The sequence below is a fragment of the Gemmatimonadaceae bacterium genome (genome assembly GCA_036273715.1).
Taxonomy (GTDB): domain Bacteria; phylum Gemmatimonadota; class Gemmatimonadetes; order Gemmatimonadales; family Gemmatimonadaceae; genus JADGGM01.
This window is the reverse complement of record DASUHB010000028.1, coordinates 173015-230685: the sequence shown is the minus strand read 5'-3', so window position 1 is coordinate 230685 and position 57671 is coordinate 173015. Positions and strand designations below refer to the sequence as shown.

At 66.0% G+C, this 57671-nt stretch carries 46 protein-coding genes and 1 riboswitch (2 of these 47 running past the window's edge); of the genes, 24 read left to right on the top strand and 22 right to left on the bottom strand.

Going from position 1 to position 57671, the window contains the following annotated elements; genetic code table 11:
- The 3 genes in view from VFW04_05530 to VFW04_05520 are tightly spaced (at most 6 nt apart) and all read right to left on the bottom strand, a layout consistent with a single transcriptional unit that may run on beyond the window.
- A protein-coding gene (locus tag VFW04_05530; GenBank protein ID HEX5178767.1) for a hypothetical protein crosses the window boundary here: on the bottom strand, positions 1 to 201 show its 5' end (the start). It extends 267 nt beyond the left edge of the window; 201 of the gene's 468 nt are visible here — the first part of the coding sequence; its start codon is at positions 199 to 201; the stop codon falls past the left edge of the window.
- On the bottom strand, positions 198 to 1085 hold the full coding sequence (locus tag VFW04_05525) for an alpha/beta fold hydrolase (protein ID HEX5178766.1): 888 nt from the start codon (positions 1083 to 1085) through the stop codon (positions 198 to 200). The genes VFW04_05530 and VFW04_05525 overlap by 4 nt, the downstream gene beginning before the upstream one ends.
- 6 nt (positions 1086 to 1091) lie before the next feature.
- Positions 1092 to 1991 carry a histone deacetylase gene (locus VFW04_05520; GenBank protein HEX5178765.1) on the bottom strand — a complete coding sequence of 300 codons (900 nt, stop codon included), beginning with the start codon at positions 1989 to 1991 and terminating at the stop codon, positions 1092 to 1094.
- A 222-nt stretch (positions 1992 to 2213) separates the two neighbouring features.
- On the opposite strand from VFW04_05520, the gene VFW04_05515 reads away from it, so the two are divergent.
- The gene (locus VFW04_05515) at positions 2214 to 3815 is read left to right on the top strand and encodes a HEAT repeat domain-containing protein (protein ID HEX5178764.1); all 1602 of its coding nucleotides are present in this window, start codon (positions 2214 to 2216) and stop codon (positions 3813 to 3815) included.
- Positions 3816 to 3851: 36 nt separating this feature from the next.
- On the opposite strand, the gene VFW04_05510 is transcribed toward VFW04_05515, so the two are convergent.
- Positions 3852 to 4919, bottom strand: a complete 1068-nt coding sequence (locus VFW04_05510; protein ID HEX5178763.1) for a M20/M25/M40 family metallo-hydrolase — start codon at positions 4917 to 4919, stop codon at positions 3852 to 3854.
- 383 nt (positions 4920 to 5302) lie between these two features.
- Between VFW04_05510 and VFW04_05505 the strand changes: the two genes are divergently transcribed.
- From VFW04_05505 to VFW04_05495, 3 genes are all read left to right on the top strand, one after another.
- Entirely contained in the window at positions 5303 to 7126 is a 1824-nt protein-coding gene (locus VFW04_05505; GenBank protein ID HEX5178762.1) for a PDZ domain-containing protein, read from the top strand.
- A gap of 70 nt (positions 7127 to 7196) precedes the next feature.
- Positions 7197 to 7916 (top strand): YIP1 family protein, encoded by a 720-nt coding sequence (locus VFW04_05500; protein HEX5178761.1) that lies wholly within the window; start codon positions 7197 to 7199, stop codon positions 7914 to 7916.
- 9 nt (positions 7917 to 7925) lie between these two features.
- The gene (locus tag VFW04_05495) at positions 7926 to 8915 is read left to right on the top strand and encodes a zinc-dependent alcohol dehydrogenase family protein (protein HEX5178760.1); all 990 of its coding nucleotides are present in this window, start codon (positions 7926 to 7928) and stop codon (positions 8913 to 8915) included.
- Between the two features lie 7 nt (positions 8916 to 8922).
- Here the strand turns inward: VFW04_05495 and VFW04_05490 are convergent, their stop codons facing one another.
- From VFW04_05490 to VFW04_05470, 5 genes are all read right to left on the bottom strand, one after another.
- A complete protein-coding gene (locus tag VFW04_05490; GenBank protein HEX5178759.1) occupies positions 8923 to 10092 on the bottom strand; it encodes an acyl-CoA dehydrogenase in 1170 nt (389 codons plus the stop codon).
- A gap of 52 nt (positions 10093 to 10144) precedes the next feature.
- Positions 10145 to 10621 (bottom strand): CbiX/SirB N-terminal domain-containing protein, encoded by a 477-nt coding sequence (locus tag VFW04_05485; protein HEX5178758.1) that lies wholly within the window; start codon positions 10619 to 10621, stop codon positions 10145 to 10147.
- A gap of 42 nt (positions 10622 to 10663) precedes the next feature.
- Positions 10664 to 12562 carry a bifunctional homocysteine S-methyltransferase/methylenetetrahydrofolate reductase gene (locus VFW04_05480; protein HEX5178757.1) on the bottom strand — a complete coding sequence of 633 codons (1899 nt, stop codon included), beginning with the start codon at positions 12560 to 12562 and terminating at the stop codon, positions 10664 to 10666.
- Positions 12559 to 16110, bottom strand: a complete 3552-nt coding sequence (metH, locus tag VFW04_05475; protein HEX5178756.1) for a methionine synthase — start codon at positions 16108 to 16110, stop codon at positions 12559 to 12561. The genes VFW04_05480 and metH overlap by 4 nt, the downstream gene beginning before the upstream one ends.
- 34 nt (positions 16111 to 16144) lie before the next feature.
- Positions 16145 to 16219: riboswitch (SAM riboswitch) on the bottom strand.
- Between the two features lie 125 nt (positions 16220 to 16344).
- A complete protein-coding gene (locus VFW04_05470) occupies positions 16345 to 17310 on the bottom strand; it encodes a sulfotransferase (GenBank protein ID HEX5178755.1) in 966 nt (321 codons plus the stop codon).
- Positions 17311 to 17855: 545 nt separating this feature from the next.
- Here VFW04_05470 and VFW04_05465 point away from each other — a divergent pair.
- On the top strand, positions 17856 to 19082 hold the full coding sequence (locus VFW04_05465) for a hypothetical protein (protein HEX5178754.1): 1227 nt from the start codon (positions 17856 to 17858) through the stop codon (positions 19080 to 19082).
- An 86-nt stretch (positions 19083 to 19168) separates the two neighbouring features.
- Here VFW04_05465 and VFW04_05460 read toward each other — a convergent pair whose 3' ends face one another.
- From VFW04_05460 to VFW04_05450, 3 genes are read right to left on the bottom strand one after another with little or no spacing between them, the layout of a single operon-like run.
- Entirely contained in the window at positions 19169 to 19573 is a 405-nt protein-coding gene (locus tag VFW04_05460) for a hypothetical protein (protein HEX5178753.1), read from the bottom strand.
- 50 nt (positions 19574 to 19623) lie between these two features.
- Positions 19624 to 20292 carry a YggT family protein gene (locus VFW04_05455; protein HEX5178752.1) on the bottom strand — a complete coding sequence of 223 codons (669 nt, stop codon included), beginning with the start codon at positions 20290 to 20292 and terminating at the stop codon, positions 19624 to 19626.
- 59 nt (positions 20293 to 20351) lie between these two features.
- The gene (locus VFW04_05450) at positions 20352 to 21665 is read right to left on the bottom strand and encodes a VanZ family protein (protein HEX5178751.1); all 1314 of its coding nucleotides are present in this window, start codon (positions 21663 to 21665) and stop codon (positions 20352 to 20354) included.
- A 178-nt stretch (positions 21666 to 21843) separates the two neighbouring features.
- Here VFW04_05450 and VFW04_05445 point away from each other — a divergent pair, with 178 nt between their 5' ends.
- The 9 genes from VFW04_05445 (at position 21844) to VFW04_05405 (ending at position 32932) form a co-directional block, all read left to right on the top strand.
- On the top strand, positions 21844 to 22740 hold the full coding sequence (locus VFW04_05445) for an XrtA system polysaccharide deacetylase (GenBank protein HEX5178750.1): 897 nt from the start codon (positions 21844 to 21846) through the stop codon (positions 22738 to 22740).
- Complete coding sequence (locus VFW04_05440; protein HEX5178749.1) at positions 22674 to 23762, top strand: FemAB family XrtA/PEP-CTERM system-associated protein; 1089 nt, start codon at positions 22674 to 22676, stop codon at positions 23760 to 23762. Before VFW04_05445 ends, VFW04_05440 begins: the two co-directional genes overlap by 67 nt.
- Positions 23759 to 24997: a DegT/DnrJ/EryC1/StrS family aminotransferase gene (locus VFW04_05435; protein HEX5178748.1), complete on the top strand. Its 1239-nt coding sequence runs from the start codon at positions 23759 to 23761 to the stop codon at positions 24995 to 24997. The genes VFW04_05440 and VFW04_05435 overlap by 4 nt, the downstream gene beginning before the upstream one ends.
- Before the next feature lie 297 nt (positions 24998 to 25294).
- Positions 25295 to 27214: an Ig-like domain-containing protein gene (locus tag VFW04_05430; GenBank protein ID HEX5178747.1), complete on the top strand. Its 1920-nt coding sequence runs from the start codon at positions 25295 to 25297 to the stop codon at positions 27212 to 27214.
- A 230-nt stretch (positions 27215 to 27444) separates the two neighbouring features.
- Positions 27445 to 28857, top strand: a complete 1413-nt coding sequence (locus tag VFW04_05425) for an O-antigen ligase family protein (GenBank protein HEX5178746.1) — start codon at positions 27445 to 27447, stop codon at positions 28855 to 28857.
- Between the two features lie 79 nt (positions 28858 to 28936).
- The gene (locus VFW04_05420; protein ID HEX5178745.1) at positions 28937 to 29836 is read left to right on the top strand and encodes a polysaccharide deacetylase family protein; all 900 of its coding nucleotides are present in this window, start codon (positions 28937 to 28939) and stop codon (positions 29834 to 29836) included.
- Positions 29833 to 31029: an ATP-grasp domain-containing protein gene (locus VFW04_05415; GenBank protein ID HEX5178744.1), complete on the top strand. Its 1197-nt coding sequence runs from the start codon at positions 29833 to 29835 to the stop codon at positions 31027 to 31029. Before VFW04_05420 ends, VFW04_05415 begins: the two co-directional genes overlap by 4 nt.
- The gene (locus VFW04_05410; protein HEX5178743.1) at positions 31008 to 32165 is read left to right on the top strand and encodes a glycosyltransferase; all 1158 of its coding nucleotides are present in this window, start codon (positions 31008 to 31010) and stop codon (positions 32163 to 32165) included. Before VFW04_05415 ends, VFW04_05410 begins: the two co-directional genes overlap by 22 nt.
- A complete protein-coding gene (locus VFW04_05405; protein ID HEX5178742.1) occupies positions 32165 to 32932 on the top strand; it encodes a PHP domain-containing protein in 768 nt (255 codons plus the stop codon). The genes VFW04_05410 and VFW04_05405 overlap by 1 nt, the downstream gene beginning before the upstream one ends.
- On the opposite strand, the gene VFW04_05400 is transcribed toward VFW04_05405, so the two are convergent.
- Positions 32884 to 34335 carry a hypothetical protein gene (locus tag VFW04_05400; GenBank protein ID HEX5178741.1) on the bottom strand — a complete coding sequence of 484 codons (1452 nt, stop codon included), beginning with the start codon at positions 34333 to 34335 and terminating at the stop codon, positions 32884 to 32886. The two genes, VFW04_05405 and VFW04_05400, sit on opposite strands and share 49 nt — an antisense overlap.
- Positions 34332 to 35339 carry a glycosyltransferase gene (locus tag VFW04_05395; protein HEX5178740.1) on the bottom strand — a complete coding sequence of 336 codons (1008 nt, stop codon included), beginning with the start codon at positions 35337 to 35339 and terminating at the stop codon, positions 34332 to 34334. The genes VFW04_05400 and VFW04_05395 overlap by 4 nt, the downstream gene beginning before the upstream one ends.
- Positions 35340 to 35640: 301 nt before the next feature.
- Between VFW04_05395 and VFW04_05390 the strand changes: the two genes are divergently transcribed.
- Positions 35641 to 36936, top strand: a complete 1296-nt coding sequence (locus VFW04_05390; protein ID HEX5178739.1) for a glycosyltransferase — start codon at positions 35641 to 35643, stop codon at positions 36934 to 36936.
- Positions 36933 to 38123, top strand: a complete 1191-nt coding sequence (locus VFW04_05385; GenBank protein ID HEX5178738.1) for a glycosyltransferase — start codon at positions 36933 to 36935, stop codon at positions 38121 to 38123. Before VFW04_05390 ends, VFW04_05385 begins: the two co-directional genes overlap by 4 nt.
- A 46-nt stretch (positions 38124 to 38169) precedes the next feature.
- On the opposite strand, the gene VFW04_05380 is transcribed toward VFW04_05385, so the two are convergent.
- Both VFW04_05380 and VFW04_05375 read right to left on the bottom strand, forming a co-directional pair.
- On the bottom strand, positions 38170 to 38898 hold the full coding sequence (locus VFW04_05380) for a sugar transferase (protein ID HEX5178737.1): 729 nt from the start codon (positions 38896 to 38898) through the stop codon (positions 38170 to 38172).
- Between the two features lie 131 nt (positions 38899 to 39029).
- Positions 39030 to 39887 carry an SLBB domain-containing protein gene (locus tag VFW04_05375; GenBank protein HEX5178736.1) on the bottom strand — a complete coding sequence of 286 codons (858 nt, stop codon included), beginning with the start codon at positions 39885 to 39887 and terminating at the stop codon, positions 39030 to 39032.
- A 491-nt stretch (positions 39888 to 40378) separates the two neighbouring features.
- Here VFW04_05375 and VFW04_05370 point away from each other — a divergent pair, with 491 nt between their 5' ends.
- The 5 genes from VFW04_05370 to cysD all read left to right on the top strand — a co-directional run bounded on the left by VFW04_05370 (position 40379) and on the right by cysD (position 45713).
- Complete coding sequence (locus tag VFW04_05370) at positions 40379 to 41335, top strand: response regulator (GenBank protein ID HEX5178735.1); 957 nt, start codon at positions 40379 to 40381, stop codon at positions 41333 to 41335.
- A 151-nt stretch (positions 41336 to 41486) separates the two neighbouring features.
- The gene (locus VFW04_05365; GenBank protein HEX5178734.1) at positions 41487 to 43292 is read left to right on the top strand and encodes a GTP-binding protein; all 1806 of its coding nucleotides are present in this window, start codon (positions 41487 to 41489) and stop codon (positions 43290 to 43292) included.
- A complete protein-coding gene (gene cysQ, locus VFW04_05360; protein ID HEX5178733.1) occupies positions 43286 to 44053 on the top strand; it encodes a 3'(2'),5'-bisphosphate nucleotidase CysQ in 768 nt (255 codons plus the stop codon). The genes VFW04_05365 and cysQ overlap by 7 nt, the downstream gene beginning before the upstream one ends.
- Positions 44054 to 44088: 35 nt before the next feature.
- Positions 44089 to 44808, top strand: a complete 720-nt coding sequence (gene cysC / locus VFW04_05355; protein HEX5178732.1) for an adenylyl-sulfate kinase — start codon at positions 44089 to 44091, stop codon at positions 44806 to 44808.
- A gap of 23 nt (positions 44809 to 44831) precedes the next feature.
- Positions 44832 to 45713: a sulfate adenylyltransferase subunit CysD gene (cysD, locus tag VFW04_05350; protein ID HEX5178731.1), complete on the top strand. Its 882-nt coding sequence runs from the start codon at positions 44832 to 44834 to the stop codon at positions 45711 to 45713.
- Between the two features lie 90 nt (positions 45714 to 45803).
- Here cysD and VFW04_05345 read toward each other — a convergent pair whose 3' ends face one another.
- Positions 45804 to 48308: a polysaccharide biosynthesis tyrosine autokinase gene (locus VFW04_05345; protein HEX5178730.1), complete on the bottom strand. Its 2505-nt coding sequence runs from the start codon at positions 48306 to 48308 to the stop codon at positions 45804 to 45806.
- Between the two features lie 599 nt (positions 48309 to 48907).
- On the opposite strand from VFW04_05345, the gene VFW04_05340 reads away from it, so the two are divergent.
- Together VFW04_05340 and VFW04_05335 are read left to right on the top strand one after the other, a co-directional pair.
- Positions 48908 to 50440: a sigma-54 dependent transcriptional regulator gene (locus VFW04_05340; GenBank protein ID HEX5178729.1), complete on the top strand. Its 1533-nt coding sequence runs from the start codon at positions 48908 to 48910 to the stop codon at positions 50438 to 50440.
- Positions 50437 to 51615: a HAMP domain-containing sensor histidine kinase gene (locus VFW04_05335; GenBank protein ID HEX5178728.1), complete on the top strand. Its 1179-nt coding sequence runs from the start codon at positions 50437 to 50439 to the stop codon at positions 51613 to 51615. Before VFW04_05340 ends, VFW04_05335 begins: the two co-directional genes overlap by 4 nt.
- 15 nt (positions 51616 to 51630) lie before the next feature.
- Here the strand turns inward: VFW04_05335 and VFW04_05330 are convergent, their stop codons facing one another.
- Together VFW04_05330 and VFW04_05325 are read right to left on the bottom strand one after the other, a co-directional pair.
- Positions 51631 to 53406 carry an AAA family ATPase gene (locus tag VFW04_05330; GenBank protein ID HEX5178727.1) on the bottom strand — a complete coding sequence of 592 codons (1776 nt, stop codon included), beginning with the start codon at positions 53404 to 53406 and terminating at the stop codon, positions 51631 to 51633.
- 191 nt (positions 53407 to 53597) lie between these two features.
- Entirely contained in the window at positions 53598 to 54884 is a 1287-nt protein-coding gene (locus VFW04_05325; protein ID HEX5178726.1) for a VWA domain-containing protein, read from the bottom strand.
- A gap of 188 nt (positions 54885 to 55072) precedes the next feature.
- Between VFW04_05325 and VFW04_05320 the strand changes: the two genes are divergently transcribed.
- On the top strand, positions 55073 to 56308 hold the full coding sequence (locus VFW04_05320; GenBank protein ID HEX5178725.1) for an MFS transporter: 1236 nt from the start codon (positions 55073 to 55075) through the stop codon (positions 56306 to 56308).
- Positions 56309 to 56315: 7 nt separating this feature from the next.
- On the opposite strand, the gene VFW04_05315 is transcribed toward VFW04_05320, so the two are convergent.
- The 3 genes in view from VFW04_05315 to VFW04_05305 are tightly spaced (at most 22 nt apart) and all read right to left on the bottom strand, a layout consistent with a single transcriptional unit that may run on beyond the window.
- Entirely contained in the window at positions 56316 to 56948 is a 633-nt protein-coding gene (locus VFW04_05315; protein HEX5178724.1) for a cytidylate kinase-like family protein, read from the bottom strand.
- Positions 56949 to 56970: 22 nt separating this feature from the next.
- Complete coding sequence (locus VFW04_05310; GenBank protein HEX5178723.1) at positions 56971 to 57513, bottom strand: GNAT family N-acetyltransferase; 543 nt, start codon at positions 57511 to 57513, stop codon at positions 56971 to 56973.
- Positions 57510 to 57671 carry the 3' portion of a magnesium chelatase gene (locus VFW04_05305; GenBank protein HEX5178722.1) on the bottom strand. Its footprint extends 1374 nt past the window's final position, so only the last 162 of its 1536 coding nucleotides appear in the window; its start codon lies off the right edge, out of view; its stop codon occupies positions 57510 to 57512. Before VFW04_05305 ends, VFW04_05310 begins: the two co-directional genes overlap by 4 nt.

The window sequence follows — 57671 nt, the reverse complement described above, 5'->3', positions numbered from 1 at the left end:
CTGCTCGACTTCTTGTCGGCTCCGGCCCGGCAGATTGCCGCGGTCCGGGATGCCTTCGTCCTCCCATTCGGTTTCGGCGAACCAGAGTCGGCCGCCATATTCGATTCCGTCGTACGAGATGAGCACGGATACGTCCAGGCGGCGGCCGCCAACCTCGATCGTCGCGAGATATGGCTGGACCGTTTCGTCGGAAGCGCTCATGTGGCCTCGGGCGGTGATGACGAAGGAGATGCGAGCGACGCGGTTTCGTCGAGGAATCGCCGGATGGCTGCGAACAGGGCGTCTGGTGCTTCAACGTAAGGTACGTGACCGCTCTCGTCGAGCACCACGAGGCGCGCGTTCGGTAGCGCCCGGGCTGCTTCTTCGGACGACTCGAGCGGGATCGGATCGAGCCGGCCATGAATGACCAACGTTGGACATTGCACCGTGGTCAGTCCGTTCCGTAGGTCATAGTCGCCCAGGCTGGACCAGACGGATTTCTGGATGCGCGCGATGACGCGAAACGGCGTCAGTGCCCGCGCTCGCTCGACCGTCCCGAAATAGCCTGCAACGCTGAGCTCGAAGGCGCGCTGCCGGTACGCCTCAGGATCACGCTCGCGCAATCCGGATGCGGCGAGCTGTTGGCGGAGCTTGGCAACCGTGTCCGACGCCTGTCGTCGCGCGAATTCCGCTTCGAAGGAATCACGCAGCGGTCGCGAAATGGGAGCGGGATCGATTACCACCATGCGTGCCGGGCGCGGGCCGGTGCCGCGATACGCTTCGATGGCGTACAGCAACGCGAGCAGTCCGCCCCACGAGTAGCCGATCAACGACAGTGGCTCGAGGCCGAGCTCCGGCACGAGCCGCGCGAGGTCGTCGACGTGCGCGCGCCACGTGACCGGCGCCTGATCGGTCGTCCGCGACTGGCCGCTCCCGCGTTGGTCGTAGAACACGAGCTGATATCGATCGGCCAATTCGAGCATCTGCGGCAGCAGATAGTCGTGCGACGCGCCGGGCCCCCCGTGGAGCACGAGGAGGCGCGGCGCGCCGCGGGGACCGTACGATGTCCAGAACAGCGGGACGGCCGTGGTCGTCGTCAGGGGCATTGCGTGTTAGGCATAGGCAGCGGCGAGGCGGACGGTCTGCACGTGCGCGTCGACCGTGTCCGCGAGTCGAGCCCCGTAGCCGCCGCCCAGGACGATGGAAACCGGCAAGCCGATTGCGCGGCACGCATCGAGCACCAACGCGTCGCGTCGCGCGACCCCGGCGTGCGTCAGCCCCAGCCTGCCTAACCGATCGCCGGCGAGGACATCGGCCCCGGCGAGATAGACGGCCAGCTGCGCATCGGCCGCACGCAGCGCGTTGGGCAGGGCGCCGCCGAGGAGCTCGAGGTAGGCGTCGTCACCCGTTCCATCCGGCAGCTCGATGTCCACGCATCCCGGCATGCGATGAAACGGGTAGTTCTTCGCGCCGTGCATGCTGAACGTGAACACGCGCTCGTCGCCGGCGAAGATCGCGTTGGTTCCGTTGCCCTGGTGCACGTCGAGGTCAATGACCACGGCGCGCGCGACGCGATCCTCGTGCTGGAGCGCGCGAATCGCGACCGCCACGTCGTTGAACACGCAAAACCCTTCGCCGTGATCCGCGAACGCGTGGTGCGTGCCGCCCGACAGGTTGATGGCGATGCCGTGCTGCAGTGCGGCGCGCGATGCGGCCACGGTGCCGCCAACCGATCGGTACGACCGCTCGACCAACGCCGGCGACCACGGGAACCCCAGCCGCCGAACGTCGGCGGCGTCGAGGTGTCCCGTGTCGATGTCGTGCATGTAGCGCTCCGTGTGTACCAGGCGAACGTCCTCGATTCGGGCGCGATCCGGCTCGAGCACACGCGACTCGGCAATGATGCCGTCATCGATCACACGGTCTCTGATAAGACGGTACTTCGCCATCGGGAATCGGTGTCCGGGGGGCAGCGGCACCACGTACGCGGCTGAGGACCAGGCGAGCAGCATGAAGGAAAGGACGCGTCTGCAATGTTGAACGTGTTGCGTATGTTATGCCTCGGCGTGAGGCAGTTCCAGCTGCCGACATCGGCTTAGTTTCCGCGCGCGAGGCGGTTACGCGTGGGCGTGCTCGCTGGTCCCTAAGTAGATCGGTTGTGCCCGCATGGGGCGCGACAGCTGGCCTGATGGGCGCGGGAGCCGCTGCGCCACTCTCGAGGAGCCCTGCCCGGCATGGATCACGCACCGACCTTCGCGCGCCATTTCGCTCGCCTCGTCTGGCAGCTGCTCAACGACAGCGATGCGTACGACCTGCAGCTTGCGTCGCTGCACCTTCTCGTCGATGCGTCCCGCGCCGGCGCGGTGACGATCGGCCTGCACGAGCACACGCTGATCGTGAACGGCGCTCCGTTAGGCGATGCGGCGTCCGAAGCCGACGACCTCGTCACGCAGCTCGCCGGGCATTCGGTGAGCGCCGTCACGTTCGAGCAGCCGTCATCGCCCGCGGACGTGCTCGTCATGGCGCGCATTCTCGCGACGGCGCCGACTGCCGGCGACGGTGGACATTCTGTGGTTGCACGGCTCGACGCCCTCGAAGCGCGCAGTGTGCACGTGACGTTGGTCTCGGTGGATGCGGCGCCGGCCCACGCCAGTGTCGCGCCCGCGTTTGGCGCCGATGTGATTCCCGACATCGCCGTGTTTGCGCCGGCCGCCCCCGCTCGGAATGGGGCGAGCGATCCAGGCAACGGCCACGCGTCCGAACCCGATGTCGGCGCGACCATCGCCACCACCGCGCGCCTCAACGAGATGTTCGGCATTTTCACGTCCACGCAGACCGAAAACGGCCCAGGCACCGCGCTGTTCCGACATCTCGATGCCGTGACGATGCCCAAGGATGCGGCGCGCGAGCTGGATGCACTGCTCAAGGTGGTGGCCGAAGCGTCAGCGCGCGCGCGCCATGATGTCGTGGCCGACGTGCTGCACGGCATCGTCGTGCGCGAATCGGCGCTCGGGGACGACGCGATTCGCCGCCAATACGGAGTGGCGCTGCGGCGCATCGCGGTGCCGCCCATTCTCCGCAGCATCACGGCGCTTCTCCCGCGCCGGCGCGACCAGCACGACGAGTACATGGCAGTCATCGCGCGGTGTGAGGATGCGGGCGCCGAAGCGTTGGCCGAGTCGCTCATCGCGGCGCCGACGATCGGCGATCGGCGCGTCTACTACGACGCGCTGATCCGCCTGCGCACCGGCGTGCGGACGCTGGTCCACATGCTCGGCGACTCGCGCTGGTACGTCGTGCGCAACGCCGCCGAGCTGTTAGGCGAGCTCAAGGTGGTCGAGGCCGAAATGGAGTTGATGCGGCTGCTCGAGCACGATGATGACCGCATCCGCGCGGCGGCGGCTAACGCGCTGGCGCGCATCGGCTCCGCGCGCCGAGGCCGCGTATCTCGCGGCACCACGCCGGTGACCGCCGAGATCGGCAATGCCAGCCACGTGGCCGCGAGCGGCCAGCGCTCGGTGCACTCGATCATCACGGCGCTGGAGAAGGAAGCCGACTCGCGGGTGCAGGTCGCGCTGGTCGCGGCGCTCGGTCAGTTGGGCACCGCGCAGGCCGTCGACAAGCTGGTCGAGATCGCGCGCACCGAGCGGGGACTGCTCGCGCGCCAGCGGCCGACACCTTTGCGCGTGGCCGCCGTGCACGCGATCGGCCAGGCGCGTTCGCCCAACGCACAGCAGGCGCTCCAGGCGCTGTTGCGCGACAAGTCGCCCGCCATTCGCGGCGCGGCGTCGTGGGTGATCCTCGGCAAGCGGGACGCGACGGCCACACCGGCGTGACGCGCCGAGGGCGCGCGGTCTCCGCCCGCGCCGTGCCTAACGGTCGGTGAAATCAATGGCCGCCGTCACGCGGCGGCACGTCTCGGCGATCAGCGTCGCGGTGTGATCCACGTCGTCCAGGCTCACCAGCTCGTTGGGCGAATGCATGTACCGGTTGGGCACCGAGACGAGCGCCGTCGCAATTCCCTCGCGCGCGATGTGAATGGCGTCGGCGTCCGTGCCCGTGTCGCGCCCCGCCGCCTGCAGCGTGTACGGCATCGAGAGCGCATCCGCCGTTTCCCGCAGCAGGCGGAAGGCCACCGGCGAAATGATCGACCCGCGCGTCAACACCGGTCCGCTGCCGATCGGATGGTTGCCGAGCTCCTTCTTCTCGATGCCCGGGTGGTCGGTGGCGAAGCTGACGTCGACCACGATCGCCATCCGCGCCCCGATCGCCGCCGCACTCACGCCGGCGCCGCCGCCCCGATAGCCGATCTCCTCCTGCGTCGTGGCCGTCGCGACGACGCGTGCTGCGCCGGGCTTCTCCGCGTAGCGGCGCAGCGCTTCGAGCACGATGAACGCACCGATACGATCGTCGATCGACCGCGACACGATTCGATTGTTCGGAAACGTCATCGTGTGTGAATCGATCACCCCGGCATCGCCGACGTTGAGACGCGCCGTCGTCTCCTTCGCGCTCGTCGACCCGATGTCGACCCACAAGTCCGTGAGCTTGGACGCTTTTTCGCGATCGTCCGCGCGCAGCAAATGGATCGGCTTTTTGCCCACGACGCCGAACACATCGCCCTGGGCGCCGGCAAATCGAATGCGCTGGCCGACGAGCACCTGCACGTCCCACCCGCCGATCGGCGCGATGTAGACGTACCCATCGTCGTCCACGTGCTGCACGATGACGCCGATCTCATCGATGTGGCCTGCGAGCATGATGGTCGGGCCGCCGCCGCCTTCGACGGTCGCCATGCTGTTGCCGTGGACGTCGCCCCGTACGGTGGCGAAGCGCGCCGCTTCCTCGCGCCAGAGGCGGGCGGGTGCAGACTCGAAGCCCGACGGGCCGGGCGTATCCAACAAGCGCTCGAGAAAGGCCACTGCGGTGGGAGGCAGCATCGTGATCGTGTCGTTCCGTTCGGTGAAAGGTCGTGTCCGGTGCGCCGCCTAACTCCGCCGGCGCGGCGCGGCGCGTACGAACCACACAATATGCGAGGCTAGACCCGCCTTCCGTAAGGCCGGGCCGTTGGGCGGTTGGGCGGATACGCCGATGCGTTCGCCGCCGCACCCGCACGCGCAACCGCCGCGCGACAACGATCACCGCCGCGGCCATCACCACGGCCGGAATCATGAGCCCGGCGCTGCACGCCGCCGTGGCGCGAGCGCCCGGCCGTCACAAAAAATATCGCGCGGCACACAATTCGGACGCCCGAACGTTTGTCGTGGCGCCGCAGGGCAACCATATTGCGACGCCGTCTGCCCCATCCCCCCGAGGACACCCGATGCGTCTCCCGATGTGCCTCGCGATCCTCGCCGCGTCGTTCGGTTGGGTCTCGATCGCTCCTGCTCAATCCGCACGCAGCGCCGCGAGCGCGGCAACGTCAGCGCCGGTCAGCAACATCGCATATCGCGTGACGTTCGATTCGTCGGACGCGCGGCGCCGCGTGCTGCACGTCGACATGTCGTTCAACGTGGACGGCGGCGATGCGCCGGTGATCCTCGCGCTGCCGGCGTGGACGCCCGGCTCGTACGAGCTCGACTACTTCGCGCGTGCGGTCCTGCGCTTCGGCGCCGCGAGCGCGGGTCACGATCTCCAGTGGGACAAGGTCGACTACGACACCTGGCGCGTCAGGCCGGCGGGCAGCAAATCGATCACCGTGTCCTTCGACTATCTCGCCGACACCCTCGATAATGCCATGGCGTGGGCGCGCTCGGACTTCGTGATGTTCAACGGCACGAACGTGTTCCTGTATCCGGAAGGGCGCAGCTTCGACTTCCCGTCGACCGTCACGATTCGCACCGAGCCCGACTGGCGCGTGATCACCGGCATGACGCCGGGGCCGGCGCCATCCACGTTCACGGCCTCCAGCTATCACGAGCTCGTCGACATGCCGTTCTTCGTTGGGCGGTTCGACGTCGACAGCGCGCGCGCGCCTAACGGATGGCTGCGCTTTGCGGCGTATCCGACGGGCAGCATGCCCAAGCCGACGCTGACGTCGACACTCGCCCATCTGGCGAAGATCATCCCCGTCGAGGGCGCGGTGTTCGGCGGCGTGCCGTTCACCACGTACACCGTGATGCAGATTGCCGACTCGAGCTACGGCGGCATTTCGGGCCTCGAGCACGCCAACTCGCACGTCGATGTCACCACGCCGCTCGCCATCGGCGAGCCGATCGAAATGTCGATTTATGCCCACGAGATTTTTCACGCCTGGAACGTCAAGCGACTCCGCCCGTCCGATCTCTGGCCGTACCAGTACGCGCACGAGCAGCCCACGCCGTGGCTCTGGGTGAGCGAAGGCATCACTGACTACTACGCCGACCTGTCCGAAGTCCGCGCGGGCGTCATCGACTCCGCGGGCTTCTTCGAGTTGACCGCCGGCAAGATGGCAGAAGTGGCGAACTCGCCACCCGTCGCGCTCACCGATGCGTCGCTCACGACGTGGATCCATCCCGAGGACGGTACCGCCGACATTTACTATCCCAAGGGATCACTCGCCGGATTGATGCTCGACATCATGATCCGCAATGCCAGCGACAACCACGCATCGCTCGACGACGTGATGCGCTCGCTCTACCGCGAGTGTTACGAACATGGCACCGGCTTCAGCGATGCGCAGTGGTGGGCTGCGGTGAGCGCTGCGGCTGGCGGAAAGTCATTCGCCGATTTCAACGCGAGATACATCGACGGCCGTGATCCGTATCCATGGAAAACGCTGCTGCCGCTCGCCGGCCTCCGCGCCACCGTCGACACGGTGCGCACGCCGACACTCGGCGTTTCAGCGGAAAACGATTCAGCCGGCGTGCGCGTCGCGCGTGTGGCGCCAGGCTCGTCGGCCGACGAGGCCGGCGTGCAACCCGGCGACTATTTGCTCTCGGTGGCCGGCGTTCCGGTGACAGACCCCGAATTCATCAATCGACTTCGCGAGAAAGTTGGCTTGCGCACCGGAACGCCGGTGATCTTTCACCTGCAGCGCGGAGATGACACGCTCGATGTCACGGGTAAGCTGCAAGTGCAGGAACGCGTGACGGTTCGCGTGGAAGCCGACCCCGCGGCCAGCCCGAAGGCGATTCGAATCCGTTCGGGCCTCTTGCACGTACGGTGAGCGGCTCTGCACTGTAGACGCATCCTTCCGCGCCTCTCCCCTTCCTCACGACTCCTGATCGGAGACTCGAATGACGGCCACTGCAGCATCGAAAGCGCCCTCCATATGGGAAGACTTCATCGACATTTTCACATCGCCGAGCGAGGTCTTCGCGCGCAGGCAGAACGGGAATTGGTTTCTGCCGATGGTCGTAGTCACCGTGATCTGCTGCTTGATTTTTGTCGGTACGAAGTCGCTGACGCAGCCGGTATTCGACGCCGAGTATGCTCGCGCGACGGCGGCGGCGATGCGCGCGAATCCGCAGGTGACGGCAGCGCAGATGGAGAAGGGCAAAGCCATCTTCGACACGTTTCAAGTCGTCTTTTTTCTCGTCGGCATTCCGATCGGCATTTTCTTCGTTGGGCTGTTGCTGTGGCTCATCGGGAAGCTGTTCGATTCGACGATGAACCTCGGCGGTGGTCTGCTCGTGGCATCGTACGCCGCGTTCCCGAAGATTTTTCAGTTCATCGCCGGCGCGCTCATCGCGTTCTTCTCTGATCCGTCGTCGCTGACCTCGGCGACGAAGATCTCGGTGAGCCCGGCGCATTTCCTCGACGTGTCGAACACATCGCTGATCGTGCTCACGCTGCTCGCGCGCATCGATCTGTTCACGATCTGGTGCACCATTCTGTTGGGCATTGGACTCGCCGTGATCGGAAAGATTTCGCGGTCCAAGGCCATGACCGCGGCGTTCATCGTGTGGATCCTGGCGACGGTCTTCCCGCTCTACCAGGCGATGCGCGCGATGTAGGTTTGAGTCATGCGCGCGATGGTCCTCGAGCGGCCGCGTGCGCCGCTCGCGGCGCGCGAGATTCCTGACCCGGTGCCCGGCCCGGGTCAGGTGCTGCTCGCGGTGCGGGCGTGTGCCGTCTGCCGCACCGACCTCCACGTGCTGGACGGCGAGCTGAACGACCCCAAGGTGCCGCTGGTGTTAGGCCATGAAATCGTCGGAGCGGTTGCGGCTCGCGGCGATGGCGCGACGCGATTCACTGTCGGTACGCGCGTCGGCGTTCCATGGCTGGGCTGGACCTGCGGCGTCTGCAGGTATTGTCGATCCGGTCGCGAGAACCTCTGCGTTCGCGCGCGCTTTACGGGGTACCAGATCGATGGCGGGTACGCCCAGTGCTGCGTGGCCGACGAGCGCTTCTGTTTTCCGCTGCCGTCCTCGTACGACGATGCGCACGCCGCGCCGCTCCTGTGCGCGGGCCTCATCGGGTATCGCGCGCTCCGCGCGGCGGGCGACGGCGAAGCGTTAGGCTTGTATGGATTCGGCGCCGCCGCTCATCTCATTGCGCAGGTGGCCCGCGCGCAGGGCCGCCGGGTGTTCGCGTTCACGCGGCCGGGCGATGCGCCGTCCCAGGAGTTCGCCCGTCAGGTAGGCGCAGAATGGGCCGGCGGCTCGGATGAGATGCCGCCCGTCGAGCTCGACGCCGCCATTCTCTTCGCGCCGGTCGGGGCCCTCGTTCCGGCTGCGCTGCGCGCGGTTGCGAAAGGCGGCACCGTCGTCTGCGCCGGCATCCACATGAGCGACATCCCGTCGTTCCCGTACGACATCCTGTGGGGCGAGCGCGTGATTCGCTCGGTGGCCAATCTCACGCGCCGCGATGGCGACGAGTTTCTCGAGCTCGCACCGCGCGTCCCGGTGCGCACCGACGTCGAGCCCATGCCGCTGGACCAGGCGAACGAGGCGCTCGAGCGGCTGCGCGCCGGGGACGTGCGCGGCGCCGTAGTGCTCACGATGCCGTCCTGATCTTCCGTTAGCCGCGCAGCAGCAGCTTCGCGATCGTCTGCAGCTGCATGTTCGACGTGCCCTCGTAAATCGTGCCGATCTTCGCATCGCGATAGAACTTTTCGACGGGATAGTCCTTGGTATAGCCGTAGCCGCCGTGCAGTTCCACGCACAACGAGGTCACTCGCTCCGTCACCTGCGATGCGAACAGCTTGGCCATCGCGGCTTCCTGCGTGAACGGCCGGCCCGCGTCCTTGAGACGCGCCGTGTTGTAGACCATGAGCCGCGCAGCCTCCAATTCGGTGGCTGCCTGCGCCAGCTGAAACTGGATGCCTTGAAATTCGGCAAGCGGCTTGCCGAACTGCGTGCGCTCGCGCACATACTGCACCGTCGCGTCGAGCGCGCCGCGCGCCACGCCGATCATCTGCGCGCCAATGCCGATGCGACCTTCGTTCAAGGTTTCGATCGCGATCTTGTACCCTTGCCCGACCGGACCCAGCACGTTCGCCGCCGGGACGACGCACCCATCGAGGATCAGTTCGGTCGTGCTCGACGCGCGAATGCCTAACTTGTCCTCCTTCTTGCCCACCGCGAAACCCGCGAACCCGCGCTCGATGATGAACGCGGTGATGCCGCGATATCCGGCCGACGGATCGATCGTCGCGAACACGATGTAGATCTCGGCCTCGGCGCCGTTCGTGATCCAGAGCTTGCGCCCCGTGAGCACCCAGTCGTCACCGCGGCGCTCGGCCCGCGTCGCCAGCCCGAAGGCATCCGAGCCCGAGCCCGGCTCGGACAACGCGTATGCGCCGACCGTGCCCGACGTCAGCTTCGTCAGGTATTGCTTACGTTGGGCATCCGTGCCGAACCGCGTGAGCGGCGAGTTGACCAGCGTGTTCTGGACGTCCATCAGAATTGCCGACGACGCATCCACCCGGCTCACGGCCTCGACCGCGAGCGTCACCATCATCATGGTTCCACCGGCTCCGCCGTACGCTTCCGGCACGCCGATACCCATGAGCCCGAGCTCGAAGAAGCCGGGAATCAACTCCGGATCGAGCTTGCCGGCACGATCCATGGCCTGCACGCGCGGACGCACCTGCTCGTCGGCGAACGCCGCGACGGCATCGCGAAACATCGTTTCGTCTTCGGCCAGCACGGTGAGTGGTGTGCGGGCCGCATCGAGGTCCGTTGTCATGCGATCCAATGTATCGGGTGGCTGACGCTTGCGTGAGCGGCTGAGCCCGGTGCTAGCGCTCGACCGTTACGTTCGTCGCCGCTTCGCGGCAGGCATCGCCGCACCAGCGCTCCGGAGTCCCCTGTGGGCGCACGCACGTGCACGGCGCAGGCACTCGACGTCCCCGCGGTTCGACGCCTGCGCGCTCAAGCACCACCTCCGCCAGTTTGTCGTGCACGCCGAACGCCGGCGTCACCGACACACCGACGTGCGGAAACGGCGCTGCGGCCTCGCGCGCCATGCGCGGAATATCGCGCGTCGAGTGCTTCCCCGGCGACAGCATGTACGGAAACACCACGACCTCCGTCGCGCCCGCCTCGACGCACTGGGCGAACCCCTGCGCGATGGTCGGTTCCGCCAATTCCATGTGCGATACGCGCACGATCACGCCGTCCCCGGCGATCGCCTGCACCAGATGCCCAACGCAGTCGATCATGCGATTGGCGGCATCTTTGACCGAGCCGTGATCCACGAGCAAGATGGCTTTCATGGGCTGGGCTCCATGTCGTGACCGATGCGTCGACTCCCTAAGCTAACGCGTGGCGGAGTCGAAGACCTCGAGAGCCAGCTCCACTTTGCCGAACGGCGCCGAGACCTGTACGCCCTGCACGGTGCCGCGCACCTGCTCGAGCATTTCGCGTGCGAGTGCAATCCCTTCGGCCAGCCCATGCTCCTTGGATTGTTCGCTCGCGCGACGCATCCGCTGAATCACCGTATCAGGCACGACTACGCCAGGCACTTCGTTGGCGAGAAACTCCGCGTTTCGCGCCGAGACGAGCGGCCAGATTCCGGCGATCACGGGAATGCGCACGTGATCGATCGACGCGAGAAAGCGGTGGAGTTGATCCACGTCGAACACCGGCTGAGTGATCGCGAACTCCGCACCCGCATCCACCTTCCACTCGAAGCGGCGCAGCTCGTACGCGGGGTCGATGGCGGCCGGATTCACTCCGACGCCGATGGCGAACTGTGTCGGCGCGCCAATCGCGTGGCCACCGGGATCGAGGCCCCGATTGAGGCGGCTCACCAGATTCGTAAGACCGATCGAATCGATGTCGAAGACCGCGGTGGCGTCGGGGTAGGGGCCCATCTTGGGCGGATCGCCGGTGATGATCAGCAGATTTCGCAGCCCCATGGCCGACGCGCCTAACAAATCGCTCAGCATGCCGAGCAGGTTGCGGTCGCGGCAGCAGTAGTGGGTGACCGTCTCGATCCCGATCTGCTGCTCGATGAGCAGGCTCGTCATGAGCGCGCCCATGCGGCTCTGCGCCCGCGGTCCATCGGGCACGTTCACCGCGTCCACGCCGCGCGCGCGGAGCGCGCGCACGCCCTCGAGCATCCGGCTCGCGTCCACGCCGCGCGGCGGCACGATCTCGACCGATGAGACGAATTCTCCCGCCGCGATCTTGGCCGCCCAACGCGATCGTTGGGCGAACGGGATCGCCGGCTGTGCGCCGTCCTGTCGCGGTTCATCGGCGCGCACGGCGGCCGCATCATCGGTGTGCGGCAATTGATAGCGCACCGATGCGCGCCATTGCTGCCGGGGCACGAGCGGACGGATGCCTTCGACGAGCGCCTTGATGTGATCCGGCGTCGTTCCGCAGCACCCGCCCAGTACCTTGGCGCCGGCCTGAATGAGGTGGCGTCCGTAGTTGGCGACGTATTCCGGGCTCGCCATGTACATCGTGCGGCCGCCCACATCGCGGGGCATCCCGGCGTTCGGTTGCGCGCTGAGCTTGCGCGACGACACGGCGGCCATCCGTTCGATGGCCTCGAGTATCGCCTGCGGCCCAACTGAGCAGTTGAGTCCGATGATGTCCGCGCCCCAGCCGTCGAGCGCGCGCGCGACGTCTTCGGGTGTGGCGCCGAACGGCGTGAGACCATCCTGGCCGATCGTCATCTGCGCGATGAGCGGCGCCGATGCGTCGACGTCGCGTGCCGCGCGGATGGCTGGCTCGATCTCATCGAGATCGGCGAAGGTCTCGAGGATGAAGAGGTCGGCGCCGCCCTCGCGCAGCGCCTCCAGCTGCTCGCGGAACATCGCGCGCGCTTCGTCGTGGCTCGTCGGGCCGAACGGTTCGATGCGAATGCCTAACGGGCCGACCGCGCCGGCCACGAGCACGTGGTCGCCCGCCGCCTCGCGGGCCAGCCGCGCGGCGCGACAGTTCAGGTCCCGCACCTGCCCCTCGAGACCGTGCGGCGCCAGCTTGATGCGGTTCGCGCCGAAGCTGTTCGTCTCCAACACCTCGGCGCCCGCCTTCACGTACGCGCGATGCACGTCGCGCACGAGATCGGGCGCGCGCGCGTTCAGCTCATCGTAGCATTGATTGATGAACACGCCGCGGGAGTACAGCATCGTGCCCATCGCGCCGTCGAACATCACGATGCGCTCCGGCTCGAGCAGCTCGCGCGCGTCGCGCCGCGGACTCACGCCGCGGCTCCGGTGTCGCGTTCGCCACCGCCGCGCACGGCGTAGTACTTCGCCGCCGGATGGTGGACGATGATCGCCGCCGTCGACTGCTCGGGCACCAGTTGGAACGCCGGGGTCAACGTCATGCCTAACGACTCGGCCGCCGGCAGCAGACGGAATACCGTCGCGTGGTCGTCCAGGTCCGGACACGCCGGATAGCCCCAGGAGTACCGCTTCCCCTGGCCGGCCGCGATGCCGAGATGACGCCGCACGTACCGATGCATCCACTCGGCCACCGCTTCGGCTGTCTCGACCGCAAGACCGTGCAGATAGTACGCTTCCGTGTATTCGTTCCGCGACTGCAACTCGTCGAAGCGGCGTTGGGCCGCGTCGCCGACCGTCACGATCTGCAGCGCGGCGACATCCACGTCGCCCGATTCCACCGAGCGGAAATAGTCGGCGAGACACAGCCGCTCCCGACCATCCTGCCGCGGGAACTTGAACCGCGCCACCTCGCGCAGAGCGCCGCCATCGCTCCCGTAGGCAGCAGCGTCGTACACGATGAGCGAGTTGCCCTGCGACTGCACCGGAAAAAGTCCGTACGCCGCTCGCGGGACGAGCCACCGTTCGGCGCGTGCGCTCGCCGAGAGCCGCTCCAGCGTCGGACGGAATTCGTCGCGCACCGTTGCGTCGAACGCCTCGCCCGAACCGCGCCCACCCCACTGCAACCGAAACAGCTCGTCGAGGTCGAGCAGCGCCAACACCTCGTCGAGCGGAATGTCGTGCAGGACGCGAGTGCCGAAGAACGGCGCTTCGGGAACCGCGTTATCGGTCGCGACCTCCGAGCGCGTCGTCGCATTGGTGCCGGCGGCGATGTCCTTGCCGACCCCCGAGCGCAGAAACACGTCGCGTCGCGCGTCATCGAGGTTGCCGGTGACAAACGCCTCGCGCCGATCCGGATCCATGAGCGCTTCCACGGAATCGAGTCCCTCGAACGCATCCTTGCAGTAGAACACGCCCGGCGCGTACGCCCGTTCTCCGTCGACGAACAGCGCGCGCCGGCCGAATCGCCGATTGATTGCCGCGCCGCCGATCAGCACCGGCACCTTCAGCCCGCGCCGATCCAGCTCCTGGACGCATATCGGCATCTGCTTCGACGTCGACACGAGCAACGCCGACAACCCGATGGCGTCGGCACCCACCTCGACGGCCTTGTCGATGATCGTGTTCACCGGCACCTGCTTGCCGAGGTCGAACACCGTGTAGCCGTTGTTCGAGAGAATCGTGTTCACGAGCGACTTCCCGATGTCGTGCACATCGCCATAGACCGTGGCGAGCACCACCTTCCCCTTGGTGTAGCCCTCGGCGCGCTCGAGGAACTGCTCCAGATGCCTAACGGCGCGTTTCATCACCTCGGCGCTCTGCAGCACGAACGGCAGAATCAGCTCGCCCGCACCGAACTTGTCGCCGACCTCCTTCATCGCCGGCAGCAGGACCTCGTTCAGGACGCGGATCGGCTGCTCCCGCACGCCGGCCGCGTCGAGTGCGTCTTCGATGCCGTCCTTCTTGCGGTGCAGAATCTGCCAGTGGATGCGGCCGTCGGGCGTGAGCGCCGCCAGGTCGGATTCGGCGGACGCCTCGCCGGTGCCGGGCGATTTCTGATCGGCGCTCGCCGAGAATTCGATGAACCGCTGCAACGCGTCGGGACGCCGGTTGAACACCAGGTCGTCCGCCAGCTCGCGCTCTTCGGATGACAGCTCGGCGTACGGCCGGATGTGCGCCGGATTGACGATCGCCATGTCGAGTCCGGCCTGCACGCAGTGATGCAGAAAGACGGAATTGAGCACGGCGCGCGCGGCCGGCGCCAGTCCGAAGCTCACGTTGCTCACGCCTAACGACGTCAGCACGCCGGGCAGCTCGCGCTTGATCAGCCGGATGCCCTCGATCGTCTCCGCTGCGCTGTCCACCCATTCCGCTTCGCCCGTCGCGAGGGTGAAGGTGAGATCGTCGAAAATCAGATCCTCGCTGGCCAGGCCGAACTCGTGCACCGCGATGTCGTGGATCCGCCGCGCGATCTCCAGCTTCCGTTCGCGCGTCTTCGCCATGCCCGCTTCGTCGATCGTCAGTGCCACGACGGCCGCGCCATGCTGCTTCACCAGCGGCAGCACCGCATCGATGCGCGCGCGCCCGTTCTCCATGTTGATGGAGTTGACGATCGCGCGGCCGGGCACGTGTTCGAGCGCGCGCGCAACCACGTCGGCTTCGGTGGAGTCGATCATGAGCGGCGTCTCGACGCTCATCGACAGCAGCTTCACCACCCGCGCCATCTGCTGCGCTTCGTCCGCGCGCTCGGTGAGCGCCACGCACACGTCCAGCACGTGCGCGCCGGAGTCCGCCTGTTGCCGCGCGACGCCGACGATGCCTTCGTAATCATCGGCCAGGAGCAGCTGCTTCACTTTCCGCGAACCCTGTGCGTTCACGCGCTCGCCGATGAGCAGCGGCGGCGGGTCCTGGTGCAGGGTGAGCGCGCGCATGGCCGACGACACGCGCGGCACGTGCGGCGCCGCGCGCCGCGGTCCGCCGCGCTCGAGCGCGCGCACGGCGCGCACGACGGCGTCGAGGTGTGCCGGCGTCGTGCCGCAACACCCGCCCACCACGCGGACGCCGAAGTCGCGCACGAACTCGCCTAACGCGGTCGCCATCGCCTCCGGCTCGAGCGGATACACCGCGTCGCCGGTGCCGGTGTTGAGCGGCAGGCCGGCGTTCGGGATGCACGACACCGGGCGCCGGGCATGTTCGGACAGCCACCGGATCGGCTCCCGCATGTGCTCGGGGCCCGTCGAGCAGTTGAGCCCGAGCACGTCGACGCCTAACGACTCGAGGGTGGTCATCGCGCTCGCGATGTCGGTGCCCAGCAGCATGCGACCGCTCGTGTCGAGCGTGACCTGCGCCTGCACGGGGACACGCCGCCCGGTTTCCGCAAACAGCCGCTCGAATCCGGCCAGCGCGGCCTTCACTTCGAGAATGTCCTGCGCCGTCTCGACCAGCAGGAGGTCGACCCCGCCCTCGACCAGCGCCTTCGCCTGCTGGTAGTAGTCGTCGAGGAGCTCGGCGAACGTCACCGCCGACAACGTCGGATCATCGCTCGACGGGAGCATTCCCGTTGGGCCGATCGATCCGGCGACGAACCGGCGCCGGCCGTTGCCCGCGGCGTCGCACGCCTCGCGCGCCAGTTCGGCCGCGCGCACGTTCAGCGCGTGCACCTTGTCGCCCAACCCCCACTCCTTGAGCCGGCGCGGCGTGCTCTGAAACGTGCAGGTCTCGACGACGTCGCACCCCACGGCCAGAAACGACTCGTGAATCCCGCGCACGACGTCCGGCCGCGTCAGCACCAGATAGTCGTTGCACCCCTCCGTGCGCGCGCCGCCAAAATCATCGGCCGTCAACGCCTGCCGCTGGAGGTTCGTGCCCATCGCGCCATCGAACACCAGGACGCGCTGCGCCAGCTCGCGCAGATACGGCGAGTCGCTGCGCTGCGCAGTGGCGCGGGATACGGTGTCAGCACTCATATGATCATCCGATAGCAAAAAAGCCCAAGTGCGCACAGGCACCGGGCCGGCGCTTTAGCGGAATGTTTAACGTGGCCGCAAGTTGCCTTAAATCGCCACGAACCAATTTCACAACCCACACGCACCATAACCGCAACGCTCACCGGAGGCAAGACACGTTCCGGCCCAGTGCGTGTTGGCTTTGGGCGGCGACGCCTGAGGGATGCCTCACGCCACTCGAGTCGCGACCGGACTTCAGTCTCCCACCCGGCTGCTGTCCGGCCTTGCCCGTCTCGTCCGATCTTGTCCCCCCTTATGTGTCACACCTGCCTCCACCGGCTCATCACTCAAGCGCGGCTCGTATCGGTATCGCACGAGATGATTGTGCAGCACGGCATCGAGGATTGCCTGCTGATCGGCAGTAAAGTCTCTCCGCCACTTCTCGTTCTCGCTGTGCAGCGGCTCGCTGCGAATCATCCGCTCGAATGATCGCACCCACGGCAGCTCCGCGAACTCCGCCACGCGCCGAAAGTGCTCGACGGGGTCGCGGCACAAATCCTCGTATCTGATCTCCACCATGCACGATGCCGGCACGGACTGCTTCGCGCTCTCCATCGCGTCCATCAGGAGCTTCCATTGGATGCCGGCTAACGCGACGAACGAGCGATCATATCGCTGCCATTCAGCCGTTTGCTCCGATGTGAGGTCGCCGAACAACCACCCCGATGGTCCGCGCCAGCCGCGCCACCACGGCACCTTGAGAAACGATGCAGCGACCGGACGACCATCGCGCATCACGTGGATGAACTTGGCGTTTGGAAAAATCTCGCGGAGATATCCCACCCGCGGCCAGCCCGTCACCTTGGCCACGAGCTGCGGGCGCCTCTTCGTGGGCACACGACTCAGCGCGCCGCGCACGTTTGCCCGCGCATCGTTCTGAACGTCGCTCGCCAGCAGATCGCGACACGGCGACGTGAAGCCCGGCGCCAACTGCTCCCAGTAGTCGTAGCACTCGCCCGGGTCGATCAAATGCGCCAGGCGTCCCCCGACCACAGGCACGGCGAGCGCGTGCATGAGCGCGCGGTTCACCGGTCTCGCGTTAGGCCATTGCTCCAGCACGCGCGACAACCACGCCGCACGCGGGTGCCGGCACATCAAGCGGTGAAAAACGCTCGATCCGCTACGCCCAACGCCAACGATGAAGAGCGGGGCCGGATTCACCGCGATCCGCTCACGCTCGCGCCGCTCATTCGCTGCCGGCGCCACACGGCACGCACACGCTCACGCTCCTGTCCGATTTGAACCCGATGCGCCGATCTGCCGCCGCTCAGCTTGGTCGGCCCGAACAATGACCGATTCCCGAGCTTCATGCAATCACGAATGCGCGTGCCGGCCGTCGACCTTCTCGCGCGCCGGGTGTTGCCACCGCGCGCGCTGGCCACGATCCTGCACAATACGCGCTGAATGCTCGGCGCGCGAACCAGTGCAGCTGCGTCGGGTACGATTCGCAAACGGCCTACTGCCGACTCGCTTTGACGTCCAGCATCGGGACGAGAGGAATCCCACGAATGCGCCTTCCGTTCACTATCGCCATACTCGCCGCCGGCGGCACGATAGCGGCTCTCGCCGGACTGGACCGCGTTCAGTCTCCGAGTGCAGATCGTGTTCCAGTCGCCCCTCCGGCGATCGGTGCAACGCACATCACTCGCCCCCCTGCGGCATCGGCGTACAGCGCGACATCACCACACTGGCCATGGATCCGAACCATGGTCACCGACTTCCGGACCCAGTACGTGTCGAACGCCGGGCAGCGCAACCGCGAGCGCGCCTGGACCGCCGCGCATTTCGACTTCGTGATGAGCGGCGATGTCCAGCAATACAAGTCGCTCAACCCGGCCATCCGCGTCATCCCATATGCACTCGATTGGAACGTCATGCAGCCGGGCGAGCAGAAGTCGGCAGGGCTGGCGACGTCGTACTACGATGACATGCAACAATGGTTCGCCGCGCATCCCCAGTACCCGCTCGAGAAGGCGTTCATTCACCTCGCCGGCTCGGACCCCAGCCCTGCGTCGCGTTTGCAGTTCACCGCGTGGGGATCGAAGCGGTGGGCCATCAATCCCGGCGATCCCGGCGCGCGCGCCTACGTCCAGGACCGCATCCGTCGCTTCGTCGGCAACGGCGACGGCGTGTTCTTCGATTCCCACTCGTCGGGCGACATCGGCAAAGCGTTAGGCAAGGCGCCGCTCGCCGAGTATCCCGATCGTCAGGTTTATCAGAAGGACATGATCGAGTACGTGCACGAGATCGCACAGGCCATCGCGCCGAAAATCGTCATGCTCAACACGGCCGAGTACATGAAGCCGTTCGACTGGAACATGGTGATGGCTGCCGGCGCGGTGCACCTCGAGCGCATGAACAATCCGCTCACCGAACTGATGACCGAGCGCTGGCGTTGGGTCGATACGCTGCTCACGCACAACGTGTTGGTCGAGCTCGTGTCATTGGACAGCTGGGCCGATGCCAACAGCGTCCACGGCATCTTCGGGACGTATACGCCGGGCAACTATGGATCGAAGGCCGAACGTCTCAAGATGTTCGAGCTCGCCAGCTATTACCTCCTCGTACCATCGACTCCCGACCGCCTCTATCTCGATCTCGAGAACGCCTGGAAGGTGCCGTACGATCAGGTGTGGCTGAAAGCACAGGAGTTCGACGTTGGGCATCCAACGGGTCCGCGGCACGTCATCCAGAGCGGCCGCGACAGCACCAACACCGGGTTTTCGATCTGGGCGCGTGACTTCGATCACGCGTTGATCCTCGCGCGCCCGACCAGTACCTGGAAGAATCGCAATTTCGGCGACAGCACTGCGGTGCTGGTGCCCCTGCCGAATGGCGAGTCGCTGCGCCCCCTCCATGGCGACGGGACCCTCGGCGCACCCGTGACATCGGTGAAGCTGCGCCAGAGCGAGGCGATGATCCTCGTGCGTTAGGCGAGCCCGAAAATGCTCGTCGCCAGTCACGAGATCGAACGCATCATTCGCGAACGGCAGGGCTCCGACGGCCGAGCGGCGGCTCGTCAGTGCGCTCGATGATCCGGCGATTCGTCTGCGCGGCGCCCCGTGGCCCGCGTCCGCTCGTCGACGCGCTGCACCAGCGCGAGAAGACGGTTGCGCTCCAACGGCAAATCGAGCTCGGCCAACACCAGCCGCTGCAACGCTGCAGCGAGCGTTGGGCGCGTCGCCTCGCCGCTGTGATACACGAGGAACGAGCCGCCGCTCTCGAGCGGCAAGCGCCCGATTTCCGGATTGGCTAACGCCAAGTTGCGGTCGATGATCGCGACCAACGGCCGCGTCGTTGCCGCGATCTCGATCGCGTCGTGCACCGAATGTGCTGTGTGAGGCACGTGTCCGGCGTGCGCCAGCATCTGCGCCAGACCCTCGAGCAGTGCCTCATCTCCACCGACCAGGAGGATGCTCGCCATCTGCGTTCCGGTGTGAGTGTTGAACGCGTCCCGAGCGGCGCACCGAAACGTCAAGCGACGCCAATCGAGTGCATGAAACTCTCCAGGAGCACGAGCACGAAATACGCCACCAGCGGTGACACGTCGAACATGCCAAATGGCGGAATGACCGATCGCAACGGACGCAACAACCACTCCGTCAGCGAAACGGACCACCGGATCCACGCCTTGTATGGGTTGATTTGCAGCCATGACGCGATGATCCGAACGATCAGCGCCAGCTTGAGGATGCCGAACGTCAAACTCACTACCAGATCGTAAATGCCGCGCGATCCGCGATTCGCGGACACGGCCGCTTCCACGATCATCTCGCGCACGAATTGCAGCGTGAGAATCAGCAGGATGCCGGCGATGACTACGACGACGAGCGCCCACCAGGGTGCGCTCGCCGGCATGCCTCCGGCGCGAACGACGCGACGTTCGACGGGCGCCAGCGCCGGGTCTACGACCCGCCGAAAAAAGCGGGCAACCGGTCCGAATGGATTGATGCGGCGCGTGCGAACCAGCCAGTCGAATGCAAAGACCACGAACAACACCGCCGCGACCGCGAAGAGCGCCGGACGCAGTGCACTGAGAATGAGATCGAACGCGTCGAGAAAGCGGATCACGCAGCGAACAATGAGTCGCGCGTCACTGTCGAGCAAGACCGCGTGGCCGCCGCCCAGCGACGCCTGATGCACGCCGCGACGCGCATTCGGCCGGCAACCACGCGCGCGGCCGCCCAGCCCGGCGGTAAGCGTTAGGCATCGCCCGGCCACGACTCGAGCGACACGCGCGCGCCGCCCGAGGCCTCGGGCGTGCGTCGCGCACCGGCGGGCGCGCGCCACGGCGCGGCGGCCAACGCCAGACCCAGTGCGCCACCGACGATGACCCCGGCCCATTCCACCCATCCCACGAACGCGCCATGCATGACCAACGGAGCGATCACCAGCCCGCCCACGAGAGCGATGCCCAACGCAGCGCCCGCTTCGGTCCGGCGACGCGATCGGCTCCCCCAATAGGCGAGTGGCAAAACCAAACCGCCGAGCCACAGCGCCGACAAGGCCGATGTCTCGCCGCCGAACGCGTACGGCCACGGCAGAAGGAAACTCCACCCGAGCGCCGGCCCGAGCGCGACCCGGTGCTCGCGCACCGCACCGCGCGCACCATCTCGCGCACGGATCACGAGTGCGTTGTCCAGGATGCCACCCGCCACGCGCAGCGTGTCGTTGGCGGCGGCCTTCGGGAACACATCTTCGAGACCAATGATCGGATCGCGAACCATCGCACGAGCCGCATTCATCCGGATCGAAAAAACCAGCGAGCGGTGATGCTGGCCGAGCAAGAACACTTGCGTTCGATACGGATCGTACACCGAGAGAATCGGTGCGATGCGTTCCGTCGGCGCGCCCGGCACCACGACAGCGTGCACCAGCACGCTGTCGGACACCAACCGCCGGCGGAAGAGCGGATCGCTGCCAAGCGCGCCGGGAGGAAAAGCGTACCCGGCCGCATCCGACTTAACGATCGTTCCAGAGAACCGGTCCAAGTGAAGCACTGCCGGGTCCCATTGGCCCCATAGCGTCGTCCCGGGAAGCGAGCGATGCAATGCCCAGACTGTCGCACACAGTATGGAAATCCATATAAACACGCCGCCCCACAATTGCCGGCGGGCCTGCTGCGCAGTCGGCAGCAACCACGTTCTCCACGAGTCTGCCAGCGCAACGCCGAGTACGCCACCGAGTGTGTTCGTGATCACATCGCCGAGACTCGAATCGCGGCCGGCGATGATGTGCATCTGGAGGAGCTCGATCACCACCGTAAGGCAGAATGCTATCGCGATGACGCGATGCCGCCGTACGCCGGCCAACCGCATGCCCATACCAAAGGGCACGAACAGAATGACGTTGAGGATTATATCTTGCACAGCCATCTCGCCGCAGAGAACGCAGAGGCTCGGCGCGAACGCTGGCGGTCCAGGCTGCGGCGTGAGCGTCATGATCGCGATGAACGCGAACCCGAGCGCTGCGAGTATCACTCCGGTTGTGCGATGTGGTGTCAATGCAACATCCAAAGTCGTTGTGTGAAATTCGTTCGGCGCATTTGAGATCTCGGATTTCGAGCGCTCACCTTTCGCCGATGTTCCGCGCTGTTTGCGGATCGACGTTGGGCCCGACTTGGCACCCTACCTGCAGACGTCCGCCGCTTGCCATGGAGCAACACATCCGCCTCACCGTCCGATTCGTCGAGCCATGAGCACTGTGTCCGCTGCCGTGGAACATATCTTTACAGTAGACGTCGAGGAGTATTTTCACGTCGGTGCCTTTGAGAGCATTGTCTCGCGAAAAGACTGGAGCAGCTACCCGAGTCGCATCGATTCGAGTATCGACCTGCTGCTCGATCTGCTCGCGCGACATGGCGCAACCGGCACGTTCTTCACGCTCGGATGGGTCGCCGATCACAATCCACGGCTGGTGCGTCGCATTGCGCAAGCCGGGCACGAGATCGCGTCGCATGGATACTGGCATCGCCGCGTCGACTCGTTGGCGCCCGAAGAATTTCGGCAAGATGTGCGTGCATCCAAAGCGGTGCTCGAAGATGTGTGTGGTACCACCGTCTGGGGATTCCGTGCGCCCAACTTTTCGATTCGCCCCGGTTGCGAGTGGGCGTTCGACGTCTTACTCGAAGAGGGATTCCGCTACGATTCGAGTTTGTTTCCCATTCGCCGTCCAGGATACGGCTATCGTGCGGCGCCGGTCGTGCCGCACAAGGTGCATCGCGCGTCGGGAACATTGTGCGAGCTGCCGCTGGCCACGACGACGTGGCGCGGCGCGCGCATTCCGGCTGCCGGCGGCGCGTATCTTCGGCATCTCCCGTTCAGCGTCATTCGCCGCTGTTTCCGTGAGCACACGTACACCGGCGTTCCGGCCACGTTCTACCTGCATCCCTGGGAGCTCGATCCTGACCAGCCGCGTCTCCCCGTTGGATGGATTACCAAAGCGCGTCACTACGGTGGACTCGCGCGCACGCGTCCGCGCATGGAGCAGCTGCTCGCCGAATTTCGCTTCACGACGGCGGCGCGATGCCTGAAGCTGCCGACTCCCGCGATACGGCCGTTGAACGCCAGGGTCTCGAATCTGGCCGACTGAGCATCGTCGTCGACGCGTTTACGGGGCCGGCGAACGAGTGGGACGCGTTCGTCAGGACGGCCGATGGCTGGACGCATTTTCACCTCCATGGATGGAAGACGGTCATTGAGCGCGTGTTCGGCCACGAGTGCATCTATCTCGCGGCGCGAGACGCGGCATCGCGCATCGCCGGCGTGCTGCCGCTGGTGCGCGTCCGCAGCCGCCTGTTCGGGCATTACCTGGTCTCGATGCCGTTCCTCAACTATGGTGGTCCGTTAGGCAGCGACGAGGCGGTCCGCGCGCTTGCCGTGCGCGCCGAGGAGATCGCGCGGCAGGGCAGCGTTTCGCTGCTCGAGCTGCGCAGCCGGCGCGCGCTGCCGCTCGACATGCCGGTCTCGCACCGGAAAATCACGGTGCTGCTCGATCTGCCATCGGGGTCCGCCGCGCTCTGGACCACACTGCCGGCAAAGGTTCGTAGCCAGGTGCGTCGGCCGCAGAAGGAAGGCGTCACCGTGTCCTTCGGTCCCGAGCAATGCGCGCCCTTCTTCGCGGTGTTCGCCCGCCACATGCGCGAGTTAGGCACGCCCACCCAGCCGCGCCGCCTGTTCGAGGCGATCGCCGACCAATTCGGCAGCGACGTATGGTTCGCGTGCGCGTATCTCTCGAATCATCCCGTCGCCGCGGGCTGCGCGTTCCGCTGGGGCAACGAGCTCGAGATGACGTGGGCGTCGTCGCTCAGCGCGCACAACCGCGTCTCGCCGAACATGCTGCTCTACTGGAGCTTCATGGAGCGAGCCACCGACGACGGCGCGTCGGTGTTCAACTTCGGTCGCTGCTCGCCGGAATCGGGTACGCACCGCTTCAAGCGCCAGTGGGGAACGCGCGACGAGACGCTGTGGTGGTACACGCGCACGAGTGGCGCCGTGGCCAAGACGCCATCGCCCGATGATCCCGGCTACTCGTGGGGACCGCGCGTGTGGAAGCATTTGCCGACGCCTGTCGCGACGGCCCTCGGCCCGCGCATCGCGCGACTGATTCCGTGATCCGGCGTCAGTTGCCCGTGTCGTCACCGCTCGCGGCGTCCTCCCTCGCGGCGGCAGTGTGGCCGGCGCTGGTGCGCCGCACCGGTCGGGTGCTTGCCGCGGCGTCCCTGGTGCGCGAGACGTTCGGCACGCCGCAGGTGGCGCTCACGGACAGCGGAACCTCGGCGTTGGTGCTCGCGCTGCGCATCGCGGTCGGCGCGCGCGGGCTCGTCGCGATGCCGGCCTACGCCTGTGTCGACCTCGCCGCGGCGGCTCGGTTCGCCCGCGTGCGCGTGCACCTGTACGACCTCGATCCGCGCACGCTCGGCCCGGATCTCGACTCGGTCGCTGCTGCGTTAGGCCGCGGGGCGCGCGCGGTCGTCGTCGCCCACCTGTACGGCTTTCCGGCCGACGTCCCGGCGGTCCGGGCGCTCGCCGCGCCGCACGGCGCGGCGGTCATCGAAGACGCCGCGCAAGCAGCCGGCGGAACGCTGCACGGCCGTCCGTTAGGCACTTGCGGCGCGCTCTCGGTATTGAGCTTCGGCCGCGGCAAGGGCACCACGGGCGGCCACGGCGGCGCGCTGCTCGTCCACGACGCGGTGCACGACGCCGCCTTTGCGACCGAGCTCGCTGCGTTAGGCAAGCCCGGGCGCGGTTGGAGCGACCTCGCCGCCGCTACCGCCCAGTGGGCGCTCGGCCGCCCGTCGCTCTACGGCATCCCGGCGGCCATCCCGTCGCTCAAGCTAGGCGAGACGGTGTACCGGCCGGCGCATCGCCCCCGGTCGCTCTCCGCCGCCGCGGCGGCGCTCGTCGCCCGCGCCATGCGCGCCGCGCCGGCCGAAGTCGCGGCCCGACAACGCAACGCCGCTGCCCTCGCCATTGCCGCCGACGAAGGCGGTGACATCGAAGCGATCCGCACGATACCCGGCGCCGTCAGCGGGATGCTCCGATTCCCGGTCACCGACACCGGCGCGCGCGTCGAGCGCCCGGAGCTCGGCGTTCTGCGCGGATACCCGCGCACCCTGCGCCAGGAACCCGAAGCCCAGCGCTGCCTCGAGCCGGGCCCGGATCTCCCCGGCGCCGAGGAGCTTCGCCGCACCTTGTTCACGCTGCCCACGCACAGCCGCGTCACCCGCGGCGATCTCGAAGCCATGATCGACTGGCTGAGGGTGCCGATGAAGGTGCTCGCACCCGTGCTCAGCGAGGCCGCGGCAAGCGCGGGCGGTCCGCCCTGGCGGCGCGGACGAAAAGCGTGACCGCGGGCCGCGCCGCGCTGCGCGAGCAGTGGCGCGGCCGAGGCATCGCGATGCGCCCGCAGGAGATCGAACTGGCCGCTCGATCAGTCGCGCGGCGTCATTGATGCGCTACGTTGCATCGGTCAGACGATTGGACCGAGTGCTGCGTTAGGAATCTCACAACATGCGAGCGATCGTCGCACGCGCCGCGTGCGGCGGAAACGACGCCTTCAAGTGACTCGTCCGAAGTGAGCAATTCACACATTCGGAGGAGCAGTGGTGTCATCGCATCGTCGGTGCATCCGCGCGTGCGCGCCGATGGCCGTCGCCCTCGCGCTCGCGTCGTGCGTCGACAATTCGGCACTCGTCGACGTTCCGCAGACACCGGGACCGTCACCCGTCAAATGGGTGCTCATCACGCCCGGCGCTGCGCAGATCGCTCCCGGCAAGGACGTGGCGTTGCAAGTCGAGCTGCAGGACGGCGCCGGTCGAGACCTCTCGGGACAACCCGTGAAATGGTCCTCGTCCGACACGACGATCGCCGTCGTAGACACCACCGGCAACGTCACGGCGCGCAAGGTTGGGACGGCGCACATCATTGCGGCCTCGGGCCAAACGAGCGCCTATTCGGTCGTCTCGGTATCGTCTGCGCCGCCGCCGCCGCTCTTCATCACGCTGAATCCATCCACGGTGAGCGTCCCGGTGGAGGGAGCCGCGCAGATCTTTGCCACGGTAAAGGATGCGTCGGGCAACGTCGTCACCACGGCGCAGGTCACGTGGACGTCGAACAATCCGTCGATCGCGAGCGTCTCGACCTCGGGAGAAGTGACGGGCGGCAACCCCGGATCCGCGGTCATCACAGCCACCGCCGGCAGTGGTCACTCGACGTCGACCGTGACGGTGACGCCTAACTCGACGGCACCGCCGTCGTCACCCCCGCCGCCCCCGCCGCCCCCGGTGACGCCGCCGCCGTCGCTGGCCTCGTTGTACGACGACTACAGTGCCGTCTCGCCGCACTGGCGTCACATCACGACCATGATGACGGACTTTTACTATGGCTGGACACCCTCCGAGCACTTGTGGGCGGGCGCCCACTACGATCTCGCCATGTCTGGCGACGGCACCGCGTGGCATGCGGCGAACCCCACTGTGCGTCAGCTGCCGTACGCGCTCGAGTGGGCCACCGAGATCGACGGTAGCGCATCCGGCACGGCGACGCAGTTCTACCTCGACATGAAGCAGTGGTACGCGTCGCACCCGCAGTACAACATCGAAGCAGGCTTTCTGCATGTGCCTAACGCACCGGCGGACTCGGCGCACCGCCTGGTCATCTTCAGATGGGGAACCCACAAGTGGCCCATCAACCCGGCCGATCCCGGCATGCGCGCCTATCAGATCGATCGGCTTACCCGCCTCGCGAACGGCCACGACGGCGTCTTCCTCGATGTCGAGTCGTCAGGCGATTTCATGCCGCAGATCGCGAACTCGCAAGAGTACGCCGTGAGCGCAAGCTATCAAACCGCGCACACCTCGCTGCTTGCGGCGATCAAGCAGGCCTTCGGCTCGAAGATGTTGATGCTCAATACGTCGCAGTACACCACCCCGCTCGACCTCGCCGACGCCGAGGCAGCCGGCGCAGTGCACCTGGAAAAGATGAACATGCCGCTTTCCTCGAACATGTACGCGCGCTGGCAGTGGTGTGAGACTCTGCTGTCTCACGGCGTCTTCGTGGACTTCGTGAGCACCTTGTCGAGCGGCGAAGAAGCGAGCTACTCGAGCACCGTTCCGCCCGGGAACTCCCTCACCACCACGCAGCGACTCAAGCTGTGGGAGCTCGCGAGCTATTACATGGTCGTTCCGACAACGCCGAACCTGATGGCTATACAGCTCGAGAACATGTGGAACCTGCCGTACTCACAGATCTGGACGCGCGCGCAAGAAGCCGACATCGGTCATCCGACCGGATCGCGCACCATCGTGACGCGCGGGACGGACCCGGTCGGGCAGGGCTACACGCTCTACAGCCGCGACTTCGACCGCGCCTTGATCCTGGTCCGGCACCAATCCGGGTATGGCACGCAGGTGTACACCGATGCCAGTGCAGTCACGTTTCCGCTTCCTGCCGGCGAGACTTGGCTGCCGCTGCACGCCGATGGCACCGTCGGCTCCGCGGTGACGAGCATCAAGCTTCGCAACTCCGAGGCGGCGATTCTGATCAAGAAGAGCAGGGTCGAATAGCCGGGCTCTCTTCAAAACCGCACAAAGAAAAGTCGCCGCGTTCACCTCTGAATGCGGCGACTTTTCGTTGAGGGCGCGGCGGCGAGACCTACGTGGGGGCTCGAAAGTGTGGTCCCGAGACTACAATCAGCCTGTTTGCCAGTGTCAACGCCACGGTTAGAATGGCACTGTATTAGCACTGCCTTCGATGGTCTCCAGGCCCTCGTTCGATCCAGGTAGCCTCTCCGTCAATGGCGCATCCGCAAACCGTTCCTCCATACCCTCCGCCGATTCCGCCGGTTGCATACGCTCCGGCTGCGGTGCCATGGCAGGAGCCGCCGCCGGATCGGCTGCTCAAGGCGATCGGGTGGATGCTGTTTGCATACATCTGGCGCCTCCAGGACGTCCTGCCGGTCCTCGGAAAGATCCAACTTCCGCTGCTGGCCGCGGGTCTGGCGCTGGTGTTTTTCGTCACGTCGCGCCACCGGCTGCGGAGCGTCAAGCTCATTCGCTCGCGGCTCTTGTGGCTCACGGTGATCCTGTACGCGATCATGCTCATCGGAGTGCCGAGCAGCTTGTGGCCGGCGCGAAGTTTGAGCTTTGCCCTGAAGAGCCAGTCCGAGAACGTGGTGCTCATGTGCCTCGTCGCGGCCAGCGTCCGGAGCATGCGCGACATCGAATGGTTGGCCAAGATCAACCTGTACGGCGCACTGTTCTTTGCGACCATCGTCAACCTGTTCTTCAGTGTTGGGCAGGACGGCCGGTTAGGCAATTTGGTGTACTACGACGCCAACGACTTCGCGCTCGTGATGGTGGTGACGATTCCATTCGCGCTCTACTTGATGCGCGCCGGAAATGCGCGGCGATTGCGGTTGCTGGGACTCATCACGCTCGGCTTCATTCTCCTCGCTATCGTGAAGAGCGGGTCGCGCGGCGGATTCATCGCGTTCGTGGCGACGATGACGTACATCTTGCTGCGGTACAAGGCGATTCCGCGGAAGGTGCGCATGTCGATCGCCGTGGCCGGCGTCGGGCTCATCGCCGTGCTCGGGTCCGACAAGTACTGGACGCAGATCAGCACGATTGCCAACCCCGAGGGCGACTACAACTGGACCGACCCGGTGGGACGCAAGGCGGTGTGGGAGCGGGGACTCGGCTACGTCGAGCACCATCCGGTGTTCGGCGTCGGCCTCAGAGCATTCCCGATCGCCGAAGGCGAATCGGATCTAGCCCGCTCGCTGTCCGCGGAAGGACACGGGTTCAAGTGGTCGGTCGCCCACAATTCGTTTCTCGAGACGGCCGCGGAGCTGGGCATCCCTGGCTTGATCGTGTTCGTGTCGTTCTTCGTCGTCTCGTTCCGGATGCTGGCGGACGTGCGTCCGGGGCGACGATACGGTCCATGGGTGACGACGCGCGAGCTGGCGGTCTCGCAGATGCTCATTGGATCGTTCATCGGCTTCATCATCGCCAGCACCTTTGTGTCGGCCGAATATTTCACGTACCTGTACTTTCTGTTCGGGTTGGTCATCGGCCTCGACAAGCTCCTGCGGACGCGCCGGGACGCCATGTGGGCCGCGCTGTCGATGGCGCGCCCCGTCCGGTTAGGCGCTCAGCCCGCCGCTCCAACTGCGCCTCCGGCACCGTTCCCCCTGCCGGCGCCCTGATCATCTCGGCGTGCTCCCCGTTGTTGCACGACGCTCGCCGGCGATCGGCGCGCGCGCTTGACCGGACGCGAGCCGCCGCGTGCGCCGCGGGCTGAAGCAGTTGGTCGAACACGGGCTCGTGTGGAGTGGCGCGCCGCGCATCGCGCTGGCCTCGCACCGCGCGGACACACTCATCCTTGCCTATCACGCGATCGTGCCCGAGGGCGAACGAGCGGCGGGGGATGCGTCGCTGCACCTGGCGCAGTCGGACTTCGCGGCGCAGCTCGACGTGCTCGCCCAGCGCCACGACGTGGTGCCCCTCGCCGATGCGCTCGCCGAACCGGCGCCTCGTTCGCGGCGGCCGCGCGCGGCCATCACGTTCGACGACGCGTACGCGGGCGCGGTCCGGGCCGGCGTGGCCGAGCTCGAGCGCCGCGGCATGCCGGCCACGATTTTCGTGCCGCCCGGTTTGTTAGGCGGCCGCCCGTTCTGGTGGGACGTCCTCGGCGCCGGCGGTGTTCTCGACCCGGGTCTGCGCCGCCGCGCGCTCACCGAGTGGCGCGGCCAGGGCGACGTGATTTTGCACGCGTTAGGCAGGCGCGGCGATGGGTCGGCCGGCCCGGCGTACGCGCGCAGCGCCACGGAACGCGAGCTCGAGCGCGCGGCCGCCGTGCCTGGCATCACGCTCGGCTCCCACACGTGGAGCCACCCGAACCTCGCCGCGCTCGATCCGGCGGCCCGCGACGCCGAGTTGCGCGACTCGCTCGCCTGGTTGCGCGCGCGGTACGAAGGCGTGCTCCCGGTGCTCACGTATCCGTACGGACTGCAGACGGAAGCGGTACAGCGTGCCGCGGAAGCCGCGGGCTACGAGGCGGCCTTATGCATCGCCGGCGGCTGGGTGGCTGACCGCCGCCGGCCATTCGCGATGCCGCGCATGGATGTGCCCGCGGGCGTGTCGCGCGCCGGGTTCCGGCTGCGCGTGAGCGGAGTCGTGTCGTGACGGCGCGGCCGGCCGTGCTGGTGACGGACGGTGATCAGCGCGCGGCCCTCGCCGTCGTCAGATCGTTAGGCGCTGCCGGCTATCCGGTGTACGTCTGTGCCGCGCGGCCGCGCTCGCTCGCCGGCGCGTCGCGCTACGCGCGAGCCGAGGCGCTCGTGACGGATCCGCTCGAGGATGCGCAGCGGTTCGCCGGCGACATTCGCGCGCTCGTGGCGCGGTGGAACATCGGCGCATTGATCCCGATCGGCGACGCCGCGCTCCTGGCGTCGCTGCCGGATCGGGGCCGCCTGCCTAACGTGCTGCTCCCGTTCGCCGATGAGCGCGTGGTGCGCCGGATCGCGGACAAGGCCGCCGTCCTCGAGGCTGCGGCCAGCGTCGGCATCGCGATTCCGCAGCAGCAACCGGCCGCGGACCGGGATGCGCTCCTCGCGATGGCATCAGGCCTCGAGTACCCGGTCGTGCTCAAACCGTCGCGGTCGGTTGCCGAACACGGCGGGCGCCGGATCAAGTTGCTCGTTCGTCACGCGGCGTCGCCGGCGGACGTGGCAGCCGCCGCGGCGGACCTGGATCCGGCCGCCTATCCGGTGCTCGTCCAGCGGCGCGTTGTCGGGCCGGGCATCGGAATTTTTCTGCTCGTCTGGAACGGCGAAACGCTCGCCGTGTTCGCGCACCGCCGCATTCGCGAGAAACCGCCGGCGGGCGGCGTGAGCGTGTATCGAGAGAGCGTAGCGGCCGACCCCGCGCTCGCGCAGCGGTCGCGCGCGCTGCTCGACGCGTTCGGATGGTGGGGCGTCGCGATGGTCGAGTACAAGATCGACGAGCGCACCGGCACGCCGTACCTCATGGAAATCAACGGCCGGTTCTGGGGATCATTGCAGCTCGCCATCGATGCCGGAGTCGATTTCCCGGCGCTGCTGATGGACGCAGCGTTAGGCAAGCGCCCGGCCCCGGTCACCGGGTACAGGACAGGCGTGGCCAGTCGTTGGTTCTGGGGCGACGTCGACCACCTCGTGGCGCGGCTGCGCCGCTCGCGCTCCGCGCTTTCGCTGCCCCCCAACGCGCCCGGCCGGTGGGCAGCCGTTCGCGCCTTTCTCACCATGAAACGCGGAACGGATCGGGAGGAAATTCTCCGCCGCGACGATCCGCGCCCCTTCTTCCGCGAGACCGCGCAATGGTTCAGCAGCCTGCGATGACCGAGCCGCTGCGGATCGCGCTCATGCTCGAGACCGACGGGCCCGGGGGCGCCGAGACGGTCGCGCTGCAGTTGGGCGAAGAACTCCGCCGCCGCGGCCACGACGTGATGCCGGTGGGTCCCGCGCCCAGCGGTGGGTGGTTAGGCGCGCAGTTCGCCGCCCGCGGCTTCTCGCCTCGCACGTACGTGCTGCGCCGCCCGTTCGACTGGGGCTGCGTGACGTCGCTCACCGCGCTCATGCGGGTTCATCACACGCAGGTCGTGCACAGCCACGAGTTCACGATGGCGGTGTACGGCGCCGTGGCCGCGCGCCGGGCTGGAGCGCGCCAGGTCATCACCATGCACGGAGGCCGCTACTACGCCGGCGCATGGCGTCGACGCGCCGCGCTGCGATGGGCCATGGCCCACAGCGCGGCCACGACCGCGGTCTCCGGTGCGACCGCCACCGACCTCCGCCACACGCTCGGCGTGCCGTCCGATGCGGTGCGCGTCGTGCCTAACGGAATCGAGATGCAGCGGGGCGAGCGGACCGCGCTGCGGCGGGAGCTGCAGGTGGGGGATGACGAGCTGCTCATCGTCGCCATCGGTAACCTGTACCCGGTGAAAGCCCACGCCGTGCTCGTGCGCGCGCTGGCCGAGCTCGAGGAACAAGGAGGCGCTCCGGCCTGGCGCCTCGCGATTGCCGGCCGAGGCGAGGAAGAAGAGCACCTTCGCAGCCTGGCGGCCGACGCCGGAATCGCCTCGCGCGTCCACTTGCTGGGCTTCCGTTCCGATACGCCCGACATCCTGGCCGCCGCAGACCTGTTCGTGATGCCGTCCCTGTCCGAGGGACTTCCACTCGCGTTAGTCGAAGCGATGGCGACCGGGCTGCCGATCATCGCCAGCGAAGTCGGCGGCATTCCCGAGGTCGTCGCTCGCGACCGCGAGGCGATGCTGGTCCCCGCCGCCTCGCCGCCCGCGCTCGCCGCCGCGATCCGATCCTTGCTCGCCGACCCTGCCCGGCGCCTCGCGCTCGGCGCCGCTGCCCAACGTCGCGCCTATCGCGACTTCAGCGTCGCGACCATGTGCGACGCCTACGAAGCGCTCTACCGCGGGACGGCGCCCGCGTCGCCCGAGCGCGCGGGGGAGCAACGCTGATGCCGTCTGCGCTCGGGATCGTGCACGTGCACAGCAACTACTCGCATGACGGCCGCGATTCGCTCGACGCGCTGGCCCGATTTGCCATCGAGCGCGGCGTCGCATTCGTCGGCCTCACCGACCACGCCGAAGACTTCTCGGAAGCGCGGTGGCACGAGTACGTGGCGGAGTGCGCACGCGCATCCAGCGACGCAGTGAGGCTCATCCCCGGTCTCGAGTTCCGCTTTGCCGGCTTTCCCGGACTGCACCTCCTCGCCTTCGGGCTCACGCAGTGGATCGAGCCGAGCACGCCCGACGAATTCATCAGACTCGCTTCGCCGGTGTCGCGCGCCACGGCATTGGCGCATCCGATCCTCACGAGCTATGAGATCCCCGCCAGTGTGCGAGACGGCATCGATGCGATCGAGGTCTGGAACGCCACGTACAACACGCGATACCTGCCGGACCCGCGAGCGTTCCGCTTGCTGCACCGGATACAGCGTGCGCGTCCGACTGTCGTTGGCTTCGCCGGCCTCGACCAGCACGACGCACGCAACGATCGCGAGACGCGTGTGCTGGTGCGCGAGACGCAGGCGCACGATCCGTTAGGCGCAATCAGGGCCGGCGAATTCGAGAACCGCGGCCGCACGATGCGCTTCGATGCCGGGAGGGGCATCGGCGGCGCACCGCTCGCGCTGCTCTATGTCGTGCGCTCGTGCTACGATCGCGTCGAGCGCGTTCAGGACGTGATGGTGAGAGTGCTCCGCTCGCGCCGCGGCGCATCCTGAGCCGAAACGCGCTCGATCGCATCCAAGAGAATCTCAGCCTGCTTCGCACGGCTGAACCGATCGTCGCGTGCGATCCGCACCGGTGAGACGCCCTGACGGTGCATCTCGTAGCGCCTGCGGATCGCCGCCGCAATGGCGGCCACGTCGCTCGGGCCGACCAGATCCGCATCGGTGCCTTGAAGGAGGTGCGCCGTGGCGCTGGCCGGTTCGGTGAGTATCAAGAGCCACGCGTCGAACCGCATGTACTCGAAGGTCTTCGCCGGAATGAATTCCCGGCCGAATCCGACGAACACGACCAGCATCGTGGCGCGCGCCAGAAACTCGAGTGCATCCTCGTGCGGCCGGCGCGGACCAACGGAGACGTAGTCGCCGATGCCGGCCTCGTGCGCGAAGGCATCGATCGACAGCTGGCCCGGCCCGCCGAAGTCGCCGATGAAGTCGATGCCGAAATCCGACGGCGTCAGCGACAACTCGCGAATCACATGCGATGACGCACGCATGAGATTGCGCACGTCCTGCTCGAGATACACAGTGCCCGCAAATCCGATCGTGAACCGGCCGCCGCGCCGCGACGGCGGTACAGGATACGAGTCCGTCCCGTTCAAGACGGTGATCATGCGGTTGCGCGCCTCTGGATAGGCCGACGCCAGACCGTCGCGTGCGTGGTCCGTGTTCGCCACGACGACAGCCGCCTCGGCAAGCACCCGGCGTTCGTGGCGGCGTGCCTCTCGATACCACCACGGACTTGCGTGCGTCTCGTGCAGCATCGGGAGCAGACTCCACGGATCGCGCATGTCCACGATGTGCGGCAGACCGGCCGCCGCGGCGACCTGGCGCGCGGCTTCGTGCGCCAGGTGCGGCGGACCCGAGCTCACCACGGCGTGATGGACTTGCGGCCTAACGATGCGCCGCCCTGTCTCCGCGGCGTGACGCGCCCAGGCGGCGTCTCGCGCCACCACGACGTACGCGCTCACGAAGCGCGTGATCTCCCGGATCGTGGTCGGCGGCCAGTGCATTTCATCCCGGGCGATCGACGCGCGACCCGGCACCGTGCCGTTCGTGCCGGCGGTCGGCGCGCCGTGCGGCGCGCGCCGCGGAACCACGAGCCGGTACGCGCGCGCGGCCCAGTGCTCGAGTCGCTCCACGAGGAGACCCGGCTGTGGCACGTCGAAGACCCGAATGCCGTCGGGCAGCGCGTCCATCCGGCGGCGGTCGACCGCCTCGGGCTCGCGGCACATGACCACATCCAATCCCCAGCCGCGCTCGGCGATGAATTGCGCGAACTGCTCCCAGCGCCTGGCGCCGACGGCGACGTTAGGCGGAAAGTGATGGCTGATCAGAATGAGACGATGCTGGTCCTGCTCCGGCCGTCCGGCCTTCTCGAAAAACGGTGACAGGGTCATCGAGCGCGCGCCTCGACTTCCGCAATGCGCTCGCGAAGGACGGTCGCGATCCGATCGGCAATGGCCGACCAGTCGCGGCGCCGCGCCTCCGCCTGGCGCGCGCGCTGCCGGGCCGGGTCCATTGCCGAAGTCCCGAGTTGGCACTCGATCGCCTGCTCCCATTCATCCGCGCCGCGCGCAATCGTCACGAGATGCTCCGCGCTCTGCAGCGCCGGGAGGGGAACGCTCACCACGGGACGGCCCGTCGCCAGGTATTCGTTGAGCTTGAGCGGATAGATGTACTTCGTGTAGTCGTTCACGCGATACGGCATGAGACACACATCGAAGTGCTGCGGATAGTGGCACAACTCCGACGTCGGCTTCTCGCCCAGAAAGTGTACGTTAGGCAACGCATCGAGGCGCCCCAGCACCGCGTCGATCTCGGGATGTGCGTGCCGGCGGCCCACGAGCACGAACGACCAGTCCGGACGCCGCTGTGACAACTGGAGGAGCAGGTCCCAATCGATCTGCTTCTTGATGTAGCCCGTGTAGCCGATCCGCGGATGCGGGATCGAACGCACGTCTGCGGGCTCGGGCACCGGCGTGGCAAACGCCTCGTAATCGACGCCGTTGGACATCAGCATGCTGTGCGGGTTCAGCACCCCTTTTCGCGCCTGCATCATGGGCGACACCGTGAATACCTGATCCACACGTCTGATCAAGCGTTCTTCATCGGCGTCGATCGGCACCTCGTGTTCGGAGTGCGAATACTCGTCGTAAATGTGGTAGACGCTCAGATCGCTGCGCACGGCGGAAACTGCGCCCGCGTAATACATGTGCCAGACGTACAACACAATGTGGGTGCAGCCGCGCCGTTGGAGGCTCGCTCTGGCGCGCGCAAGGCGCGCCCGGAACAACGCATTGCTCAGCCATTGTGGCCGGTACACGACCGGCGTCAGTGCCGAGCTGTCGTGCACCACGAAATTCTTTGGCAACCCATCGATGGTCCGTTCACGCGACCACACGCGACCGGTCCGTAACGCGGCGCGCCAGTCCGGTGCCGGGTTGACCCAAACCACCGGGAATTGTCGAGCCAATCTCGTGAGCAGCTGGTGGCGAGAATTCCAGCGCGCACCCCAGCGGTCCACGGACAGCGAGAGAATGCCGATGCGGGGCTCGTCCCGACGAGCGGCCGGAGAATCCGATCGAGTATCCGTCACCGAACGCAAAGCAGTCAGCGAGTCAGACATCATGCGGGTGGCACACCTCGGCGTTCCGAGTCGCGGCGAGTGACGGAGTCCGAAATATTGCTCGGTCGCGCCGCTCATGCAGCAGCAGGAGCACCAAGGTCACCGTGAGCGAATGCGGGCGCGGCCATTGCTCCGAGGCAAGCGTGGCGTGATTCTTTGTACCTGGCGTACATGCTCGATGCGTGCCGTGTCCCTGGAGTGCTCGCGAGCGGTTGGCTTCCCTGAAAACTTGAGCCTTGGACCACTGGCGCCGGTGAGTTCGCTCCGAATTCTGCATATCACAGCGCCTTCGCGTGCAGGCGGTCTGGAGAGTGTCGTCCGGTTGCTGGCAACCGGCCAACAGTCACTCGGGAATCGTGTTACGGTGGTTACTGTGGTTGAGCCGGACGCGACAGAGCATCCGTTTGTGACGGCGTTGGCCGCGGACCGGATCGAGAACGCCGTCGTGAGGGTGGGCGCCAAGAGTTACGTCAAGGAGTGGCGCTCGCTTCGCGAACTGATGCGCAATACGCAACCGGATGTGGTGCACACTCATGGTTATCGAAGCGATGTCATCGGTGGGCTCGCGGCCGCCGTCACAGGCATACCGAGAGTAACCACTGTACACGGTTTCACAGGTGGCGATGCGAAGAATCGCGCCAACGAATGGCTCCAGATCCGCGCCTACCACGGCTTCAGTGCCGTCGTTGCCGTGTCGAAGCCAATCGTTCAAAGGCTCAAAAGATCAGGGCTTCGAGGTAGCCTCATCCGCACGATCCCCAATGCCATCGACCAGCAGCTCCCCATCCTGGCTCGCGACGCTGCGCGCGCCAGGCTCGGCGCCTCGAACGATGAGTTCGTCATCGGCTGGGTCGGCAGAATGAGCAACGAGAAGGGCTTGGACGTTCTGGTCGAATCGCTCAAGAACATAGAGCAACCGTTTAAAGCAATCTTCATTGGTGACGGACCGGACCGCGAACCACTAGCCAAGGAGATCGCCAGATTGGGGCTCGAGTCCGCCGTCAGTTGGACCGGCGTCGTGCCCGACGCAGCGGCGCTTTTCCCTGCCTTCGACGTCCTCGCCTTAAGCTCACGCACGGAGGGTATCCCGATCGTGCTGCTCGAAGCCATGCGCGCCAACGTCCCTATCGTGGCCACCAAGGTCGGAGGCATACCCGAAATGCTGGATGACACCGAAGCGCTTTTGGTGCCCAGCGAGGCCGCGCTGGAGCTTGCCGCCGCTATCTCTGCTGTTCGACGCGACCCGGCATCGGCGCTCGCACGAGCAGCTGCAGCACGCGCTCGGCTCGACCGCGACTTTACGGTAGAACCGTGGGTCGCGCGCTACGACGCCGTGTACCGCTCGATTCTGCCCGCGGCCCGCACCAGATGATCGTCCTCGGCCTGGTTCTGCTCGCCGTACCGTTTGTGTGCTTCGGCTACGCCTATGTCGCGTACCCCGCAGTGCTCTGGCTGGCGTCGCGATCTCGTCGCGACGTCCCGTCGCCGGCCGATCCCGCGGAATGGCCGCTCATCACGATTACCGTCCCGGCATACAATGAAGAGCGCCGCATTGGGTGGACGATCGAAGGCCTCCTCGGAATCGACTATCCGCCTGATCGCCGGCAGATACTGATTGCATCCGATGGATCGACGGACGGCACCGACGCGATCGTGCGCGAATACGCATCGCGCGGGGTCGAGTTGGTCCACGTGGCGCCGCGCGGCGGGAAGACTAACGCAGAGAATCACGCGGCGACTGCGATTCGCGGCGAGATCGTCGTCAACACCGATGCGTCGATTCGGATCCATTCACACAGCGTGAAGGAGCTCGTGCGTGCGTTCCAGGACCCGAGCGTCGGCGTCGCCTCCGGGCGCGACGTGAGCGTGGGCGATGTGGAGCAGGAGGCTAACCGTGGCGAATCCGGCTACGTGGGCTACGAAATGTGGGTGCGGGCGCTCGAAACCAAGTTGGGATCGATCGTCGGTGCCAGCGGCTGCTGCTACGCGGCGCGGGTCGATGTGCAGCGCACCGAGCTGCCGGGCGACCTTGCGCGGGACTTCGCCAGTGCGCTCATCGCCCATCAAAAAGGGCTGCGCGCAGTATCGGTGGCGAGTGCCACCTGCGTCGTGCCGCGCACGACCTCGCTGCGCGCCGAGCTCCGTCGCAAGGTGCGTACAATGGCACAAGGACTCGAGACACTCTGGCACTACCGCGAGCTCATGGCGCCCTGGCGCGCCGGATTCTCGTTTGCCTCCATGCTCGTGAGCCACAAGCTGAGCCGGTGGTTGTTTTACCTGACGCTTCCGTTGGCCGCGGTTGGTGTGGTGCTCTTGTGTGTGGCGGATCCGCGCGCACTGGTGCTGGCGGCGCTCGCCATCCTCGTGTTAGGCGCTGGATACGCAGCCCTGGCGTGGCCCGAAGGCAAACGCGTTCCGCTTCCGATTGCGCTGTGTGGGTTCGTCGTGGTGTCGAATGTTGCCGGGGTGCTTGCCTGGCTGACGTTCCTGCGCCGGCAGCGTATGCCCACATGGGAGCCCACGCGCAGACCCGACCTCGGCGGTGGGGTCGCGAAGTAGCGTCCTGATGGTTGTGCGGAGCGCCGGTTAGGCGACGGCCGGAATGCTACCAGCCGCCCTTGCGGAACAACATCACCGGCACTGTCCGCACCATGATCTTGAGATCTTCGGCCAAGGATTGGCGCTGCAGATACTCGAGGTCATAGCGGACCTTGGTGCGCACGTCATCCACGGAACAGTCGTACGTGTGGTTGATTTGCGCCCACCCAGTGATGCCCGGACGGGTCAGTTGACGGAGCGGATACTCGGTGATGTCCTGCCGGAGCCGCGCGAAGATGCTCGGGCGCTCCGGACGCGGGCCGACGATGTTCATGTCGCCCTTGATGACGTTCACGAGCTGTGGCAGCTCGTCTAACCGGACGCGACGCAGAAACTGCCCAACCGGAGTGACACGCGGATCGTCGGGTGTCGCCCAGACGGCGCCCGAGCTCTGCTCGGCGTTCAAATACATCGAGCGGAACTTGTAGATCGTGAAGATGCGGCCGCCCGCATCCTGTTTCCGCCGCTCGTACAGCGCATCGACTCGCGCGCGCCGGCGATCGAGCCCAACGCGTGTTTGCGAATACAGGACCGGTCCACGCGACGTCAGCTTCACCGCAACGGCCACCAACAACATGACCGGCATGAGAACGACGAGCGCGATCGCCGCGAGCAAGACGTTCACCGTGCGATTCAATACCTCGGACCTGGTGCGCGGCTGGATCTCGCGGCGTGCCTGCTGGCGCTCCACTGCTCGTTCACGAACGAGCTCGATCGGACGTGCAACGTCCGCCATTGGAATGGCCGACGGCGTGTTCCGTCGCGTCCGCTCCGCCGAACCGTGATGCGTACGGCGTCGATCGTTCACCCGCACGATCAAAGCATCGCTAGTCCAGGAGTCCGGAATGTCTTCCCAAAGCATGCGTGTTAATGCCGAGAGATCGAGATAACGGCGACAGTGACAGCAGCCAGTGCGGCGGTAACCTGCAAGATTCTCACCCAGTCATGTTTGCCTGCTACGGGAACCGAAATCTGGTCTCCCGCGCGCATGTCGAGTTGGTCTAATGTCGCGCCCGATGCAAAAGCTTGTTGCACCTGTTTTTCGCTCAACCGGTCCTTGTTGTCACGCTTGACCTTCGTACCGTTCAAGTCCGACGTCTGGGTTGGGCCACCGGCGAGCATGATCACATCAGTCAGCGTCAGGTCGGCCGGCACCCAGAAAAATCCAGGATGCCCAACGTTGCCAACGACAGCGATCTGTACCAACGGCGTCACTTCTACCGTGGGATTCTTCAGGTACTGCGCAAGCTGCTTCGTCAAATAGCCCTGCAACTCCGAGTGCAAGACGCCCGTTAGCGGAATGGGCGGAAGGTTCTTCAGTTGAAGCATTCGTCCGGCGCGGACACTCGCGGTGTCACTCAGGGTGGAGTCGCCGCGAACGACAATCGCAACGCGGTCGCCCACCTGAAAGTCGCCGTCTTTCAGTCTCTGCCGAATCAGAGCCGCTTGTGCCTGCTTTCCTTGTTGCGCGAGCGTCCCTGCTTCTGACTCTAACTGTGCGCGTGTCAGCGCGGTGTGCGCCGTGTCACTGAGGATCTGTGCCCTGCGGGCCGAGTCGGCGCGCGTGGAATCCCCCTGGACCGGCATCGCGTGCGTCGTGTCGTGCGGGACTGGTTGTTGAGCCGGAAGTCCGCTTCCAATGGCCGCGAACACGCAGGTCGTGACAATGAAGCGGCCGAGTCGGTGCGTGTTGTCCCGTAGCTTCCTGCTCAAGAGCGCTGACATAGTCCTCCGGCGACGTTGCACCACCTGTGCTAGCCGTCCGTTTGGGTTTTGAAATGCTGCGAATCTCTCGGCGCCACTTTCATTTCATGAATTGCGCCGTACGATCGCGAGAGTCTGGTGAGAGGCGTTCATGTAGCAGCCACACAACATAACATGATCGTGATTCCAACATCGATCCGCCCGTTCGGCTGAATAACGAGCTCGCCGTTTCGCATCGTGGACCACATCTCTGCTGGCGCTTTCCGGTGCTCTGGCGCTCTGGCACGTCTAATTGCCCGTATCGCCACTACATCGGTCCTGTGGCACCAGCGCGGCAAATTTCGCCGCTAAGCCCTCTCTCATGCTTCAGTAACGGTTTGGTATACAAGTAGTTAGCACGTGTGTTTCGGCTCCGCATGAGTTCTGCATGGACCGGGCACGACCCATCGAGCACACCTCTGGTGCCGCTTCAAACGACACGCCGGGCAAGACGACGCCCGTATCCGGTGAGTATGTCCGAAAACGAGAAGCCGTCGCGTCCGCCGCTCGTGCTCCTCGCGAACGACCAAGAATGGTCGGCGCGTTCGCTGGAGAGCATCCTGGGGCCCAACGGCTACGCGGTGCTCCGCGCGTACACCGGCAAACAAGTGCTCGATCTCGCGCGCAGCGCGCAGCCCGATCTCGTGATCATGGACATTCGGCTGCCCGATATGGATGGCGGGGATGTATGCAAGCAGCTGCTCGATGACGTTCGTTTCAACGCATCGACGCCAATCATCATCACGACGTCGGGGCCGGCCGAGCGAAGTCAACGTCTTGCGGCCTTGCAATCCGGGGCATGGGAGTTCGTTAGCCAGCCGCTCGACGGCGAAGTGTTGTTACTCAAGCTCGATGCGTTCATGCGAAGCAAACGCGAAGCAGATCGTCTTCGCGCGGAAAGTCTGCTGGATCCGACGACCGGATTGTACAACATGCGCGGCCTGGTGCGACGTGCACGAGAGATTTCTGCCGAGGCCCAACGTCTCAAAGCGCCTATCGCCTGCGTTGCATTTGCGCCGGTTGCGCAAGCTCCGGATCTCGAGGAGCGGCCGCTGAACGGCGACACGGAGCACGTAATCGACTACCTGGCGTCGCTGGTGCGACGCTGCGGGCGCGTCTCCGACGCCATTGGCCGCCTTGGCCCAACGGACTTCGCCATCATCGCTCCCGCGACCGCGAGCGATGGGGCGGTGCGCATGATGCAGCGCATTCAGGAAACAGTGGATGCGGAGCCGCGGTCCATCGGTGATGCGGCGCACAAACTCCGCATCAGGGCTGGCTATTGCGCGGTCCCGGATTTTTCGGAAAGCACCGTCGATGCAGTTGAGATGCTATTGCGCGCGACCACAGCCCTCAGGTATCTGCGCACCGAGGAATCCGGCGTCCCGATCCGCTCGTTCGAGGACGTGCCCCTCCGCTCGGCGCTCTAGCTCCGCTCTCGCGCCCGTCCGGAACTGCCTGCACGAACATTGCTATTATTCGGGCTGCGCGCCATCACGCAGTCATGGCGCGCATCCGGTGCGTGCGTCACCTATCGCGCGCCGATTCCGCTTCCATCTCTGAGCTGCCAAACCGCCTCGCATGACGAACACCGCCACCGAGGAGCGCATGAGTATCGTGATCGTCGGTCACGTCGATCACGGCAAGAGCACCATCATCGGGAGACTTCTCGCGGATAGTCACTCGCTTCCCGATGGAAAGTTGGAGCAAGTAAAGGAGCTCTGTGCGCGAACGGCGAAGCCGTTCGAATATGCGTTCCTGCTCGACGCCTTACGCGATGAACGCGCACAAGGCATCACGATCGATTCGGCGCGCGTCTTTTTCCGCACGCCGCGGCGCGAATACATCGTGATCGACGCGCCGGGCCACATTGAGTTTCTCAAGAACATGATTACGGGCGCGTCGCGCGCAGAAGCCGCGCTGCTCGTGATCGACGCGCAGGAAGGCGTGCAAGAGAACTCGCGGCGGCACGGCTACATGCTGGCGATGCTTGGCATCAAGCAGTGCGTGGTCCTGATCAACAAGATGGACCTGGTGGGATACGCACAAGCCGAGTACGACAAGTTGATGGCATCGCTCGGCGATTTTCTCGCGCAGGTCAACATCACGCCGGCGTGCTTCATTCCGGTGAGCGGGCGCGATGGCGACAATCTCGCCGACGCGTCGATGCACATGCCTTGGTACAAAGGCCCAACGGTGCTCCAGGCGTTGGACATGTTCGAGCCCGAGGCGCAGCCGGTCGGACTCCCATTTCGACTGCGCGTGCAAGACGTATACAAATTCACGGGCCAGGGCGACGACCGGCGCATCATCGCCGGCACGATCGACTCCGGACAGGTCGCAGTCGGCGATCGACTGGTGTTCCTGCCATCCGGAAAGCGGAGCAGAGTGAAAACCATTGAAGCGTTCAACCGGCCGCCGCAAGAGCAGGCATCGGCTGGTTGGGCAACGGGCGTGACGCTGACCGAACAGATCTACGTGTCGCGCGGCGAGCTGGGCGTGCGGGAATCGGATCCGTTACCGCACGTGACGACGCGGTTGCGGGTCAGCCTGTTCTGGCTCGGCCAGCGTCCGCTGGAGATGCGCAAGGAATACGCGCTCAAAATGGGCTCGGCGCGGGTGCCAATGCGCGTCGAAGCGGTGGATCGCGTGATCGACGCATCCACTCTGGCGGCTCGGCCTAACGCAACACGGGTGGAGCGGCACGACGTCGCGGATTGTGTGCTCAAAATCGGTAAGGCGGTGGCGTTCGATCTGGCGAGCGACCTGCCGGGGACGAGCCGCTTCGTGATCGTCGACGAGTACGACATCCGCGGCGGCGGCATCGTTCGCGAAGCGCTGCCCGACCAGCAGGGATGGGTGCGCGAGAAGGTGCTGGTACGCAACTCGAAGTGGGAGCGCGGATCGATTCCCGCCGAACGGCGCGCCGAGCGGTACAACCAGCGCGCGATGCTGCTGCTCATCACGGGCGACAAAGAGACCGAGCGCAAGGTGCTGGCCAAGGACCTAGAAGGACGGCTCTTCGCTCAGGGAAAGGTCGTCTACTTCCTCGGCATCGGCAGCGTGTTATACGGTGTGGACGCCGATCTCGGACGACAACGCGAGAACCGCTTGGAGCACATGCGACGGCTCGCGGAGGTCGCCAACATCATGCTCGACGCGGGCATGATCCTCATCGTGACGGCCGCCGAGCTGACGAGCGAGGATCTCGACGTCATTCGCGCCGCCGTGGAGCCGGAGCGGATCGAGACGATCTGGGTGGGCGACCGCATGACAACGGACCTTGAGTGCAACCTCTACGTCAGCGATGCGGAGGGCAGATCGGAGTCCCTCGATCGTATCGAGACCCGGCTCAAGGACCTGGGCGTCGTTTTTCGACCATGGTGAACGCCGAACGACTCAGCGAGGACCTCCGCCTGCTGGCGCGCGAGGCGGGCGAGGCGATTCTCCGGTTCTACGGTTCGAGCGACACGCGGCAAGCGGTGGCGTGGAAGGAGAACGCGACGCCGCTGACGATGGCGGACCGCGAGGCGCACGCGGTGATCGCCGCCGGATTGCAGCGCCTAACGCCCGACATCCCCGTGTTGTCGGAGGAAGGCGACATCCCCGAGTACGAGGCGCGCTGTCACTGGACGCGCTTCTGGCTCGTCGATCCGTTGGACGGCACAAAAGAGTTCACGAAGGGCATCGGCGAGTTCACGGTCAACATCGCGCTGATCGAGGATGGAGCGCCGACCATGGGCGTGGTGTTCGCTCCGGTGCTCGACCTCATGTACTGGGCGCGCTCCGGCGCGGGAACCTGGCGCGAAAGCGCCGGTGCCGGGCCCGAACGCGTCTACAGCGCCGAGCGTCCGGCGACGGCCGGCCGCATCGTCGTGCAGAGCCGTTCGCATCCCTCGGCCGAGCTGGAGGCGTACCTGGCGACGATTCGCGTCGAGCAGCGCATTTCGTTAGGCAGCTCCCTCAAGTTCTGCTGGGTCGCCGATGGCCGTGCCGATATGTACCCGCGCTTCGGCCCAACGATGGAGTGGGACGTGGCGGCCGGAGATTGCGTCTATCGGGAGTCGGCGCGCAATGGCCGCCGCCAGACACCGTTCACGTACAACAAACGGGATTTACGCAATGGCTCATTCGTTCTCGGCGCCTGAGGGCGCCGATGTGATCGGCACGACCCGGCTCGACCATGCATCGTGATACCAACCTCAGGTCGTTCGCAAAGGCCTTCTCGTGGCGCCTGTTCGGCACGCTGACCACCGCGATCATCGTATATGTTTTCACGAAGCGGGTGGAAGTCGCGCTGTTTGTCGGTGTGGTGGAGTTGGTGGGCAAGATTCTATTGTTCTGGCTGCACGAGCGCCTGTGGGAGCGCATCCCGTTAGGCAAACACGAGCCGACACCGACGGTCATCTGGTTCACGGGCCTGTCGGGATCGGGCAAGACGACGGTCGCACAATGGCTGCACAGCGAGCTGCGGCGCCGCGGCATCCGCGCCGAATATCTCGACGGCGACACGATTCGCCATCTTTTCCCGACGACGGGCTTCACGCGCACGGACCGCGACCAGCACATCCGACGCGTGGGATACCTGGCAAGCAAGCTCGAGGAGAACGGCGTCTTCGTCGTGGCGTCGTTCATCTCGCCGTACGAGGAATCACGCGCGTTCGTTCGCGGGCTCTGCCGCAATTTCGTCGAGGTGTATGTGTCGACGCCGCTCGAAGAATGCGAGCGACGGGACGTCAAAGGCTTGTACGCGAAGGCACGGCGCGGTGAGATCCTCAACTTCACCGGCATCGACGACCCGTACGAGGCGCCGGTCAACCCCGATGTCGTTCTCGACACTCGCGGCGTGACCGTCGAGGAATCGGGTCAGAAAGTCATGAACAGGATTCGCGCAAACCTGTAACGCTGCGAATCCGGGAGTGAACGATGGATCATCTGGAACAACTCGAAAACAGAAGCATCCATATTCTGCGCGAAGCGTACGCCAACTTCCGGCAGCTGTGCATGCTGTGGTCGATCGGCAAGGACAGCACGGTGATGCTGTGGCTGGCGCGAAAGGCCTTCTTCGGGCACGTGCCGTTCCCGCTCGTGCACATCGACACGTCGTTCAAGATCCCGGAAATGATCGCGTACCGGGACCGGCTGGCGGCGGAGTGGCACTTGAACCTGATGTACGGGCAGAACGAGGTCGCGCTCGCCGAGCATCGAACGTACCCGGACGGCGCGGTGGACCGGCTCACCTGCTGCGGGCTGCTCAAGACCGAAGCGCTGCGCCGCACGCTGAGCGGTGAAGGTCCGCGCTATCGCTTCAACCATACGACACACACGTACGAGCGTGATCGGAACACGGAGCCGTTTACCGGCGTCATCGTAGGCGCGCGCGCGGACGAGGAAGGAAGCCGTTCCAAGGAGCGATACTTCTCTCCTCGAACGACGCAGAGCGAGTGGGAGGTGCAGGATCAACCGCCGGAGTTCTGGAATCAGTACAAGACCGAGTTTGCGCCGGGCACGCACGTGCGCATCCATCCCCTGCTCGACTGGACCGAATTGAACATCTGGGAGTACATCGGCCGAGAGCAGATTCCGACGGTGTCGTTGTACTACGATCACGGCGACGGAACGCGCTACCGCTCGTTAGGCTGCGGTCCCTGCACGCAAAAGGTGCAGTCCGATGCGCGCGATGTGGGCGAGATCATCGTCGAGCTGCGCACCGGGAAATTCTCGCACATTGCCGAACGCGCGGGACGGGCCCAGGACAAAGAGGACGGCGGCGGCCTGGAGTCGTTGCGCCGCGACGGATACATGTAGGCAGTGCGCGGGTCCTGGAACGCAAAAGAGGCCGGCCGCGGAAACGTTCACCGCGGCCGGCCTCCTTCGTTGTGCGTGCGGGGCGTCCGATCAGCTCTTGCCCGAGAACTCCCCGGCCTGCGGCGCCAGCTGCGGTAGCTCGTCGTCCTCGCTGGTGGTGTATCCGTAGAGGTACGTGTAGTAGCGGTAGACGCCTTGTGCGCGGATGTCGTTGAGCACGGCGCCTAACAGACGAATCGGGAGACGCTTGAGGAGCTTGAGCTTCGCGTCGGCCATCTTCCGGTCCGTCGTGCCGGTGCGGAGCACCAGCAGCAGGTTGCCTGTCGCCGCGCCAAGCACGAACGGGTCGACACCGGCGCCCAACGGCGGGCTGTCGATCAGAATCACGTCGTAGCGCGCGCGCAGCTCGCCCATCAACTGCAGCATGGCTTGTGAGTGCAGCAACTCCGGGCCACGGTGGCGGCGGGTGCCGCACGGAATCAGCGCCAGCTTTTCGTGCGTCGTGGTGCGAAGAATCGTCTCGAGCGCGGCATCGCCGCCCAGGTAGTCCAGCAAGCCCGGGCGCCGGTTGGCGCCGAACATCGCATGCAGCTGACCACGCCGCGTGTCGCCGTCGACGAGGACCGTCCGGTAGCCTGCTTCCGCGAACGACAGCGCGAGATTGGACGACACGAGCGACTTCCCATCGCCGGGCCCCGGGCTGGACACCGCGAACGCGATCGAGCCCGCTCCGGCGTACGAGTTCGTTAGGCTCATACGAATCGTCCGGAAGGCTTCGATCACCTGCGCGGCCTCCTCAGGGTTCGGCTCACCGCTCCGCGCGCGCTTGATGCTGGGAACGGCGCCCAGGATCGTGAGGCCGAGATCGCTGGTCACCTGCTCCGGATACCGGAAGCGCGGATCGGTGTGGTCGAGCAGGAGCGCGAGGCCGAGCGCGCCGCCCAAACTGGCGACGATCGCAAAGGCGATGATGCTCGGCGTCGTGTTCTTGGTGGGCAGCAGCGGTGCGACCGCCGTATCGAGAATGCTGATATCCGGAATCGCACTGGCTTCCGCCAGCCGCATTTCCTCGTAGCGCGCCTGCAGCATCTGGAACAGCTGCGTCTTGGTGTTCACGTCGCGTTCCAACCGCATTTGCTCGATCGTGCGCGGCGGGATGGCCTTGAGCTCCTTGCCCGCGGAAGCGATTTGACCCTGGAGGTCCTGTTCGCGCGATTGAATCTGCGCGATGAGTCCTTTCAGAATGCCGGGAATGGTTTGCGTGCGCATGGCCTGCACGCTCGTCCGCAGCGCCACGACCGTGGGATGCTGCTCCGTATAGACCTCACGCGCCGTGCGGAGCTCCGCCTCGCGCTTGCCGAGATCGGTGAGCGCGCTCTGCAGGGCAGGCGATGTATGCGCCGTGAGAATCGGCACGAACGCGTCGGCGTTGATCGCATCTGGATGCTGCACGAGCTGCTGCAACGCGGCTTGATCGTGCTGGAGCTGCTCGAGCTGTGCTTTGTCGGTGAAGTAGTTGCCGACGACCGGGTTCTCGCCGGCGACGTTGCCGCCGAGTGGGTCGTTAGGCATGCCGGCCTGACCCGCGCCGCCTGGCTGGTTGCCGCCGACGGCGGCCATGGTGAGCGGGTCGGTGCCCGGCGCGCCCGGCGCGTTGTCCTGCGGCAGTGTGATCGCATTCTGGCGGAAGGTCTGGTACGCCGATTCCGCCGAGCGCAGATTCCCGCGCGCCGTATCGAGCTGTTCGCCCAACATGGTGGCGCTCTGCTCGAGGTTGCGGCGCTTCAATTCACCGGCCGTGGCCACGAACTCGGACATCACGGCGTTGAGGATCGCCGCAGTGCGACGCGGACTCCGGCCGGTCATCGTCACCTTCAAGAATGCGCTGCGCTCGGGCAGCGTGACGTCCATGCGGCCTAACAGACCCATGGCGACGTCGCGCGGATCGGCGACCGTGAACTGGATGGCGCGTCCATGACCGAGGGCCTCGGGCCGCGGCTTCCAGAGGAAGCCGACCGACCGCCCAACGGAGTCTCCAACCGCGCCCGACTCGACGATCGCGCCTTGTTCGGTGACCAGCGAATATTTCTGACCGGCGGGATCGACGCGAAGCGCATACGAGCCGCCCCGGAATCCTGGTCCCGGCTCGAAGCCGGCGAACACCGCGGAATCGGCGAGATCTTTCGGCCACAGGTACAACGACATCTTCTTCACGACGCGGTCCATGATGGTCGAGCTCTTGAGGAGATCGGCCCACGCACCGGCGGCAAGAAGCTCGTCGCCCTGGACAGGTCCCGGCGCTTCATTCCGCTGCGCGGCGCCGTTGTCGTTGATCCAGAGTTGGCCCTGAGTCGCGTACTCAGGCGGCAGGAACTTGGTCACGATGACGCCGGCTGCTCCGCCGACAATGACCAAGATCAAGATGAGCCATTTGTAACGTCTGAGAGCCGAGAAGTAGCGCCCCCAGTTCATTCCGGGCTCGTCGCCGTTTCCGCCTCCCCATTGCGGCCAAGCACCCTGCGGTGCGAATGCCGGGAAATTCGGATCCGGCCCGCGCTCGACGGGGAGGTTCGAAGGAATGTAGTTGCCGGTCATTCGATACCAGCTCTCCAAAGTTGGACCACGCTCAACGCGCCCAGTTGGAATTACTTGGTGAAATTGGGCACGACGCGTAGAGCGGATGCAAATCCAGGCCCACGCGGCGCGGGTGGGCCGCAACCGTGTGACGGCTTCGGAACCTGGTCAACTATGTGACAATTCGCTCGTGGGAATGAGTGCGGCTCGTCACAAGGATGCGCCTGTGCTCGCCGGTTGGTGAAGTTGGATCTCTGCAGTTGGTCAATCGCGCGGCGTTACGGGAGTGGCTCGCTTCGCGTTCTATGGCAGAACAGCCGGCGCTTAAGCCGTCACTGCGGCAAATATCGGTCGCTGCCGTCATATCTATTTAATCGACAACACGTTGTCCTGCGTCCAAGCCGCCTATGGCGACGCAGGTTTCGCCGAAGAGGCGTGCTTCCGGGCCAAGGATCACTTAGCTTGTGTCCGCCTCGGTGACGTTTGGTCGTTTCGTGTGATCTACATCATGTGGAACGCCGACAACAGCCATGTAGTGTTTCGATTACAGGCGATGTTGCCCATGACCAACGGAGCTGCGCTGGTCAAGGACCGGCTCGAAGCCAAGAGGAGACTATCGAATGTCGATGCCGTTCGTTGAAGAGCCGGAAAGCCTGCCAGCACCGGTGCAGGCTCCTGAAGCCGCTTCCCGTGACCCACTATCAATTCCCGCCGAGGTAAAGGCAAGCATACGAATTCTGGTCGTCGACGACGACCGCACGCTGCGAGAAGGCTGCGCGAGTGTGCTGCAACTCGATGGCTACAATGTGACATTCGTTGGTCGCGGCGATGAGGCGCTCGAAATGGTACGGCGCCGCAAGTTCGACATCGTGCTCGTGGATCTCTATCTCACGCCGGTGTCGGGCATCGACATCCTCAAGGCGACACTCGAGACGCACCGCGATACGATTGTGGTGGTGATGACGGGCAATCCCAGTGTGACATCGAGCATCGAAGCGTTGCGCGCAGGCGCCTGGGATTATCTGCCCAAGCCGTTCTCGGCGACGCACCTGCAAGTGCTCGTCGGTCGTGCGTCGCATGCTGTGATGGTGGCGCGAGAGACCAATGACTTGCGATTACAACTTGTACAGCAGAGCGGAAACAGCGACAAGATCACGCTGCTGGGAGTGTCGCCAGCGTTTCGCCGCGCCGTGGAGCTCGCGAGAAAGGTTGCGTCGACCGACGCGTCGGTGATGATTACTGGGGAGAGCGGAACGGGAAAAGAAGTGATCGCTCAATTCATTCACCACCATAGTCGGCGTGCGAGTCGGAAGCTGGTGCCGATCAACTGCGCGGCGCTGCCGGAGCCGTTGCTCGAGAGCGAGATGTTCGGGCATCGAAAGGGTGCCTTCACCGGCGCGGATCGAGACAAGCCAGGCCTCCTCGAGACGGCGAATGGCGGCACGCTGTTCCTCGATGAGCTGACGGAGATGTCGCACCCGATTCAGGCGAAGCTGCTGCGCGTGCTCCAGGACGGCGTGGTTCGTCGGGTAGGCAGTGAACAGCAGGACGCGGTGGTCGACGTCAGATTCATCTCGGCGACCAACCGCGATCCGCAGGATGCCGTGGGCAAGGGAGTGCTGCGCGAAGACCTGTTCTACCGGCTTCGCGTCGTGCCGATCAAGCTGCCTCCGTTGCGTCAGCGATTGGAAGACATCCCGTTGCTCGCCAATCACTTCCTGGCGCACTACTGGGCCCGTCATCGCCTGCCGGGAGACCCGCAGCCCAAGCTGACGGACGGGGCGTTCGACTTCTTGCGATCGCGGCCTTGGCGGGGCAACGTGCGAGAGTTACAAAATGTGATCGAACACGTTGCGGTATTAAGTGAGCCAGGACAGCCGATCCAACCGTCAGATATACCAGTGTATGATGACGGTCCGGCTCCGGCAGCGAAGAGTGCGTTGCCGATGTCGATGATGGACGAGCCGTACCATGCGGCGAAGGACCGATTGATCGCAGAGTTCGAGAAGGAATACCTAACGCGCCTTTCGGCGCGGGCGGGCGGAAACATGTCTCGCGCCGCACGACTCGCGAACATCGACCGCACGACCCTGTATCGTCTGATGGAGAAGCACAACGTGCGGCGTGACGAGCTGACTGGTTCAGGCGAGTGAGGTCGCGCGCCCCGCGCGCGACCGCGACGGCGCGCGAGCCTGAGCGCGTCGAGCGTTCATCGGGTGGCAGCGGCGCAATGCGCGCCGTGCCACCCGTCGTCACCCTTGCCGTACCGGATTTGCGGATTGCGAAGGCGCTGCGCGAGGCGCTGCGCCGAGCCGCCGATCGGGTGGCCGCTGCACCCGCGGCCGTCGAGCAGGGGACGCATGCGGACGATCTGCGCTTCCAGCTCGAGGCATTGCAGGCTGCGATCTCACAAGCCGCTGCGGGCGAGACGCCATTGCTCGAGCGTGCGGCGCCGGCGGTGCCGGTCCAGAAAGTCCTCAATCTGCTGCGCGCGTCGTTAGTCGCCGAGCTCTCGAGTGTGCGGGAAAGCGTTCCGGCGGGTGACATCATCTCGCTCATGAGCGCGATCGAGGACGTGCAACTGGCCCTCGACCGCGACGAGGCGCACCGGTTCGCGTCGCGACTGTCGGGTGCGGGTGGTCTCGAGCTGATCGTCGAAGTGGCGCACGATCTCCGATCGCCGCTGGCGTCTATACTCTTTCTTGCCGAGACCCTTCGAAAAGCGCAAAGCGGTGTCGTGAATCCCGTGCAGGAGCGTCAGCTCGGTCTGATTTACAGCGCGGCATTCGGACTGAGCGCCATGGCAAGCGATGTGATCGAGCTGGCGCGGGGCGGCGATCGCCTGGTGGACACGGCGCTGGTGCCGTTTTCGGTGGCCGATCTCATGCGCTCTGTACGCGACATCGTGCTTCCGATGGCGGAGGAAAAGGGCCTTACGGTGCGGCTCACCACGCCGGACGCGGATTTTCGGTTAGGCCATCCGGGGGCGTTGAACCGCGTGCTGCTCAATCTCACGACGAACGCGCTCAAGTTCACGAGCGAAGGCCACGTCGAGCTCACGGCCAAGCAGCTGTCGCGGACGCGCCTTGCGTTCTCGGTGCAGGACACGGGACGGGGGATACCGCCCGAAGTGATGAGCTGTCTCTTCGAGACGTTCCGGAGGCGGCGGAACGCGGGCGAGTATACGTTCTCGAGCGCCGGCCTGGGGCTGTCGATTTGCCGCAAGCTCGTCGCCGCAATGGGCGGTGCGCTGCAGGTGGATACCGGCGCCGCGGCGGGGACGCGCTTCAGCTTCGAGCTGGATCTGGCGATCGCGCCGCGCCTCTGAGCGCGGCGCCTTTCGTTAGGCGATAGCGCGCGGCGTCACGCCGTGCTCCGCCGCAATTTCGTGCACCTCGGGCGCGGTCAGGATGTCGCGCTCGAGCAGCGCCGCCGCGAGTGCGTCCACGGCCTGCTGGTGCTCCCGAACAATCGACTCGGCGCGGCGCGCCTGCGCCGCAATCAGCGTGCGCACCGCGCGATCGACCTCGCCTTGCAATTGCGCGCTCGGCGGACCGCTCGGCGACGACGGATCGGCGCTGATGAGTCCGACCTCGTCGCTCATGCCGAACTCCGCCACCATGCGGCGTGCAATCGTGGTCGCTTGCACCAGATCCGCGCCGGCACCGGTGGTGACCGCGTCGGGGCCAAGGAACACGAGCTCGGCCGCGCGTCCGCCGAGTGCTTTGGCAATGACGCCCTCGAGATACGAGCGGGGATGCACGTGGCGGTCCGATTCGGGCGCGAAGTGGGCGGCGCCGAGTGAGCGGCCGCGCGGCTCGATGGTCACCTTGTGCAATCGATCGTCCGGACAGGCGACCAGTCCGACTACCGCGTGTCCGGCCTCGTGGATGGCGATGAGACGACGCTCGGTCTCGGCAACGATGACGCCGGATCGCACACGACCGAGCAGCACCTTGTCCCGTGCCTGCTCGATGTGCGCGTTGGTGATGCGGTCACTGTCGTGCTGGACCGCGATGATCGCCGCTTCGTTGAGCAGGTTGGCGAGGTCGGCGCCCGAATGCCCAACGGTAAGTTGTGCGAGGCGCTCGAGATTCACGTCCGGATCCAAGGGACGGCCCGACGCGTGAAGGCGAAGGATTTCGGCGCGATCGGTGGTCGTAGGCAGCGGTACCTCGACGACTCGATCGAAGCGTCCCGGCCGGCGCACTGCCGGATCGAGCATGTCCTCGCGGTTCGTCGCGGCCATCCAGACGATGCCGTCGTTGGCTTCCATGCCGTCCATCTCGACGAGGAGCTGATTGAGCGTGACTTCCTCTTCGCCGGATCGGTTAGGCCTGCCGCGGCGGCCGCCGAGGGAGTCGAATTCGTCGATGAAGATGATGCACGGCGCCTGTTCGCGGGCGCGCTTGGCCAGCTGCCGCACGCGTCGCGAGCCCACGCCAACGTAGACCTCGTTGAAGTCGGAACCGGCGGCGACGATGACCGGGCATCCGGCCTCGCCGGCTACCGCACGGGCGAGCAGCGTCTTGCCGGTGCCCGGCGGGCCCACGAGAAGCACGCCGCGCGGGCAGCGTGCTCCGAGGGCGTGATATCGATCGGGATTCGCCAGGTACGCGACGACGTCGGAGAGGTCGGCGCGCGCTTCACGCGCTCCGCCGACATCAGCCAGCGTGAGATGCCGTGACGGCGGCGTGGCGACGAACCGCGCCGAGGCCGTGATGCCGCGCTGGCGGACGACGACGTACAGCAAGACGCCGACGATGACCGTGAGGCTCAGAATCTGAATCAGCAGCTGAACACCGGCCGAGGAGCCGAGGGCATCCACAGTGACACGGACGCCACTGGTACTCCATTGCTGCAGGTCGGAGAGCGTTACGGCGCGCGCGGGGACGTTCGCCTGGATGACCGTTTGGTTTCGACCGGCGATCGTCTTGGGCGCATTCAAGGTGGCGATCAAGCGCGCGCCGCCATCGTCGAGGCGCAGCTCCTTTACCTGATGGCCTGCGAGCGCTTGGGCGAGCTCGGAAAACGGGACGGTTGGCGCTGGTGGTTGTGCGGGGTGGAGCAGGCGAAAGGCCACCAGCGCGAGAATGAGCGACGCGCCGACGGCGGCCACGATCGGCCATGGTCCGGAGATGTGCGGGCGTCGATTGCGACCGGGGCGGCGAAAGTTGCGGATCTGGTTCCGGCGGCTGGGTCGCGGAGTTTTTTCTCGAGGCTGGGCGGGCACGTGGCGTCTGCCAAATGGAGTCTGGCGAGAGGACGCGGCGATGCCCGCGATGTAACGCGTTGGGCGTACGACGGTAGTCAGGACACTTTGCGGGTCTTTCTCCGGAGGAAGTCCATCAAGATGAACTGACCCAGGGTCATCGTGTTGGTGAAGTACGCCTTGCCGCGGCTGATGGCGGCAACACGCTTCACGAACTCGACGAGGGCGCGGTCGCGGGCCAGCATGAACGTGTTGATCATGATGCCGCAGCGACGGCAGTCGGCGACTTCGCGCAGGGTCTGGGCCGCGACGAGGGCGTCCAGTCCCATCGAGTTCTTGTAGATGGTGCCGTTAGGCATCGTGAGTGCGCTCGGCTTGCCGTCGGTGATCATGACGATCTGGCGCATGTCTTTCTTTTGCGAGACGAGAATGCGGCGTGCGAGCTTGAGGCCCTCGGCGGTGTTGGTGTGATACGGGCCGACCTGCGCGTGCGCGAGTCGGGCGAGCGGAATTTCCTCGGCGGAATCGTGGAACAGGACCACGCGGAGGGTGTCGCCGGGGAACTGCGTGCGGATGAGGTGCGTGAGCGCGAGCGCGACTTTCTTGGCGGGCGTGAATCGGTCTTCGCCGTAGAGGATCATCGAGTGCGACGTATCGAGCATGAGTACAGTAGCACACGATGAGCGGTATTCGGCTTGGCGAACCATGAGGTCCGAGTAATCGAGGTCGATGGGAACGTCGAGATTGCCGTTGCGAATGAGTGCATTCTGCAGCGTGGCGTTGACATCGAGGTTCATCGTGTCGCCGAACTCGTAGGTGCGGCTCGAGGCATCGGCCTCGATGCCGGTGGCGAGATAGGGCGTGTCGTGGCTGCCGAAGCTCGACTTGCCCAACGAACCGAGAAGGCTGCGCAGCGTCTTGAAGCCGAGGAAGTCGATGCCCTTTTCGGTGAGCTGGAACTGGACGTCGCGGGCTGCGGCGCGCGCGAGTCCGCCAGGGCCGGTGACTTCCTGGTGTCCGGCGGGCATCTGCGGCGGCGCCTCGAGATTCAGATAGCCTTCCTGCACCAGCCGCTGGATGATGTCGTCGAGCAGTTTGGCGAGCTTGGCCGTGCTTTCGCCGTCGTCGTCGGCGTCGCCTCGCAGCGCGTCGAGCATCTCCGGTGTAAACTGTCCGCTGTCCATCAACGCATTGAGAATCGCCTCACGCAGCGCTTCCATGGAGCGGTCGGCGTCGCCGCCGAACTCGCCCCAGTATGGATGCTGCATCTTGCCGCCGGCGAATCCCGATTGAAGCAGGAAATCAGCGAGCTTGTCGAGGAGCGATTGCAGGTCGATGGCATCTGCCATCTCGGGGCTGAACTTCGAATACGTGTGCGACCGCATGCAGCCACCTTGCCATCCGTTGGACCAAAGATCAAGCATCACGCGCGGCGAGAGGGTGCGCGGCGACGCCGCGTGATGCGCCTCCGTCTATATCTAACACTTCCTTCGTCGTTCGCGTTTCAGTGGCGCTTTCTCCCCCTTCAATGGAACAACGCGGGCGGTCGGTAACGCCGTCCAGTGTCGCGCCGGTGCCCCGGTATCGGAATCCGATTCGGGTGCTGATGGTGCATCGGAATTTCCGGCTCTTCTGGTTGGGACAGACGGGCTCCGTCATCGGCACATGGATGGAGTCGGTGGCGCGCGGCTGGTTGGCGCTGCAGCTGACGAACAGCGCGTTCATGGTGGGGGTGGTGTCGGCGGCGGGGTCGCTGCCGGTGTTGTTGCTCACGTTGTACGCCGGCGTGGTGGTGGACCGGCACGCGAAGCTGCGGATGGTGAAGATCACGCAGGCATTGTTGATGGTGCAGGCGGGCATCTTGTGGTGGTTCGACTGGTCGGGGCACATCACGGTGGCGTGGCTCGCGTTGTTGTCGCTGGTCGCGGGCGCGATCAGCGCGTTCGACATTCCGGCGCGCCAGTCGTTGATGATCGAGCTCGTGGGGCGTGAAGACGTCGTCGATGCGATCGCGCTGAACTCGAGCGGGTTCAACGTGGCGCGGGTAATCGGGCCGGCGGTAGCGGCGGTGGTGATCGACCGGTTAGGCCTGGCGTGGTGCTTCGCGATCAACTCGGTGAGCTTTCTGCTCGTGCTGGTGGGCCTGTCGATGATTCGCCTAACGGCGGCGGCGGCCCGGGCAGCGGACGTGTCGAGCGGACAGGCGGGCTCGTCGATGGCGGGATTGATCGAGGGGCTGCGGTTCATGGCGCGCACGAAACCGGTGGCGATGCTCATGATGCTGGTGGCCGTCTACTCGGTGTTCGGGATTCCGTTTCTCGTCTTGATGCCGGTGTTTGCGCAGGACGTGCTGCACGGGAGCGCGCGGACCTACGGGACGCTGTTGGCGGCGGTGGGCATCGGCGCGGTGTTGGGCGCGCTGTCGCTGGCGATGATGGGGCATCGCGCGCGGCGCGGGCACTGGCTCGCGTATGCGTCGATCTCGTTCTGCGTGTTTCTGTTTCTGTTCTCGTTCACGCGGACGTTGTGGCTGTCGGTGCCGCTGCTCGCTCTGGTGGGATTCGCGATGATCCAGAACAACGCGCTCTGCAACGGTCTCTTGCAGACGTTGTCGCCCGATCATTTGCGCGGCCGGGTGATGGCGGCATACGCGTTCGTGTTCGTCGGCATGGGACCGATCGGTTCGCTGCTGGCGGGATCGGTGGCCGAGGTGGCTGGAACGCCGGTGGCGGTGGGGGGCGGCGCGGTGGCGCTGCTGCTGTTTGCGGCCTGGGTGTTGTGGGTGCGGCCGGAAGTGAAGCGCCTCTGACGTGCCGTTAGGCGGAGGCGGCGAACTTCTCGCGCGCCAGGCGGACGACGATGTCGGCTGCGCCGTCGATGCCGAGCCAATCGGTGTTGAGGCAGATGTGGTAGTTTTCGTGGGCGCGCCACGAGCGCTTCCAGTAGGTGCGCACGTATTGCTCGCGCTGGCGGTTGGTTTCGTCGACGATTTTTTCGGCGTCTCTGTCGCTGATGGCGAGGCGGCGTGCCGCGCGGGCGACGAGCGCCGGTCGCGGCGCGTAGCAGAAGACGTGGAGCACGTCCTGGCGCGCGGCGAGCACGGACTGGGCGCCGCGACCGACGAGGACGGAGTGGCCGCGGCTCGCGGCTTCGATGATGATGCGTTCAGTGACTTCGATGAGGCGCTCTTCGCTGGGGGGCAGCGCGGCGTCGGCGGGGCCCGGGAGTATTTCGGGCGCGCCCAGCGCGAGGGTGGCGGCGAGGCGTTGGGCGAGGGACGGCACGCGCTCCTCGCGCGCTTCGACTTCGGCCGGCGGCGTGCCTAGCCGAGCGGCGACTTCGTCGACGAACGCGTTGTCGAGCAGCTGCCAGCCGAGCTCGTGCGCGATGCGCTCGGCCACCTCCGAGCCGCCGGAGCCGTACAAACGCGACACCGTGATGATGGCCATGGCTGGAGCGGGTGGTCCGAGGTTAGGCGAGGCGCCTGACGCGCAGGTGCTCGACGATGCGGAAGCCGAGGGCGTCCCAGGCCGCGTTGGCGACGGCGTTGTCTGACGCGTTGTGCAGGCGGAGCTCGGTCAGGCCGCGCGACTCACACCACTGGATGGCGGCCGCGAGCAGCGCGCGCAGCACGCCGCGCCGGCGCGCGCGGGGGACGACGTACACCGACGAGATGTAGCCGTGCGTCGCCGGAAACAGGAGCGGCAGGCCGCCGGTTTGAATGCAGCGCAGGATGCCGCTCACCTCGCCATCCACTTCGCCGAGGAAGATCACTTCATCGGGCGAGCGGAGTTGGGCAGCGAAGAGCCGGCGGGCACGGTCGGGCGCGTCGGGGCGGAGGCGCTCGTAGATGGGATTGTCGCCGTGCTCGCGCAGCAGCGCGAGCCTGAGCTCGACGATGAGCGGCAAATCCGCCATGTGCGCGGGGCGTACGGTGATGCCGTCGCTCGCTTCGCGACGGCTCGCGCGCGCGTGGCGGGCGGAGGCCGGCGACGGCGACGGGCGCTCGATCACGTCATCATTCCGCCGCCGAAGAGATCCTGATTCGGGCGGCGGCGCTCCGGCGGTTGGGCGCGCGTGTAGTGCCCCGAGGCGGAGCGCGACAATTTCTTGCGTGCGACGAGCGCTTCCAGCGTCAGCTCGCAGGCGGCGGCGGTGATGGCGTCGTCGCC

Bases quoted from the DNA above. Each gene is read 5' to 3' on its own strand.
- VFW04_05445 (HEX5178750.1), top strand. From the start codon at position 21,844: ATGAGCACTGTGTCCGCTGCCGTGGAACATATCTTTACAGTAGACGTC.
- VFW04_05400 (HEX5178741.1), bottom strand. From the start codon at position 34,335: ATGACCCTGTCACCGTTTTTCGAGAAGGCCGGACGGCCGGAGCAGGAC.
- VFW04_05325 (HEX5178726.1), bottom strand. From the start codon at position 54,884: ATGCGGTCGCACACGTATTCGAAGTTCAGCCCCGAGATGGCAGATGCC.
- VFW04_05385 (HEX5178738.1), top strand. From the start codon at position 36,933: ATGATCGTCCTCGGCCTGGTTCTGCTCGCCGTACCGTTTGTGTGCTTC.
- VFW04_05340 (HEX5178729.1), top strand. From the start codon at position 48,908: ATGTCGATGCCGTTCGTTGAAGAGCCGGAAAGCCTGCCAGCACCGGTG.
- VFW04_05315 (HEX5178724.1), bottom strand. From the start codon at position 56,948: ATGGCCATCATCACGGTGTCGCGTTTGTACGGCTCCGGCGGCTCGGAG.
- VFW04_05485 (HEX5178758.1), bottom strand. From the start codon at position 10,621: ATGAAAGCCATCTTGCTCGTGGATCACGGCTCGGTCAAAGATGCCGCC.
- VFW04_05520 (HEX5178765.1), bottom strand. From the start codon at position 1,991: ATGCTGCTCGCCTGGTCCTCAGCCGCGTACGTGGTGCCGCTGCCCCCC.
- cysD (HEX5178731.1), top strand. From the start codon at position 44,832: ATGGATCATCTGGAACAACTCGAAAACAGAAGCATCCATATTCTGCGC.
- VFW04_05390 (HEX5178739.1), top strand. From the start codon at position 35,641: ATGCAGCAGCAGGAGCACCAAGGTCACCGTGAGCGAATGCGGGCGCGG.
- VFW04_05370 (HEX5178735.1), top strand. From the start codon at position 40,379: ATGTCCGAAAACGAGAAGCCGTCGCGTCCGCCGCTCGTGCTCCTCGCG.
- VFW04_05465 (HEX5178754.1), top strand. From the start codon at position 17,856: ATGGTCACCGACTTCCGGACCCAGTACGTGTCGAACGCCGGGCAGCGC.
- VFW04_05490 (HEX5178759.1), bottom strand. From the start codon at position 10,092: ATGACAACGGACCTCGATGCGGCCCGCACACCACTCACCGTGCTGGCC.
- cysC (HEX5178732.1), top strand. From the start codon at position 44,089: ATGCATCGTGATACCAACCTCAGGTCGTTCGCAAAGGCCTTCTCGTGG.
- VFW04_05505 (HEX5178762.1), top strand. From the start codon at position 5,303: ATGCGTCTCCCGATGTGCCTCGCGATCCTCGCCGCGTCGTTCGGTTGG.
- VFW04_05375 (HEX5178736.1), bottom strand. From the start codon at position 39,887: ATGTCAGCGCTCTTGAGCAGGAAGCTACGGGACAACACGCACCGACTC.
- VFW04_05440 (HEX5178749.1), top strand. From the start codon at position 22,674: ATGCCTGAAGCTGCCGACTCCCGCGATACGGCCGTTGAACGCCAGGGT.
- VFW04_05495 (HEX5178760.1), top strand. From the start codon at position 7,926: ATGCGCGCGATGGTCCTCGAGCGGCCGCGTGCGCCGCTCGCGGCGCGC.
- cysQ (HEX5178733.1), top strand. From the start codon at position 43,286: ATGGTGAACGCCGAACGACTCAGCGAGGACCTCCGCCTGCTGGCGCGC.
- VFW04_05515 (HEX5178764.1), top strand. From the start codon at position 2,214: ATGGATCACGCACCGACCTTCGCGCGCCATTTCGCTCGCCTCGTCTGG.
- metH (HEX5178756.1), bottom strand. From the start codon at position 16,110: ATGAGTGCTGACACCGTATCCCGCGCCACTGCGCAGCGCAGCGACTCG.
- VFW04_05525 (HEX5178766.1), bottom strand. From the start codon at position 1,085: ATGCCCCTGACGACGACCACGGCCGTCCCGCTGTTCTGGACATCGTAC.
- VFW04_05500 (HEX5178761.1), top strand. From the start codon at position 7,197: ATGACGGCCACTGCAGCATCGAAAGCGCCCTCCATATGGGAAGACTTC.
- VFW04_05380 (HEX5178737.1), bottom strand. From the start codon at position 38,898: ATGGCGGACGTTGCACGTCCGATCGAGCTCGTTCGTGAACGAGCAGTG.
- VFW04_05460 (HEX5178753.1), bottom strand. From the start codon at position 19,573: ATGGCGAGCATCCTCCTGGTCGGTGGAGATGAGGCACTGCTCGAGGGT.
- VFW04_05365 (HEX5178734.1), top strand. From the start codon at position 41,487: ATGACGAACACCGCCACCGAGGAGCGCATGAGTATCGTGATCGTCGGT.
- VFW04_05425 (HEX5178746.1), top strand. From the start codon at position 27,445: ATGGCGCATCCGCAAACCGTTCCTCCATACCCTCCGCCGATTCCGCCG.
- VFW04_05410 (HEX5178743.1), top strand. From the start codon at position 31,008: ATGGTTCAGCAGCCTGCGATGACCGAGCCGCTGCGGATCGCGCTCATG.
- VFW04_05405 (HEX5178742.1), top strand. From the start codon at position 32,165: ATGCCGTCTGCGCTCGGGATCGTGCACGTGCACAGCAACTACTCGCAT.
- VFW04_05430 (HEX5178747.1), top strand. From the start codon at position 25,295: ATGGCCGTCGCCCTCGCGCTCGCGTCGTGCGTCGACAATTCGGCACTC.
- VFW04_05345 (HEX5178730.1), bottom strand. From the start codon at position 48,308: ATGACCGGCAACTACATTCCTTCGAACCTCCCCGTCGAGCGCGGGCCG.
- VFW04_05510 (HEX5178763.1), bottom strand. From the start codon at position 4,919: ATGCTGCCTCCCACCGCAGTGGCCTTTCTCGAGCGCTTGTTGGATACG.